Annotated in this window: 51 protein-coding genes and 2 pseudogenes (1 of these 53 cut by a window edge); 13 read left to right on the plus strand and 40 right to left on the minus strand. The window is 34.5% G+C overall.

The features are described 5' to 3' along the window. The first annotated feature begins 86 nt into the window (after positions 1-86). On the plus strand, positions 87-1,322 hold the full coding sequence (locus AC6CHR_RS09690) for an NCS2 family permease (protein WP_498248535.1): 1,236 nt from the start codon (positions 87-89) through the stop codon (positions 1,320-1,322). Positions 1,323-1,498: 176 nt separating this feature from the next. Then, positions 1,499-1,924, plus strand: coding sequence for a transporter (locus tag AC6CHR_RS09695; protein WP_498248441.1), 426 nt, complete (start codon positions 1,499-1,501; stop codon positions 1,922-1,924). 326 nt (positions 1,925-2,250) lie between these two features. Here the strand turns inward: AC6CHR_RS09695 and AC6CHR_RS09700 are convergent, their stop codons facing one another. Both AC6CHR_RS09700 and corA read right to left on the minus strand, forming a co-directional pair. After that, positions 2,251-2,442 carry a hypothetical protein gene (locus tag AC6CHR_RS09700; protein WP_498248442.1) on the minus strand — a complete coding sequence of 64 codons (192 nt, stop codon included), beginning with the start codon at positions 2,440-2,442 and terminating at the stop codon, positions 2,251-2,253. A gap of 200 nt (positions 2,443-2,642) precedes the next feature. Continuing rightward, a complete protein-coding gene (gene corA, locus AC6CHR_RS09705; protein ID WP_498248443.1) occupies positions 2,643-3,611 on the minus strand; it encodes a magnesium/cobalt transporter CorA in 969 nt (322 codons plus the stop codon). A 204-nt stretch (positions 3,612-3,815) separates the two neighbouring features. Here corA and AC6CHR_RS09710 point away from each other — a divergent pair, with 204 nt between their 5' ends. Continuing rightward, on the plus strand, positions 3,816-4,961 hold the full coding sequence (locus tag AC6CHR_RS09710) for an aminotransferase A (RefSeq protein WP_498248444.1): 1,146 nt from the start codon (positions 3,816-3,818) through the stop codon (positions 4,959-4,961). Positions 4,962-5,029: 68 nt separating this feature from the next. On the opposite strand, the gene AC6CHR_RS09715 is transcribed toward AC6CHR_RS09710, so the two are convergent. The 9 genes from AC6CHR_RS09715 to glcT all read right to left on the minus strand — a co-directional run bounded on the left by AC6CHR_RS09715 (position 5,030) and on the right by glcT (position 20,165). Continuing rightward, the gene (locus tag AC6CHR_RS09715; protein WP_498248446.1) at positions 5,030-6,832 is read right to left on the minus strand and encodes a PAS domain S-box protein; all 1,803 of its coding nucleotides are present in this window, start codon (positions 6,830-6,832) and stop codon (positions 5,030-5,032) included. Positions 6,833-7,517: 685 nt separating this feature from the next. After that, the gene (locus AC6CHR_RS09720; protein WP_498248447.1) at positions 7,518-9,608 is read right to left on the minus strand and encodes a peptidoglycan D,D-transpeptidase FtsI family protein; all 2,091 of its coding nucleotides are present in this window, start codon (positions 9,606-9,608) and stop codon (positions 7,518-7,520) included. Positions 9,609-9,767: 159 nt separating this feature from the next. Further along, positions 9,768-11,879 carry a peptidoglycan D,D-transpeptidase FtsI family protein gene (locus tag AC6CHR_RS09725; protein WP_498248448.1) on the minus strand — a complete coding sequence of 704 codons (2,112 nt, stop codon included), beginning with the start codon at positions 11,877-11,879 and terminating at the stop codon, positions 9,768-9,770. Between the two features lie 317 nt (positions 11,880-12,196). Continuing rightward, complete coding sequence (locus AC6CHR_RS09730) at positions 12,197-13,063, minus strand: NAD(P)-dependent oxidoreductase (protein WP_498248449.1); 867 nt, start codon at positions 13,061-13,063, stop codon at positions 12,197-12,199. 34 nt (positions 13,064-13,097) lie between these two features. Then, positions 13,098-13,883, minus strand: coding sequence for an SDR family oxidoreductase (locus tag AC6CHR_RS09735; protein WP_498248450.1), 786 nt, complete (start codon positions 13,881-13,883; stop codon positions 13,098-13,100). A 966-nt stretch (positions 13,884-14,849) separates the two neighbouring features. Continuing rightward, positions 14,850-16,571 carry a phosphoenolpyruvate--protein phosphotransferase gene (ptsP, locus tag AC6CHR_RS09740; protein WP_498248451.1) on the minus strand — a complete coding sequence of 574 codons (1,722 nt, stop codon included), beginning with the start codon at positions 16,569-16,571 and terminating at the stop codon, positions 14,850-14,852. Continuing rightward, positions 16,571-16,837, minus strand: a complete 267-nt coding sequence (locus tag AC6CHR_RS09745; protein WP_498248452.1) for a phosphocarrier protein HPr — start codon at positions 16,835-16,837, stop codon at positions 16,571-16,573. Before AC6CHR_RS09745 ends, ptsP begins: the two co-directional genes overlap by 1 nt. Before the next feature lie 141 nt (positions 16,838-16,978). Then, positions 16,979-19,087, minus strand: a complete 2,109-nt coding sequence (gene ptsG, locus AC6CHR_RS09750; protein ID WP_498248453.1) for a glucose-specific PTS transporter subunit IIBC — start codon at positions 19,085-19,087, stop codon at positions 16,979-16,981. A 238-nt stretch (positions 19,088-19,325) separates the two neighbouring features. Then, positions 19,326-20,165: a glucose PTS transporter transcription antiterminator GlcT gene (glcT, locus tag AC6CHR_RS09755; RefSeq protein ID WP_498248454.1), complete on the minus strand. Its 840-nt coding sequence runs from the start codon at positions 20,163-20,165 to the stop codon at positions 19,326-19,328. 284 nt (positions 20,166-20,449) lie between these two features. Here glcT and AC6CHR_RS09760 point away from each other — a divergent pair, with 284 nt between their 5' ends. Further along, entirely contained in the window at positions 20,450-20,881 is a 432-nt protein-coding gene (locus tag AC6CHR_RS09760) for a hypothetical protein (RefSeq protein ID WP_498248456.1), read from the plus strand. 341 nt (positions 20,882-21,222) lie between these two features. Here AC6CHR_RS09760 and AC6CHR_RS09765 read toward each other — a convergent pair whose 3' ends face one another. From AC6CHR_RS09765 to AC6CHR_RS09785, 5 genes are all read right to left on the minus strand, one after another. Further along, positions 21,223-21,306, minus strand: a complete 84-nt coding sequence (locus AC6CHR_RS09765) for a putative holin-like toxin (protein WP_498248537.1) — start codon at positions 21,304-21,306, stop codon at positions 21,223-21,225. Between the two features lie 144 nt (positions 21,307-21,450). Then, on the minus strand, positions 21,451-21,726 hold the full coding sequence (locus tag AC6CHR_RS09770; RefSeq protein ID WP_498248457.1) for a hypothetical protein: 276 nt from the start codon (positions 21,724-21,726) through the stop codon (positions 21,451-21,453). Between the two features lie 743 nt (positions 21,727-22,469). Continuing rightward, positions 22,470-23,429, minus strand: a complete 960-nt coding sequence (pfkA, locus tag AC6CHR_RS09775) for a 6-phosphofructokinase (protein WP_498248458.1) — start codon at positions 23,427-23,429, stop codon at positions 22,470-22,472. 353 nt (positions 23,430-23,782) lie between these two features. Further along, on the minus strand, positions 23,783-24,490 hold the full coding sequence (locus AC6CHR_RS09780; protein ID WP_498248459.1) for a thermonuclease family protein: 708 nt from the start codon (positions 24,488-24,490) through the stop codon (positions 23,783-23,785). Positions 24,491-24,527: 37 nt separating this feature from the next. Continuing rightward, positions 24,528-25,628, minus strand: a complete 1,101-nt coding sequence (locus AC6CHR_RS09785) for a M24 family metallopeptidase (protein WP_498248460.1) — start codon at positions 25,626-25,628, stop codon at positions 24,528-24,530. A gap of 407 nt (positions 25,629-26,035) precedes the next feature. Here AC6CHR_RS09785 and AC6CHR_RS09790 point away from each other — a divergent pair, with 407 nt between their 5' ends. Continuing rightward, complete coding sequence (locus tag AC6CHR_RS09790; protein ID WP_498248461.1) at positions 26,036-26,251, plus strand: hypothetical protein; 216 nt, start codon at positions 26,036-26,038, stop codon at positions 26,249-26,251. A gap of 81 nt (positions 26,252-26,332) precedes the next feature. Here the strand turns inward: AC6CHR_RS09790 and AC6CHR_RS09795 are convergent, their stop codons facing one another. The 7 genes from AC6CHR_RS09795 to AC6CHR_RS09825 form a co-directional block, all read right to left on the minus strand. Then, on the minus strand, positions 26,333-28,237 hold the full coding sequence (locus AC6CHR_RS09795; protein ID WP_498248539.1) for a heavy metal translocating P-type ATPase: 1,905 nt from the start codon (positions 28,235-28,237) through the stop codon (positions 26,333-26,335). Between the two features lie 392 nt (positions 28,238-28,629). Next, entirely contained in the window at positions 28,630-29,142 is a 513-nt protein-coding gene (locus AC6CHR_RS09800; RefSeq protein WP_498248462.1) for a TlpA disulfide reductase family protein, read from the minus strand. Positions 29,143-29,326: 184 nt separating this feature from the next. After that, on the minus strand, positions 29,327-30,652 hold the full coding sequence (locus tag AC6CHR_RS09805) for a polysaccharide biosynthesis protein (RefSeq protein WP_498248463.1): 1,326 nt from the start codon (positions 30,650-30,652) through the stop codon (positions 29,327-29,329). A 195-nt stretch (positions 30,653-30,847) separates the two neighbouring features. Beyond that, complete coding sequence (locus AC6CHR_RS09810; RefSeq protein ID WP_498248464.1) at positions 30,848-31,915, minus strand: Ger(x)C family spore germination protein; 1,068 nt, start codon at positions 31,913-31,915, stop codon at positions 30,848-30,850. After that, on the minus strand, positions 31,912-33,003 hold the full coding sequence (locus AC6CHR_RS09815) for a GerAB/ArcD/ProY family transporter (protein WP_498248466.1): 1,092 nt from the start codon (positions 33,001-33,003) through the stop codon (positions 31,912-31,914). Before AC6CHR_RS09815 ends, AC6CHR_RS09810 begins: the two co-directional genes overlap by 4 nt. Before the next feature lie 18 nt (positions 33,004-33,021). Then, entirely contained in the window at positions 33,022-34,497 is a 1,476-nt protein-coding gene (locus tag AC6CHR_RS09820) for a spore germination protein (RefSeq protein ID WP_498248540.1), read from the minus strand. Positions 34,498-34,779: 282 nt separating this feature from the next. After that, the gene (locus AC6CHR_RS09825; protein ID WP_498248468.1) at positions 34,780-35,382 is read right to left on the minus strand and encodes a cell wall hydrolase; all 603 of its coding nucleotides are present in this window, start codon (positions 35,380-35,382) and stop codon (positions 34,780-34,782) included. Positions 35,383-35,728: 346 nt separating this feature from the next. Between AC6CHR_RS09825 and AC6CHR_RS09830 the strand changes: the two genes are divergently transcribed. Next, positions 35,729-36,232: a sigma-70 family RNA polymerase sigma factor gene (locus tag AC6CHR_RS09830; RefSeq protein WP_498248469.1), complete on the plus strand. Its 504-nt coding sequence runs from the start codon at positions 35,729-35,731 to the stop codon at positions 36,230-36,232. Between the two features lie 110 nt (positions 36,233-36,342). Here AC6CHR_RS09830 and ykzS read toward each other — a convergent pair whose 3' ends face one another. Then, positions 36,343-36,537: a protein YkzS gene (gene ykzS / locus AC6CHR_RS09835; RefSeq protein ID WP_498248471.1), complete on the minus strand. Its 195-nt coding sequence runs from the start codon at positions 36,535-36,537 to the stop codon at positions 36,343-36,345. Between the two features lie 101 nt (positions 36,538-36,638). Further along, positions 36,639-37,490, minus strand: a complete 852-nt coding sequence (locus AC6CHR_RS09840) for a patatin-like phospholipase family protein (protein WP_498248472.1) — start codon at positions 37,488-37,490, stop codon at positions 36,639-36,641. Positions 37,491-37,991: 501 nt separating this feature from the next. On the opposite strand from AC6CHR_RS09840, the gene AC6CHR_RS09845 reads away from it, so the two are divergent. Beyond that, entirely contained in the window at positions 37,992-38,180 is a 189-nt protein-coding gene (locus AC6CHR_RS09845; RefSeq protein ID WP_498248473.1) for a YkvS family protein, read from the plus strand. A 320-nt stretch (positions 38,181-38,500) separates the two neighbouring features. Here the strand turns inward: AC6CHR_RS09845 and queF are convergent. The 8 genes and pseudogenes from queF to AC6CHR_RS09885 all read right to left on the minus strand — a co-directional run. Continuing rightward, positions 38,501-38,830, minus strand: a pseudogene (queF, locus tag AC6CHR_RS09850) (preQ(1) synthase); the annotation flags it as partial. 262 nt (positions 38,831-39,092) lie between these two features. Next, positions 39,093-39,266: pseudogene (locus tag AC6CHR_RS09855) on the minus strand (preQ(1) synthase); the annotation flags it as partial. A gap of 75 nt (positions 39,267-39,341) precedes the next feature. Then, entirely contained in the window at positions 39,342-40,106 is a 765-nt protein-coding gene (queE, locus tag AC6CHR_RS09860; protein WP_498248474.1) for a 7-carboxy-7-deazaguanine synthase QueE, read from the minus strand. Then, positions 40,075-40,509: a 6-carboxytetrahydropterin synthase QueD gene (gene queD, locus AC6CHR_RS09865; RefSeq protein WP_498248476.1), complete on the minus strand. Its 435-nt coding sequence runs from the start codon at positions 40,507-40,509 to the stop codon at positions 40,075-40,077. The genes queE and queD overlap by 32 nt, the downstream gene beginning before the upstream one ends. Further along, entirely contained in the window at positions 40,506-41,168 is a 663-nt protein-coding gene (queC, locus tag AC6CHR_RS09870; RefSeq protein ID WP_498248478.1) for a 7-cyano-7-deazaguanine synthase QueC, read from the minus strand. Before queC ends, queD begins: the two co-directional genes overlap by 4 nt. A 533-nt stretch (positions 41,169-41,701) precedes the next feature. Beyond that, complete coding sequence (locus AC6CHR_RS09875; protein ID WP_498248480.1) at positions 41,702-43,048, minus strand: hemolysin family protein; 1,347 nt, start codon at positions 43,046-43,048, stop codon at positions 41,702-41,704. Between the two features lie 526 nt (positions 43,049-43,574). Then, on the minus strand, positions 43,575-44,141 hold the full coding sequence (locus tag AC6CHR_RS09880) for an HAD-IA family hydrolase (RefSeq protein ID WP_498248482.1): 567 nt from the start codon (positions 44,139-44,141) through the stop codon (positions 43,575-43,577). Positions 44,142-44,291: 150 nt separating this feature from the next. Beyond that, positions 44,292-45,320 carry a YkvI family membrane protein gene (locus tag AC6CHR_RS09885; RefSeq protein WP_498248484.1) on the minus strand — a complete coding sequence of 343 codons (1,029 nt, stop codon included), beginning with the start codon at positions 45,318-45,320 and terminating at the stop codon, positions 44,292-44,294. A gap of 253 nt (positions 45,321-45,573) precedes the next feature. Here AC6CHR_RS09885 and AC6CHR_RS09890 point away from each other — a divergent pair, with 253 nt between their 5' ends. The 5 genes from AC6CHR_RS09890 to motB all read left to right on the plus strand — a co-directional run bounded on the left by AC6CHR_RS09890 (position 45,574) and on the right by motB (position 51,314). Then, on the plus strand, positions 45,574-47,697 hold the full coding sequence (locus AC6CHR_RS09890; protein WP_498248486.1) for an ATP-dependent Clp protease ATP-binding subunit: 2,124 nt from the start codon (positions 45,574-45,576) through the stop codon (positions 47,695-47,697). A gap of 355 nt (positions 47,698-48,052) precedes the next feature. Then, positions 48,053-49,075 (plus strand): potassium channel family protein, encoded by a 1,023-nt coding sequence (locus AC6CHR_RS09895; protein ID WP_498248488.1) that lies wholly within the window; start codon positions 48,053-48,055, stop codon positions 49,073-49,075. Between the two features lie 89 nt (positions 49,076-49,164). After that, positions 49,165-49,440, plus strand: a complete 276-nt coding sequence (locus AC6CHR_RS09900; RefSeq protein WP_498248489.1) for a hypothetical protein — start codon at positions 49,165-49,167, stop codon at positions 49,438-49,440. A 313-nt stretch (positions 49,441-49,753) separates the two neighbouring features. After that, positions 49,754-50,554, plus strand: coding sequence for a flagellar motor stator protein MotA (gene motA / locus AC6CHR_RS09905; RefSeq protein WP_498248490.1), 801 nt, complete (start codon positions 49,754-49,756; stop codon positions 50,552-50,554). Then, complete coding sequence (gene motB, locus AC6CHR_RS09910; protein WP_498248492.1) at positions 50,547-51,314, plus strand: flagellar motor protein MotB; 768 nt, start codon at positions 50,547-50,549, stop codon at positions 51,312-51,314. Before motA ends, motB begins: the two co-directional genes overlap by 8 nt. A gap of 39 nt (positions 51,315-51,353) precedes the next feature. On the opposite strand, the gene AC6CHR_RS09915 is transcribed toward motB, so the two are convergent. Then, a complete protein-coding gene (locus AC6CHR_RS09915; RefSeq protein ID WP_498248494.1) occupies positions 51,354-51,812 on the minus strand; it encodes a MarR family winged helix-turn-helix transcriptional regulator in 459 nt (152 codons plus the stop codon). Between the two features lie 287 nt (positions 51,813-52,099). Here AC6CHR_RS09915 and AC6CHR_RS09920 point away from each other — a divergent pair, with 287 nt between their 5' ends. Further along, a complete protein-coding gene (locus AC6CHR_RS09920; protein ID WP_498248496.1) occupies positions 52,100-52,831 on the plus strand; it encodes a ZIP family metal transporter in 732 nt (243 codons plus the stop codon). A gap of 153 nt (positions 52,832-52,984) precedes the next feature. On the opposite strand, the gene AC6CHR_RS09925 is transcribed toward AC6CHR_RS09920, so the two are convergent. The 6 genes from AC6CHR_RS09925 to mtnW form a co-directional block, all read right to left on the minus strand. Continuing rightward, positions 52,985-53,266, minus strand: coding sequence for an aspartyl-phosphate phosphatase Spo0E family protein (locus tag AC6CHR_RS09925; RefSeq protein ID WP_498248497.1), 282 nt, complete (start codon positions 53,264-53,266; stop codon positions 52,985-52,987). 736 nt (positions 53,267-54,002) lie between these two features. Further along, the gene (gene cbpA, locus AC6CHR_RS09930; RefSeq protein WP_498248499.1) at positions 54,003-54,641 is read right to left on the minus strand and encodes a cyclic di-AMP binding protein CbpA; all 639 of its coding nucleotides are present in this window, start codon (positions 54,639-54,641) and stop codon (positions 54,003-54,005) included. A gap of 218 nt (positions 54,642-54,859) precedes the next feature. Continuing rightward, a complete protein-coding gene (locus tag AC6CHR_RS09935) occupies positions 54,860-55,393 on the minus strand; it encodes a 1,2-dihydroxy-3-keto-5-methylthiopentene dioxygenase (protein WP_498248500.1) in 534 nt (177 codons plus the stop codon). A gap of 90 nt (positions 55,394-55,483) precedes the next feature. Further along, the gene (locus AC6CHR_RS09940) at positions 55,484-56,104 is read right to left on the minus strand and encodes a methylthioribulose 1-phosphate dehydratase (RefSeq protein ID WP_498248501.1); all 621 of its coding nucleotides are present in this window, start codon (positions 56,102-56,104) and stop codon (positions 55,484-55,486) included. After that, on the minus strand, positions 56,104-56,763 hold the full coding sequence (locus tag AC6CHR_RS09945) for a 2-hydroxy-3-keto-5-methylthiopentenyl-1-phosphate phosphatase (RefSeq protein WP_498248502.1): 660 nt from the start codon (positions 56,761-56,763) through the stop codon (positions 56,104-56,106). The genes AC6CHR_RS09940 and AC6CHR_RS09945 overlap by 1 nt, the downstream gene beginning before the upstream one ends. Then, positions 56,760-57,671, minus strand: the 3' portion of a protein-coding gene (gene mtnW / locus AC6CHR_RS09950; protein WP_498248504.1) for a 2,3-diketo-5-methylthiopentyl-1-phosphate enolase. 330 nt of this gene lie beyond the right edge of the window; only the last 912 of its 1,242 coding nucleotides appear in the window; the start codon falls outside the window, past its right edge; the stop codon is at positions 56,760-56,762. Before mtnW ends, AC6CHR_RS09945 begins: the two co-directional genes overlap by 4 nt.

Consider the following 57,671-nt stretch of genomic DNA (forward strand, 5'->3'; position numbering starts at 1 on the left):
GACGGGCTGAGGGTTACACTAAAGGAAGGTAAACAGTGAATAAATTTTTTCAACTTAAAGATAATCACACAACTATCAGAAAAGAAATGCTAGCGGGAACAGTTTCCTTTTTCACCATTGTTTATATTGTAGTCGTCAATGCATCGATATTATCTGATGCTGGGATTCCATTAGAGGCAGGGATTATTGCTACAGTATTAACCTCAATCGTTGGTTGCTTTATAATGGGTTTTTATGGAAATACACCTATTATTTTGGTACCAGGTATGGGTGTAAATGCCTTATTTACTTATACAATTGTTTTAGGAATGGGTCTGACTTGGCAGGAAGGTTTAGCTGTTGTCTTTGTAGCTGGTCTCCTATTTACAATAATATCTTTTACCAAGTTAGCTACTATCATTTCTGAATCGATTCCACATTCTCTAAAAGAGGCTATTACTGTTGGAATTGGCTTTTTTCTTACCTTTATTGGTTTGCAAAAAGGTGGAATTGTTGTTTTAAACGAAGAAACGTTTGTATCACTCGGTGATTTTAGTGAACCAACCGTTTTTCTAACACTCATTACTTTAGTCCTAACAGTTATTTTATTTGCAAAACGCATACCTGGAAACTTTTTGATAAGCATTGGTTTGGGTACAATTTTAGCAGGATTATTTGGACAATTAGCATTTGATTCCGTTACACAACCACAGAATTCTATGGAATCATACAAAGATGTTTTCGCAGCTATGTCGTTTAATCGGATAGCAGATTTAACTTTTTGGACAGCAACATTTTCGTTAACATTGGTTATCGTATTTGAGAATATCGGACTTGTATACGGACAGGTTCATATGATTAACCGTCCAGAAAAATATAAGCGTGCCTTTCAAGCTAATGCGTTATCCACTATTACATCAGGAATTTTCGGCTCTAGTCCAACGGTAAGCACTGTTGAAACAGCTGCAGGAATTACTGCTGGGGGAAGAACAGGCCTCACATCAGTAACAACTGGACTTCTGTTTATAAGCTCGCTATTGTTTTTACCGTTTATTAAATTAATTCCTGATAGTGCAATTGCTCCCATACTGATTTTAATTGGAAGCCTAATGATCCAAAACATCCAACATATTGATTTGGAAGATTTCAGTGAGAGTTTCCCTTCCTTTTTGATTATTGCCTTAATACCATTAACGTATAGTATTGTTGACGGAATGGCATTTGGATTTATTATGTATCCAGTAATGAAAGTTGTGTTAAAGAGAAGCAAAGAAGTTAAACCTGCACTTTATTTTATAGCCGGGTTATTTTTACTCAACTTTATTTTTCATTCTCTACAATGAAAGTGATGGGAAAATGCCTATTTTTCAGCATTTTCCTTTTTGGTCTGGAAGGAAATAAGTAAGGATGGTATGAGGTTTCACACCTCCAATGTCTTTCTTTCAATAGACATACACCCAATCCTCCTTTATTGCATATCGTAACCGTGAAGGTTCATGTGAGAGGAGAGATTTTAAGAATGTATCCATATAATCGTCAATTTACTATTCAAATTCCCGGCTTCCCACAGCAAGGAGGACAGGGAGGTTTTCCACAATTTCCTCCTGGAGGGTTTGGCCAAGGCCAACCACCTTTTGGCCCTCCTGGTGGATTTGGAGGAGGAAGCCAAGGTCAAGGTGGCCCTCCATTAGGTCCGCCTCCAAGTGCTATACCTGCTGAGCAAAGTCAAGGTCAATTTGGTGTATTTGCTGTAGATCCAGGTGGAATTCGTGGATGTCTATTCAACTTTACCTATATCCGCCTAAATAATGGTCGTGGCTTTTGGTACTACCCTACCTTTGTTGGAAGAAACTCGGTTGCTGGTTATCGTTGGCGAAGAAATCAATTTCGTTGGGACTATTTCGGTATAGATTTAGACCGAATTCGTTCATTCAGTTGTAGATAATGTAATTGGTCCAACATGTAAAGGGTCAATGTCATTGTATAGACAACAAAAAGAAGTTCACTTAAAAGTATAGATTCAACACATTGTGTTGTTACATACTTTTAAGTCAACTTCTTATAAAAAAATAGTTCATCATTATACTAGGTACTCTTCTAAAAGTTTGTTGCGCAAGTACTAATAAAAATATTTTGGCTTTTTATGATCTAAATTGAAGCTATCTCCAGAGGGTTATCAGAGTGATTTAACGAAAAGGACACGCACGAAAATATACTTAAAACATGTACATTAGTGCTTTGTGGAATACAACATTCTTTACAAAAACAGCTTTATATCAAAGCTTCATTAGAATGTCGTTGCAAGAATTGATGTCTTCTTTTAGCTTGAGAAATAATGGTTTGGATTTCCTTTTTATAAAAATTCATATGTGATCGAGTTATAGCAAAAAACATTTCAGATTCTAATTTATCAACTATTTCTTGTTCTTCTTTAGTTAAAAGTTCTTTGTCAACAATTATCATGTCCATCACCTCTACTTTCACATTATTTACTACTTTTCTATAAAGTTTATAAATATATATCAATACTGACTAATTACGGACAGTAGTACATAGTTATATGAAATTTCCTTCGAATCTTAAAATGAAAGAAGAAGATTATCCATCAACATTCTAACAACTATCTATAGATTCGAAGTTACCACCTCATTTATGTCGGTTCACTATAATTTTGTCCCCTTATGAAAACGGAACCAACCCATTTTATAAAAAAACCAAATCATTGTGACGCTAATAACAACCATGATTCCTAAGACAATAAAATAGCTATATTTCCATGCTAACTCAGGCATATATTCAAAATTCATTCCATATAAACCAGCTATAAAAGTTAGCGGTAAGAAAATTGATGACATGACAGTTAACGTCATCATAACTCGATTCATACGATCAGAGCTAATCGATAAATAACTATCTCTTATATCTGCAGATATTTCACGGTTTGCATCAATCATTTCAACTAACTTCAATAAATGGTCATAGACATCATGAAAATAAATATGTCTTTCTTTTATTGAATTAAATCTTGAGGAGGAAATTATTCGATATAAGAGGTCTCGCATCGGGATGATCGTTCTTCTAAGTTTATTCAATTCAGAACGAATATCAAATACTTGTTCCATTAACTCACTAATTGTTAAATCACTAGTGTTGTCCTCAACATGATTAATTAAATCCTCAAGTTTATAAACAGGAGGGAAATAATCATCTACCAAATAATCAATAATAAGATACATAATTTGTAACGGATTGCTTTTTAAACTTTCCTCTTTTTTTACACGATGCCATAGATTATTGATATCTCTAATCGCCTCTTTATGAAACGTGACGATAAAGTTTTCTGAAACAAATATATCGACCTCATCTGGTTCTAGCCTTTTCTGATTTATAGAATGAATAACGACAAAAAGGTAACTATCATAGAAATCCATTTTGGGCCGTTGAACAAACTCTAAACAATCTTCTATAGCTAAAGGGTGAAAGTGAAAGAACCGTGATAATTCCATTTCTTCTTCAGAAGTTGGATCATGAAAATCCACCCAATACCATTGTATGTCCATGCTTTTTAATTCTTTTAATGGAAGATCGTAAATAACTTCCTTCTCTTTTGTAATAGCTAATGTTTGAATCAAATCTTTCCACTACTTTCTTTGGATCTATTCATTTTCACTATACCCCCGATTTGCACTCACCAAACCTTAGTCTATGAGACTTTATACGTACTTTACTCTTTTATTAATTTAAATCGATTCCATCCCCTTTCCTTTATATAAATGGTAAAATAACAGCTATATATAATATTAATAGGATTGATATTTTCCATGAGGAGGTTAATAATGGAGCACTTAGTAAATACACGAGTAAAACAAATAGAACTTTCAGGGATTAGAAAATTCTTTAATATGGTTGCTGAATATGAAGATGTAATCTCTCTTACGATTGGACAACCTGATTTTGATACACCTCAACATGTTAAAGATGCTGGAATAAAAGCGATTGAGGATAATTTTACGTCATATACACATAATGCCGGTTTTTATGACCTCCGTGTTGCAGCATGCGAATATGTCTTAAGAAAGTATGGTCTTACATACTCACCTGAAAATGAAGTTATTGTAACCGTAGGAGCCAGTCAAGCTATCGATTGTACTTTTCGCACCTTATTAGAAGAAGGTAGCGAAGTTATCTTACCGAGCCCTGTCTATCCAGGATATGAACCTCTTATAAGGCTTGCAGGTGGTAAACCAATCCTAGTTGATACGACTAGTAATCAATTTAAATTAACTGCAGATTTACTGGCACCATATATTAATGAAAAAACAAGATGCATCGTGCTTCCGTACCCGTCAAATCCTACTGGAGTCACATTAGAAGAAGATGAGCTAAAAGAAATAGCCGAACTAATTCGCGATAAAAATATATTCGTCTTATCTGATGAAATTTATAGTGAACTTGTATACGGAAAATCTCATCAATCAATTGCAAAATTTTTACGAGAGCAGACAATTGTCATTAATGGTCTTTCAAAGTCACATAGTATGACAGGGTGGCGAGTTGGCTTATTATATGCACCAAAAGCAGTTACAAAGCACTTATTGAAGGTTCATCAATATAATGTCTCCTGTGCTACCTCTATTTCACAAAAAGCTGCGTATGAGGCACTAACAAATGGCATAAATGATGCTGTTCAGATGAAACAAGCATATGAAGAACGATTAAATTATGTCTATAATCGTCTAGTGGGTATGGGGTTTGAAGTTGTTAAACCGGATGGTGCCTTTTATCTTTTTCCATCTGTTAAAAAGTTCAATCAATCTTCGTTTGATTTCGCTTTGTCTTTGGTTAAACATGCAGGAGTAGCATTAGTTCCAGGTAGTGCGTTTTCTAGTTATGGAGAAGGATATGTTCGTCTTTCATATGCATATTCTATGGAACAATTGGTGGAAGCAATGAATCGCATTGAATATTATTTAAAAGAGTAATATTTTCACTAAAACAGCGGCAATCGCCGTTGTTTTAGTTTAACTATTATTCCGAATTTATTCAAAAATCAGTTACAGGGAAATTCAACAAGAAATGTGCTACCTTCTTTTAGTTTGCTGTCCACATAGATATTCCCTTTATGATCCTCTATTATCTTATATGTAATCATTAATCCCAAGCCATTACCTTTTTCCTTCGTTGTCAAGAATGGCTCACCAATGCGCTCCAATAAATCAGTAGGTATTCCTTCACCTTCATCTTTAACTCTTATACTAACTATGTTATTCGTTCTTTTCGTACAAACAGAAACTTTTCCTCCCTTCGGCATCGCATCTATTGCATTTTTAAAAAGATTTATAAAAACCTGTTTTAATTGATTTTGATCACAATTCACAAAAATCTCTTGATCCTCATATTTCTGCTCAATACTAACACCATTTAGATTGGCCTGGGTTTCTAAAAGCATTGCAACATCTTGAATTAACGTTATCATATTTGCTTTCTTAAATTGTGTTTCCTGAGGTTTCGCAAGCATTAATAACTCACTAAGTATCATTTCAATTCTGTTCAGTTCCGAAAAGATAATTTGAAAGTATTGCGAATGATCTTTTAAATCAGGTTGCATGATTTGTAAGAAACCCTTAATTGCAGTTAACGGATTCCGTATCTCATGAGCAATTCCTGCCGCGAGCTGTCCTGCAATTGACAATTTTTCTGATCGCAGCATCAATTCTTCTGTTTTTTTACGATCTGATATATCTCGTAATATGATTTGAACAGCTTGCTCACCAAAATAAGTGGTCGGTATACAAACCATTTCTGTATAAACTGTCTTATCTTCAGAAATTATCCATGATTGGTTGGTCACTTGCACTTCAGATTTTCCGTTAATAATACTTTCTAATGATTCCTTCATATGCGTGTGATCATTTGGGTGTAAATTCTCAAATATATTCTTTCCAAGCATTTCAGGGTAATCCCCAGCCCCAAAGAGCTTAACACCTGAATCATTCACAAAAACCCATTTATCTTTATGGATGACGGCAATTGTGTCAATTGAATTATCAATTAATCGTTGATAACGTTCCCTACTTTTTTGTAAGATTTTTTGAAAGTTTCTTCTGGAAGAAATGTCGGTTAATACAATTAACTCTGTTCTTTGACCTCTAAATGTTGTTAGATTAGCCGTTACTTCAACATTAATCGCCTTCCCGTTATGTCGTCGCCAAGTTTGCTCAATAATACCTACTTTTTCTCCATTATGTAATCTATCGGTTCTATTTTTTACAATTTCATGAAAACTATCATCAATAAATTCAATCGTATCTCTTCCTACTAACTGATCTTTGGAAGTTGCACCTAGTAAGTCTTGAAATGCCTTATTTACATAAATAATCCTGCCAAAAGATGCTATGAATAAAGGACTTGGTAAATCCTCTAATAATAAATCCCCTTCAAACTTGCCAATAGGGTTGATTGTTTCACTACTATTGTTCATGGTCGTTACATTCGATTTTATATTTGTCTCTAAAGCTCTCATTTTGAGAATAATTTCTTGACCGTTCTTTTTTACATTACTATAAATGAAATCTACTGATGCTTCAAACCAGATATATTGGCCATTCTTATTTAAAAAACGGAAGGTACAAGGATACAAATGATGCTCATTATAAAAATAACTCTCTATTAAAAATAAATCTTCACTATGAATAAATTCCTTCAGATACTTACCGATTAAGTCACTATTTAAATAACCCATTAGTTCATTTGAGTTTGAAGAAATATACTGGAAGCGACCATTAGATGATACAACTGCATATACTTCTACGTCTTGAATAACGGTTTCAATATTGGCTGCATTATGACTCATTGCTTCCCCTCCTTTATTATTATCTCTACTACTTTTACCTGACCAATTGCCGCCTCATCATGTAGTGAATACGTTTAATAATTCCACTTCAAATTACTATTTCTTTTCTATGTAGAATAATTAACATTTTCCTGTAGATTTGTTGCGAATTCAGATCACTAGTAGTTAGGATAATCGAATTCTTTAATAAGAACAACTAAATCACTGATATCACATATTTTCTTTACAATATCAAATATATTTTATGGACCCCATTATTTTCTATGATTATAAGATAGGTATACTTTCATATCAATTTATCAAAAGCATCATTCTTTGATTGTTTGTTTGCAAACTCTTTTATGTATAGGTTTAATATTCGATTTCTATTATTAAAAATCCTTTTTTTATTGCTATCATTTGGTAATAAAAGGAGAGTTTTCATTAAATAGTCTTTATTGTGAAGTTTTCTCACTATTATTAATAGTACGTGGTTACATATTAAAGTCAATATAGTAATGTAAGAAAATAAAATTAATTATATGTTATAACAAACGTAATACTTATTCCGGTTCATTTTTTGGATATTCCACATTTTTGGAGATGGTAGTGCCTATCTGTCTCTAAAGATCTTAAGATGAGCCTTATTCCGTTCATTTTTCACGTGCCTATTCAACATTAGATTACCAAAAAAAAGAAGAGGTAGTTATTCCTCTTCTTTCGTGTTTTTATCAGTTGTTATATCAGTTGTTGTAACATATTTTTTTTGAAGGTCAATATAAGCCTTAACAATACGGTCAGCTATATGTTTATTCACAGCATCACCATCATTACTTGCCCATGGCACAACAACACTAAAAGCGACCTCAGGGTTTTTAGAAGGATAATAACCAACGAAGTTTAAGTTATTCGTTTCCGTTCCCCAGTATTGACGTTTAGGTCCGTAATATAGTGTTTGTGAGGTTCCTGTTTTCCCTGCAACATCATAATGGATATATGCAGAAGCTGTCCCACTTGTTACTACCTGTCTAAAACCTTCTTGAACTCGTTCGACATCACTTGTTGTATTATTAATTTTATTTAAGACATTTGGAGATTTGTCGACTGCTATTGGGCCAAGTTCAGGCTCTTCAACAGGTGAATGAATACTTGTGACGATCCTCGGTTGAACACGAGAACCACCATTCGCAATAACAGAAACATACTGTGCCATTTGAAGTGGTGTATAGGTATCAAATTGTCCTATTGCTATGTCCAGTAGTTTACCAGGACTATCTGGTACATTTTGTAAGCCAGAGGACTCTTGCGGTAAATCAATACCTGTAGGAACACCTAAACCAAATTGCGAAAAATAATTTCGTAGTTTTTGGAAATCCCCAGTTGTTACATTTATTGGTGCATTTTTGGCATAAGTTACATCAGCAATTCTCATCGCTACATAATACATATATACGTTTGATGATTTTTTTAATGCACTTAGATCTGTCATTTGGCCCAAATTGCTATAAGAACTCTTTGGTGGTGTCCCTTTAATATAAAGAGTTGTGTCATAATAGGATTGACCATGTGGCATACCATCCTGATAACCTGCCAGAACAGTAGCTCCCTTTACTATCGATCCAGCTTCATATTGTGTAGCAAAAGATCCATATGCATAATCAAGCATTTCACCACTTCGATTGTCTGGATCAAGTTGCTTTCCAACCATGGCCAATACATCACCTTGGAATGGATCCATCATCACAACAAATGCTCGATCCATTAGATGGTGGCCGCCACTAGCTTGTCGCAATTCATCTTCTACAATTTCTTCAACCTTCATTTGTAGTTCCATATCAAACGAAAGCTTTAAGTCATAACCTCTTTGTCCTTCATCAATTACTTCTTCCGAGACAATACTACCGCTATTATCGGAGATATATTCTACCTTCGCCTTACGTGGATTCAAATAATCCTCATACTGATATTCTAGATAACTTTTTCCTACTCGTTCATTTCGAGCATAGCCTCTTGCTGTGTAATAATCCTCTCTTGATTGAAGAATTCCTTGTTCCGGTGAAGTAAGACCACCAAAAATTGTTTTTAAGGAATCGTATGGATAGGAACGATCCCAATCTGTGATAACATCTATACCTGGTAACTCTTCTAAATGCTCTGCTACCATTGAAACTTCTTTTTCAGTTAAATTTAATGACTTTACAACCTGTGGTTCATATTGATAGCCAGAAGAAAACCTTGTATAAAAATAAGCTAATGTTTGCTCATCAACATTTTCACGAATAGCTTCGACTTCCACATTTGGAACTCTGTCTACCTGAAGCTTATAGGTTTCTGAAGGTTTTAATTCTAATTCCTTTTCAGAAAGTAATTCCTTAGCCTCTTCAGGATTAGCGGCTAACCAATAGTCACGCATATCACGCTCTTTTAATTCTGCTTGAAGATATTCTGGTTCATAACTAATATACTCTGCCAACTTCTTAGCTGTGCTAATTTTATCTTCAGCTTTTGTTGTTTTATCAACAGTGTAGGTAATCGCGGGCACACTTTTATTATCCACGACAACTCTGTTGTAGCGATCATACATTTTCCCTCGTGGAGCTGGAAGACTTGCGAAGTCTGTTTCAGTCTTTGCTACTTCTTTTGAAAACTCTTCACCTTGTACAATTTGTACAACTCCTAAACGGACAATTAGTGCAACGAACAATATAAAGACAAGAAAAAAGAAAACATTTATTCGGATATACCTTGATTTTTTTAATTTACGCTGATCCGCAGCACTTGGACCTTGATCTGTCATATTAAATACCTCCCATATTACGTAATAAATCTATGTCAAAAGCTTGCCTTTTATTTTTAAACCAACCTTTATTTTACCACTAATATGAGTGAAATAAAGGTTGGTTTATAAAAAAATGTGTCTTAAGATGGAATAATCATTAAAAAACGAAGAATAGGCTTATTCAGCCTCTTCTTCGTTTTCTTCTTGCTTTTCAATTTCAGTTGATGTTACATATTTCTTTTGTAGCTCAGCATATGCTTTAACAATTTCAGAAGTAATCGTCTTGTTAATTGAAACTCTATCGTTAGTTGCCCATGGTACAACAACACTGAAGGCGATCTCTGGATTTTTAGATGGATAATAGCCAACGAAATTTAGGTTATTTGTTATTCTTCCCCAGTACTCACGTTTAGGTCCGTAATAAGCCGTTTCTGATGTCCCAGTTTTTCCCGCAACATCCAATTTAATTGTCTTACCAGTTCCAGATGTCACGACTTGTCTAAATCCATCTTGAACTCTCTCTATATCACTGGTTGTATTGTTTACTTTGTTTAATACTTTTGTCGGTTTATCAACAGATATTGGTCCTAGTTCAGCCTCCTCTATCGGTGTATGGATACTTGTGACTATCCTTGGTTGAACACGTGAACCTCCGTTAGCAATAACTGAAACATACTGTGCTAACTGAAGTGGTGTGTAGGTATCGAATTGTCCGATCGCAATATCTAAGAGCTTCCCTGCTTGGTCAGGTGGATTTAATAATCCTCCTGACTCTTGAGGTAAGTCAATCCCTGTTGGTACCCCTAAGCCAAACTGAGCAAAATAATTTCTTAATTTTTGAAAGTCCTCTGACGATACATTTAAAGGCCCATGCTCTACATAATGAACATCAGCAATCTTCATTGCAACAAAGAACATATACACGTTTGATGATAGTTTTAATGCAGATAGATCAGTCATATCGCCCAGTGGTTTATATGAACTTTTTGGTGGTGTACCTTTAAAATGTAGCGTTCGATCTCTATACCCTTTTCCATGTGGCATCCCATTTTGGTATCCGGAAAGAACAGTGGCACCTTTAACCGTTGATCCTGCTTCATATTGTGTAGAAAATGCACCATATGAATAGTCAAGTATTTCACTACGATCATCAGGATTTATTTGTTTCCCAACCATCGCTAATACATCACCTTGAGCAGGATCCATCATTACAACGAACGCCCGATCCATTAAATGATGAGCACCACTTGCTTTTCGTAGTTCTTCTTCTACAATTTTATCAACTTTCATTTGAAGCTCCATATCAAATGATAGCTTTAAATCATAACCTCGTTGACCTTCATCAACCATTTCTTCAGAAACAATGTTTCCACTTTTATCAGAGACATATTTCACTTTCGCTTTTCTTGGATTTAAGTAATCTTCATATTGGTATTCAAGATAGCTTTTCCCAACACGTTCGTTACGAGAATAGCCTCTAGCAAGATAATAGTCCTCTCTATCTTGGAGAATCCCTTGCTCAGGTGATGTCAGTCCACCAAATATCGTTCTAAGTGATTCATAAGGATAGGCTCTACCCCAATCTGTAATCACGTCTATTCCTGGTAGTTCTTCTAAATTCTCAGCAACGATTGATACTTCTTCTTCTGTTAAATTGGACGACAGTTCATCCCCATTTACGTTTGTTGATTTAACAACCTGTGGTTCATATTGATAGCCAGATGAGAATTGTTTATACATATATGCTAATTCTAACTCTTTTACGTTTTTAACAATAGCTGTTACTTCTCTTGTAGGAACACGTTTCACCTGTAAGTTATATGTTTCAGCTGATGTTAATTTTAATTCAGTTTTGTTGAGTAGTTTCTTTGCCTCATCTGGGTTTGCAGCAAGCCAATAATCACGGATATCGCGCTCCTTTACTTCCTCTTCTAAAAATTCTAATTCATACGTTACATATTCAGATAGTTTACTTGCAGTTTCGAGTTTTTCCTTTGGGGTTGTTGTTTTGTCAACCGTATAGGTAATCGCTGGAACGCTAACATTGTCGACAACGACACGATTATATCGATCATACATTTTCCCTCGCGGAGCTGGAAGACGGGCATAATCTGATTCAGTTTTGGATACCTCTTTTGAAAACTCCTCTCCTTTAACAATTTGCACAATACCTAAACGAACGATTAGTGCAACGAATAATATAAAAACTATAAAAAAGAAAATATTAATTCGGATGTATCTAGACTTCTTTAATTTACGATGAACAGTTACAATTGTTCCTTCTGGCATTTTTCTCCCCCTTATTTCTACCGATATGATTATTTGACAATAAAAAAAGACAATATAAAGTCCATATTGTCTAGACGTTTTTAACTATGTAATTGTTTCAAATTATTCCTTATTTTTCAATATATTTCTATAAAAAACGACTATATCAGCACATTGAATTCCATTTTCTGAAATCACATCTTCCTATCACCCTATGACTAAGAAAATAAACTTTATTGATAGAGTCGATACGAAATCAACATTTTTGATATCGTGCAGAGTGGGATCTGCATCTAGTAGAAAGTCATAAGGCGTGGGATTTGGTCATTAATTTCCTATTAAGACTTCCATAACTTAACTATTGCTTGCGTTCCACTGTTTTCTTCACCTATCTCAGCAAGCTGTTCATACAATTGGTAAGCTAGCTTTAATCCAGGTGTGTTAATGTCCATCGAATTGGATTCTTCTATGGCAATTCCCATATCCTTAATGAAATGTTTGACAAAGAAACCTGGTTCATAATCCTCTGCTAACATTCTAGGCGCTAGATTACTAAGTGACCAACTTCCTGCAGCTCCAGTTGATATACTTTTTAATACAGTTGCTGGATCTAGCCCAGACTTTTCAGCATAAGCGATCGCTTCGCATACACCGATCATGCCTGATGCTATCGCAATTTGATTACACATTTTCGTGTTTTGCCCAGCACCTGCCGCACCTTGATAAACGATATTTTTGCCCATCGCTTCAAATAGTGGTAAGCAATAGTCAAAAGCCTGCTTGTCTCCTCCAACCATAATTGCTAGCCTAGCCTCTTTAGCACCAATATCTCCACCCGAAACAGGTGCATCAAGCACATATATTTGTTTCGTACTTGCTTGCTCATAAATTTTTTTAGCTAATGCTGGTTGCGATGTAGTCATATCAATGACATGTGTGCCTGAATTTGCAGCTTCGATGATTCCCTGTTCACCTAGGTAAACCTCTTCAACATCTTTTGGATACCCGATCATCGTTATAATAATTTCACTTTGTTTAGCAAGCTCCTTTACAGATCCCTTCCAGCTCGCTCCTAGTGATATCACTTCTTCTGCTTTTTCCTTTGTTCTTGAATACACATTTAATCGATAACCTGCATGAAGTAAGTGTTTTGCCATACTGTTTCCCATTACACCTAGACCGATAAATCCAACCGTTTTTTTCAATAGGACTTCCTCCTTTTTATTACAACTACTTTAGTTATATTGACTTAACCATACCACCGTCAACTAAAAACGTTTGTCCTGTCATATAGCTATTCGTATCTGATAACAAAAAACAGACATAATTAGCAAATTCATCTGGCTCGCCATAACGTCCCAATGGTATCACTTTCTTCATTCTTTCTTCTATTTCTACCCTAGTAATACCTTGTTTTTCTGCTGCATTCGAATCTAGAAAAGCCACTCTGTCTGTAGCAATTCGACCAGGAGCAACCGTGTTTATTAGAATATTATATGAAGCAAACTCGCTAGCCAATGTTTTCGTTAAGCCCACAATTCCTGTTCGAAATGTATTGGATAATATTAGTCCTGGGATTGGTTCCTTTACAGATGAAGAAGCAATGTTAACAATTTTCCCACCTGCTTGTTTCATTGAGGGTAGGACTTCTCTCATAACCCGAATATAGCTTAGCAGATTCAATTCAAATGCATGCTGCCAATCTTCATCAGACATTTCTTCAAAAGTGCCTGCAGGAGGTCCCCCTGCATTATTAACGAGTAAATCAATTGAACCAAATTCTCTAATCGTAGTTGATACAAGATTCTCAATTTCACTTTTTTCTTTAATATCACAATGTTTACATTCAACTTTTCCTTTACTAGTAAGTTCGAGCTCTTTTTTTACCTTTAGTAATTTTTCTTGATCACGACTAGATATCATCACATTTGCACCTTGTGTGGAGAGTTGCTTTGCAATTGCCTTTCCTAACCCTTGGCTTGAGGCGATTACAAGAACATTTTTCCCTTGTAAACCTAAGTTCATGTCATCACTCCTTTTCATAAAGATATGTTTATTTTACTATGTTTAGCTAACTAAACAAACAGTGTAATCCAGGATTTGGTTATACCTATCATCCGATTAGTTACCTATATTGTCCTAGTTAAGCGAAATATTGTCCAATATATATCTATGTATATTCTGCCATTATTTGTACCCTCAATCTATAAATTCATCGAGGAAAGTAGTTTATTGCACCTGATGTAGTTCCTAGGTTTAAAAAGTCTCTTAGTCTTTGATTTGTAATTGTTGAGTTTATAAGCAAATAGCAGTCCTCAAGTGCGAATATAGCCTGCATCTTTTGACTTATAATTGTAGTTTGAATATCTCCATTTCCCCTCAAATGTAACCATTGGTACACTTTTAAAATTAGCACATATAACTCCTTCAATAAATCTCGATTAATCTATTATATTGGTTAAGGATATCTATTTTAAGTGGGGAATGTTTAATCATCATTTTCTTACTATGAAACAGATGTTGTTTTGCACTTAATAAATTCTTAGCGTAAATTTGATTAAATTTTGTTACTACATGAGGTATTTTCGCACTATGAATAACTTTTTAGTAAATGAATTCATTTTCTGGGGTTGTTTCAAGGGTTGCTCGAGGTATACTGATTACTACTATTGTTTTAACAGGTATGTTGGCATACTTTGATTTTTTCTGCCCTTCCTAAACTGATTACCCTGGCTTTCTACCTGCAATATTGGATCCAGCCGTAAATAGTGAGTTCCATCAAAAAGCCTCCTTTTACATAAATAAAACACTTTTTACCTTAAAATTTCACTATATTATCTTTTCCGAATTATTTATTGTCCATTTCTCCAATTCGATTTTATATCAACTAAAAACACAATGATATTGACCGTTCTGCAAAAATGACAATGGGGTGTTAATGCGGAGAACAAAAAAGACAGGCACAGAGCCTGTCTTTTTTCAAACCAATTATCAAGCGATATGAAATGTCTCTTTTACAAATGCAACAACCTCTTCAGTAGTGCTCATAGCTAAGACTTTTTCCTTAACGCTTTGTGCTTCTTCTTTAGATAATTGCTTAATTTGTGTTCGTGCAGGTAGGATAGATGTTGCACTCATTGAAAACTCATCTAGACCTAGACCTAGTAATAACGGAATCGCGATCGGATCGCCGGCCATTTCGCCACACATTCCTGCCCACTTGCCTTCTTTATGAGCAGCGTCGATTACCATTGATACAAGGCGCAAAATAGCTGGATTGTACGGTTGATACAGGTAAGATACGCGCTCGTTCATGCGATCTGCTGCCATTGTGTATTGAATTAAATCATTCGTTCCAATGCTGAAAAAGTCTACTTCTTTTGCAAATGTATCCGCCATAACTGCTGTAGAAGGTATTTCAACCATTATCCCTATTTCAATAGAGTCAGACACTTGGACAGCATTTGCGACAAGCTTTTCTTTTTCTTCTAAGAGGATTGCTTTAGCTTCTCTAAATTCAGAAACAGTAGCAATCATCGGGAACATAATTTTCAAATTACCGTGGCTACTTGCACGTAATAATGCACGTAATTGTGTACGGAAAATATCTTGTTCTTCTAGACATAAACGGATTGCTCTAAATCCTAAGAACGGGTTCATTTCCTTCGGTAAATTTAAGTATGGAAGTTCTTTATCTCCACCAATATCAAGAGTGCGGACAACAACTGGTTTGCCTTCCATTCTTTCTAGAACAGTTTTATAAGCGTCGAATTGTTCTTCCTCTGTTGGGAGTTGATCTCTACCCATGTAAAGGAATTCAGTCCGATATAAACCAACCGCTTCTCCACCGTTTTCTAATACACCTTTTACATCTTCAGGTGTACCGATATTAGCAGCAAGCTCAACATGTTTACCTTCTTTTGTAACTGTTGGCTCGTCCACTAACTTAGCCCATTCTGCTTTTTGGACTTCAAATTTAGCTTTTTTCTCTTCGTATTGTGCGATCACTTCTGCAGTTGGATCTATGATTACATCACCATCAAGTCCGTCAACAATAACCATTACACCATTTTCAATCATAGATGTAGCCTGTTTTGTTCCTACTACAGCTGGAATTTCCATTGATCTAGCCATTATTGCTGAATGAGAAGTCCGTCCACCAATATCTGTTGTAAAGCCTTGTACATATTGGCGATTAAGCTGTGCTGTATCAGAAGGAGTTAAATCCTCTGAAATAATAACAACTTCTTCTGAAATTAAGCTAGGATTAGGTATTTGAACACCTAATAAATGGGCAATTACCCGTTTTGTGACATCACGGATATCTGCTGCACGTTCTTTCATGTATTCATTATCCATTGTTTCAAACATATTAACGAACATGTCAGCTGTTTCCTTCATAGCATACTCTGCATTGATGCCCTCTTTATTTACCTTATCAATAACTGGGTTTAGTAGTTCTGGATCACTTAACACTAATAAATGTGCTGCAAAAATTTCAGCTTTATCAGCGCCTAACTCACGGTTCGCATGGTCTTTGATTTTTTCAAGCTCAGCCTTAGACTGGGTAATCGCTTGTTCAAATCGTTGCTTTTCAGCCTCTTTATCTGCTACGTTTTTCTTTTCAATCGTAAGTTCAGGTTCTTCTAAACGGTATGCTTTAGCAATTGCTATACCAGCTGAAGCTCCAATCCCTTTTAGGTTATTACTCATTATTCGCCAAGCCCCTCATTTTTCAATGTTTCTTCAATACCTGCAACAGCTTCGTCTGCATCTGAACCGGTAGCTGTAATTTTAATTTGTGATCCTTGAGGAATTCCTAAAGACATAACACCCATGATAGATTTAAGATTAACTGTTTTACCACTATATTCTAAGTTAACATCAGCATCATACTTGCTTGCTGCTTGTACTAAAACTGTTGCTGGACGTGCATGTATTCCTGTTTCTGCTGTTATTGTAAATGTTTTTTCTGCCATTTTCATCATTCTCCTTTAAAATCATTCATTTTTCTACAAGCTTCTATTTTATCAGCCACACAAAACAAAAGACAAGTGTGGCTATTTATAAAATTTATATTTTACTTTAATTTCGTTGCAGTAAATAGTGCTATATCAATATTAATCTTCAAAGGTAATAATATTTTCATCCTTAGCAACTACGTTACCTTTAACTTGAATTTTCACTGTTTGCCCCTCTTTAAGGTTAGTGAATACAATAGGTGTCATAATTGTCGGTGCATTTTTCTTCACATAGTCAAGATCAACTTCAAGTAATTTTTGACCTTGTTCAACAATGTCGCCTTCTTGAACAAAGGTTTCAAAACCTTCACCTTTTAAATTAACTGTATCAATTCCGAAGTGAATTAAGATTTCTTTCCCACCATCAGATTGAAGTCCAATTGCATGTTTTGTAGGGAATACATTTAGGATCTTACCATTAACTGGTGCAACTACAGTTCCATTTGTTGGTAAGATGGCAAAACCATCACCCATCATTTTCCCAGAAAATACTTGGTCTGGCACCTCAGTAATTTCTTTTAACTCACCAGTAAGAGGTGATACAAACGTTTCATCTACAACTTCATTTTTCAAGCCATCTGCTACCACATCTTCAACTTGTTCTTGTACTTCTTGAGTTTGAGAGTGTGTTTTTGTTGCTTTCGGTTTCTTACCAGCTATGACATCTTGAATTTGTGTCTTCAAGTTATCTGATTTAGGTCCAAAAATGGCTTGAATGTTGTTACCAACTTCCAAAACTCCTGAAGCACCTAATTTTTTCAAACGATTTTTATCAACTTCCTTTGCATCATTTACTGTTACACGTAAACGAGTAATACATGCATCCAGATGTTTGATATTTTCTTTACCACCAAGTGATTCGAGAATTTGTCCAGGTAGCTCACCTGCTGTAGTTGGTCTCGATTGACCTTCGTCAGCCGTATCCACATCTGCTTCTTCTCGACCGGGTGTTGCAAGGTTCCATTTACGAATAGCGAAACGGAAACCAAAGTAATAAATGACTGCAAGAACTAAACCTACTGGAATGACTAACCACCAGTTCGTTTGTGAGTTTAATACTCCAAATAATAAGAAGTCAATCAATCCACCAGAAAAGGTCATCCCGATTTTTACGTCTAATAGATGCATTGTCATAAAGGACAATCCTGCAAAAAATGCGTGAATCCCGAATAAGACAGGTGCAACAAATAAGAATGAAAATTCAAGAGGTTCTGTAATACCCGTTAAGAATGATGTTAATGCCGCAGAACCCATCAAACCTGCTACAATCTTCTTATTTTCCGGTTTTGCTTCATGATAAATAGCTAACGCTGCTGCCGGTAAACCAAACATCATGAAAGGGAATTTACCGGTCATAAATGTTCCTGCTGTTAAATCTTGTACACCGTCTTTAATTTGATTAAAGAAGATGGTTTGATCACCACGAACAGTTGCTCCTGCTTCGTTCACATATGATCCAAATTCAAACCAGAATGGTGAATAGAAGATATGATGTAAACCAAATGGAATCAATGAACGCTCAATTACACCAAAGATAAAAGCTGCTAGCGTTCTATTTGCATCCAACAGGTTTGTTGAAAATGCATTCAAACCAGTTTGAATTGGGGGCCAAACAAAATACATTAGAATTCCCAACAATACTGCAGATCCTGCAGTAGCAATTGGAACAAATCGCTTTCCAGCGAAGAAACCAAGGTACTGTGGCAACTCAATAGTAAAGAACTTATTGTACATATAAGATGCTAAAACCCCTACAATTATCCCTCCAAAGACCCCTGTCTGTAAGGTGGGAATTCCTAAAACACTACCATATGCAGCACTATTGTCTGCTAAAAATTGTGTTATTTCGACAGAATCAGTAGGTATAACTCCTAAACCTTTTAATATACTGCTCATCGTGATATTCATAATTAAATATCCGATTAACGCAGCAATACCAGCAACTCCATCACCGTTAGCTAGCCCTATCGCGACACCTACTGCAAATAGAACAGGAAGGTTTGAGAAGACAATATTACCAGCATTCTCCATAACACTCGCGATCAATGCTACCCAATCACTTGTTAAAAATGGAGCAAGGTTTGTAAGAGTTTCATTTTGTAAAGCGTTACCTAAAGCTAACAAAAGCCCAGCCGCAGGTAATAAAGCTACCGGCAACATGAGAGCACGTCCTATTTTTTGAAGAACGCCGAAAGCATTTTTAAACATTTGACTTACCTCCATACATATTATTTTGCAACGAGCAATAAAGTATGATGAATCACTCATAATCGTCATCCTTTAACCGCTTGCATGTGCGCAAAAATTCGTCTAAAACAAACAAAAAAGGCATGGTGAACAAAGATATATTTGCTAATAGGTATAGTTCCCCAAAATAGCAAATAAAAACATCCTTTGTTCACTCATGCCTGATCAAATCAGTAACACGTGAAACGTATGGTCACTCTTATTTATTTGTAAGTCGATATAAGTGCATCGTTAAATAGACAGATTCTGCTTCATAAACAGTTTTTTTCAATGCTTGTTGCATAACTTTAATCATTTTCCAAGAAGTATTGTAGCATAATGGATATTCCTTTTTCAACAAAAAAGCTAATTTTTCTGGTTCAGATACAGATTCACCAGAATTCACTCGGTCGATTGTATAACGGAGATGGCGAATTAACCTTAAATAATTTACACTTTCGCGATCTACATTAACTTTCAAAGAATCTTCGATGACTTCTGTCAATTGGCTAATAAGCTGGGAATGTTGATTCACTTCTGAAAGTGGTTTATTCGTAATAGAACTATGGATGTGTAAAGCAATAAATCCTATTTCACCTTCAGGCAAATGAACCTTTAATCTCTTATTTAATCTATCAATGACTTCTGTTGCAAGCTGAAATTCAAAAGGATAAAGCGATTTTGTTTCAAGTAAAAATGGGTTTTTAAGATCCATCCCTTGTTGCAAACGCTTTAATGCGAATGTGATATGGTCTGTTAATGCAATATGGATATGTTCATTTAACGGCTGTTCGACTCGCTCTGCAATATAACGAATCACATCTTGGACAACGTCGAGCATTTCTTCATCAATATAAGAAAGCAGTTTTTTATATTGTTCCTGCTCTTTTTGATTCGTCAAAACAAACATTTTCTCATAGTTGTTTTCTTCAATAACATCGCCTTGCTTCATTCCAAATCCAATACCCTTACCAATTAATACAACTTCACCATATGATTCATGCCGAGCAATTAAAACATTATTATTTAATGATCTTATTATTTCAAAGGACTCCTTCACGAAATCCACAGCTCCTTTATATTCAAGGATCTTTTATCACTACTGATATAAACGATTATACCAACAGAAAAGAAGCCCTATAAGCTAATGAATAAGTTGTTAAAGCATCTAGTATTAAAGTGAAAAACAGACTTATTCGATCTTATCTATATTACAAGAGTTAGTTAGAAACGTCAATAAATTTGTCGGATTTTGTAGAAATTATTAAGAAGGAGAAACAATTATTTTTTCTATCTGTCATGTTAATAAATTTGTAGGGAAAGATATCTTAAGAGGTGATTATGATGAAAAAGATTTTTGTTGCCGTTCTTTCTTTTATCTTTATTAGTTTATTTGTTAACATACAAAGTACAGTTGCTGCAGAAAGAACCATAAAGGTATTAGATATTGAGACAAGTACAATCTTTAAGGAAATTGAGACTAGCGAAGAAATTGATAAAGAGGTAGCGAATGCCATACGTGCAATAAAAAGAGTAACTGTACAAGCTAATCCGATTCCAGATCAGGGCTATCTAATAAAAATTCCGTTGACAAAGTCTCTAAAGATTAAAAATAAATGGTTTGAAGAAATCGTAAGTGAGGTGCTGATTATATATAACCCAACAACAAAGAACCTTGGCAAGGTAATATTTTACACTGATGAAAATACGCCTATGTTTTTTGATATTGAATATAATTTCACACCTATTTTAGAAAAATTAAATCTAAAAAAATAATGTTGTGAACACTACTATCCATTTAGATTATCGCTTTGCTGGTTTCGGGCATTAATGTTAATAAGCATACTTTTCGTAAAGAACTATTCTTCGTGCCTTTTGCTTTTAGCTTGCACAGAAGATGGGACATATTTTCAGGTAACATCTTTAGATTGAAAATTGTCTTACCCTTTTATTAATTGTTTACTGAATCATACTTTCCTTTGTGCTATAATATATTTAATAATGACCGTGGATGTTGCACCATCCACAGCCAGCAGTCACAAAATGGATCTCTTTATAGAGGCCTTTTCCAAGATGGATTTTTCGTTAAATAAGGTTTTTAGACCAATTATTATGGTCTATTTTTTTTGTGAAAAAGCTAATATCGCCATGATTAAAGACGCAAAACTAAACATTACAATTAAGCTTTCATAAATAGTCAACTAGCATCACCCCCTTTCAAAAGGGGCTTGGCAGGATCCTTTGGACTGCACACTTATTGTAACATAAAATTTATTGAATTTGGAACATATGTTCGTTTTTAGTTAATTCATCCTATAAATCCCTTTTTTCTCTTTGATTCATAATTAGATTTCTGCGACAACATTATCTGATTTTTTGACCTTGTTCATCGTGTTATAGGCAATTTTCACTTTTGCAAGAGTACCTTTTAATAGCTCTTCATCATGAGACTGTGATGACAAATACAGAACAGAAAAATCACATAATGCTCTAGCAAGTAATTCGACTGTTTTTTCTTGTTCGGTTTGATGCTTGTCATTTTGGTCACGAACAGTTAATCGAATGATATCTTCTGAAATTTTTTTAATAGCTCCTACTTTTTCCTTTTCAGTCATCTCCATTCATCCCTCCAATAAAGTATTCAATCCTATTATTCATCATACGTTTTCAAACAAGAAAATATGGCATTTGATCAAAAAATGTTCGTTTATTTGACCCAAATTCATATATTAATCTATTATTCTATTAATATTTTCATTTAAACTAGCGTAGCTATTAAATAATCAGATGAAAGATTTAATCAAGAGATTATCATCTATTCTAGTAATAAATTTACATTACTATAATTGAAAGCTGTTATCACAATCGTTATTTTAGTTGTCTTTTCAAAAACATTTAAAGTGATTATTAACAACAATCTTTTAGAATTGTGCCTGTTAATAAGATTACTTCAACAATAACTCTCAATAATCCTCCATTTTCAATCTTTTACTTATTCCCATTTATTCTTACACTTCCATTGTAGTAGGTCTAAAAATTCCTACAGCAAAGATTGTCCATAGGTTTTAACCCTATAATTAAGGGTAATACAGAATTAGCGCGTGCTACTTACTAATGACATCTTAGATGGACACTTGACGCAGGGATTTTAATGTGGCGCGGCCAAGGAGCCGCAACGATATAAGAGAGGCAGGGCTTATATCATTAAAGCGTCAATGATTGAACATTTATAGGGAATCATCTTCTAATCACAATCAAAAAATAATCGTTGTATTCGTACATAAAACAAATCAGAAGTAGAAAATAAAATCACAATAGGCCTACACAGAATGAATCATTCTGTGTAGGCCTATTTATTATTTATTTAGATGGATAACTCTTGAGATAATGTATAAACGCCTTCTGGAAGAGGATCTTTTTGTTTCAATACTTCTGCAATATCATGGTCAACAACTTCCTGTTTTTGCATTCCGATTGCTCGTCCAGCTTTACCATCAATTAAAAGTTCAACTGCACGTGCTCCTAATCTTGATGCTAGTACACGGTCAAATCCAGATGGTGAACCGCCACGTTGTATATGGCCCAACACTGAAATCCGAGTCTCTAATTGGTAATGTTCTTTTAACTGTTGTGAAAGTTCTGTCGCTGAACAAACACCTTCTGCAAGAACGATAATGGAATGTCTTTTCCCACGTCCCATTCCTTTTTGAAGCTTTTCAATAACCTCTTCTATTTTGTATGGTTTTTCGGGAATAAGGATTGTTTCGGCTCCAACCGACAAACCTGAGAAAAGAGCAATATCACCAGCATGTCTCCCCATCACTTCAATAATGAATGTTCGATCATGTGATGTTGCTGTATCTCTAATTTTATCGATACTGTCAATTACCGTATTTAAAGCTGTATCAAACCCTATTGTATAGTCAGTTCCGGAAATATCGTTATCAATCGTACCGGGTAATCCCACACAAGGAAATCCCTTTTCCGTCAACTTTTCTGCACCACGATAGGAACCATCACCGCCAATGACAACTAACCCTTCAATCCCCAAATCTCTGAGTTGCTTAATAGCTTTGTGCTGTGACTCATCTTTTTTGAATTCCTCTGACCTTGCAGAATAAAGAATCGTTCCACCTCGATGGATGATGTCTCCCACAGAACCTAATTCCAATTTCTTTATATTTCCTTCCATTAGACCTGCATATCCTTGATAAACACCATATACTTCTAGACCTGAGTGAATCCCTTTTCTAACAACTGCTCGAATTGCAGCATTCATTCCAGGTGAATCTCCACCACTTGTTAAAACCGCAATTTTTTTCATATAATTGCCTCCTTTGATATGGCAGTTCATTGTTTAGTGCATTACATCCAACCAGTTAAAATTGTATGTATGAACGTTACTATGCCTCACCTAAAAGTAAATCGTCTAACAGATGGATTTAGGAAATTGGGCAAATAACCGTCCGTACCTCTTAATTGACTCTACCATATAACAATATGGATATCTATGGATGTTACTAAAAACCTGTTTTCACTTAAAAATCACATTTATTAAACCCAAACCAATGTTAATCAATATCATTCAAATTAAAGGAGGAATAATTCCTAATCAAAAGGCGAAACCAATAGTCGGTTCCACCCTTGTATTTCTTATCCTTATTTTCATGTACTTTATTATCTTTTTACAGCACGGTATCCTGCTTCAATCGCGTCTGCTTTAGTACAAAACATTTCTTCTGGCTTGGTCACTTTATATGATGAGGATGTTTCTGTATGAAAAATTTTTTCTCCATTAGAATTTATATTTCCTTTAATGGTACACCCTTCAGCTATGTGAACTTTGTCATCAGCCTCGACTTCAAGAACTTCTGTGTCCATACCCTCGAAGCCAACATCTGTCGCATAATTTTCTATACTCCATATACCTAATTCCTGTTGCTGTGCTTGCTTTTGTATTGTTTGAAAATCATCGACATACCTAGTATTAGGTTCGAATATATAAGCAACTCTAGCTAATCCTCTCTCTAAGAGAATTTCATTGACCATTTGATCATCGACATATAGATAAGCTAGCAACCGTCCATACTTGTCACGCTCTCCCACGTCCATTTCTAGTTGAACGTTTTTACCTGTTAATAACTTTTTTGTAAAAGTACTAGCTTCTGGTCCAAATGGTTGGACAGGTTTAGTGGGATGAACTGTTTCAGGTGTATCAACTAACAGAAGTCTCACTGTTTCTTCTTTGCCACTTATATTTACTATTATCGTATCGCCGTCTACTACTCTTATAACATCCGCAGAAATAAGATTCCTAACTCCTTGATCTAATGAACAACCAATAGTTAATAGTAGTAAAACAAAAGATAAAATCCATTTTTTCACCGTTTTTCACCTTACTCCATTGAACAAGGGATCTTGTCTATTTTATTACAGTAAATTCCTTAGGAAACTTTGTTAAAGTCTCGTATCCATCCTTTGTAATTAAAACATCATCTTCTATCCGAACGCCACCGATTTCTGGGTGATAAATACCTGGTTCAATGGTATACACCATCCCTACTTTTAGAATTTCATTATTTGTATGGCTCATAGATGGATATTCGTGGACGTTTATCCCTAACCCATGACCTAGACGATGAGGAAAATATTCACCATACCCTGCATCACTTATGAGTTCTCTTGCTATTTTATCGAGGTCTCCAATTCTATTTCCAGCTTGGCTTGCATCTAACGCTACTAATTGAGCTTTTAACACAGTTTCATAAATTCGTTTTTGTGTTTCAGTGTATGTTTTATAAACGAAGGAACGGGTAATATCAGAGCAATAGCCATTTAAAACTACACCTAGATCAAATAAAACGAAATCACCTTGTTTTAATTTTCTTGAACCTGGATTTCCATGAGGTTGCCCAGACTTCTCACCGAATAACACCATTGTTGAAAACGACATTTCACGAATTCCCTTTTTCTTTAATTCATATTCGATTTTAGCGAGGACCTCCATCTCAGTTACACCAGTCTTTAGAGATTCGATCCCTATCTTTACACCGTAATCTGCTAATTCCGCTGCTTGTTTCAAAGTTGAGATTTCTGTTTCATCTTTAATAACCCGATGCTCGTTCAAAGTATCTTCTACAGAAATAAGTTCATTAAACTTGATAACTTGTTGTAGACTTTCAAACCTGTTAATGGATGTAGCTTCCTTTTCAATTGCTAATTTTTCGACAGTGTTAACTTTTCTTTTTTCTAAAGCAGATTTTATTAAATCCCAAGGCTGTTCATGATCACCATAACTAACAATTTCCTCGTTCCAACCAGCATCTATCGCTTGGTTTGCTTCCATTTGCGGACATACAAAAAATGGCTCATAGTCTTTAAATAAAAATAATCCCATTAATCTTTCATGTGGATCTGTATAAAAATTAGTTAAATAAAAAATATTTTCTTTTGATTGAATAAAACATATATCGATTTCTTGATCTTGTAACCAATTTGTTAATTTCCCAAGACGTTTTGACACATTACCACTACCTTTCAAGCTATTTTACAATAATAATATCACATTTTTACTTATTTCGAATCTACAGCTAGAATTAAAAGCTTTTAACCTTCAACAACATTAATAAAAATTAGTGCATGATTAATGGTTGAGATGTCACAAAAAATCCTCAATAAGGGTCATTTGTAACATGCTTTTAATATTTAATGGGTATTCGACATTATCTTTTTCTTGTATACTATCTACTATATACATAATAATTAAGGCTAACAAAAGAACCAAGATGTTAATAAGCTTAAGTTTGGGGCACCTACGAATATTCATATAAACTTTTCATATTACATTGGTACCTATACTTATTTGCCGTTTCTAGGCTCTTTTGAACAACCTCTAGCCATCTTACTTTCTCTACTAAGGAGTTGTTGTTCATGCTAAATTGGGTAAAAAGTCACTTAGTCCCGATTCTATGCATCATTGGAATTATAGCCCCATTTGTCGGGATGGCTTTAGTTAATATTTTTTATTATAGTACTGTTTTTGGCTGGACCTTGGGTTTCTGTTGCTTTGTCATATCCTACATAATAGTTAGTAAAAGACCTGATATCGAAGAATCAACTTCTCAAGCTACAGCTACTGAATCATAACTTTGTTTAGATACGAATAAATGAAGAACAATAAAAGGGACTATTTGAATAGTCCCTTTAACCTTTGGTAAATAGTATTGTTTAATTTCCTCTCAGCAATCGTAGCCCATTCAAAATAACTAAAATTGTACTTCCTTCATGTCCTATTACACCTAGAGGTAAGTCGAGTATTTGGAAGAAGTTTGAGCAAATAAGTAAAGCAATAACTGTCATAGAAAAAACAATATTTTGTTTGACAATCCGATTCATTTTTTTAGACAATTTCACCGCATTGGTCAGCTTCGACAGTTCATTTTTCATTAAAATAATATCTGCCGTTTCTAAGGCGACATCCGTTCCTTCACCCATTGCTATACCAACATCTGATGTAGCTAGAGCTGGTGCATCATTAATTCCATCACCTATCATCGTTACCGTACCATACTTTTCTTTTAATGCTTTTACTTCTGAAACTTTATCACCAGGCAAACATTCTCCTATAAAGTGGTCAACGTTTAATTCCTTTGCAATTGCCTCTGCTGTTGACTGACTGTCACCGGTTAACATAACCGTTTTTATGCCATTTTCATGTAACGTTTGAATCGCTTCTCGAGCTTCTTTTCTAACTACATCTTTTAATGCTAAAAGACCGACTATTACTTCCTCTTGAACGACATAGACAATTGTTTTCCCTTCTTGAGCAAGTCTCTCACTCACACCATTTTGAAACCTTAATGCTTCCTGTCGGCCAACAAAATCTGCCTTCCCTATTTTCCAGTGGATATTATTTAGAATAGCACTAACACCGAAGCCTGAAATTTCATCTACAGAAGACATTTCAGCCTTCTGATTTGGAAATTCCGTTTGGATTTTAGACACTATTGCTTTTGCCAACGGATGATTTGATTGATTTTCAATCGATAGAACCGCTTCATAAAATAGCTTAGTATCCATTTTATCAGCAATTACGACATCTGTGACAGTTGGTTCACCCTTTGTTAAGGTTCCTGTTTTATCAAATACTACAACCTTTGTTTTACTTAATTGTTCTAAATGAACGCCACCCTTAAACAAAAGTCCATTTCTTGCACCGTTAGAGATTGCTGATAAAGTAGCTGGCATTATCGACGCAACCAAAGCACATGGTGATGCAACAACCATTAATACTAATGCTCGATATATCGTTTCATTCCAGCTCCAACCAAGTAGAAAGTGAGGTAGGATCATCATTAGTGCAACGATAGCTAGTACTGCTTTTACATATGTTCCTTCAAATCTCTCGATAAACTGTTGTGAAGGTGACTTTTCAGATTGTGCAGATTGGACAAGTTCTACAATTTTTTGAAACATTGTATCGGTGCTCTTTTTTGTCACGGAAATAGTGATTGAGCCGTTTCCATTAACTGTTCCCGCAAAAACCTCATCATCTTTTTCCCTTTCAACAGGCATTGACTCACCAGTTATCGCTGATTGATCAATATTTGTCATCCCAGTCAATATTACACCGTCGGTTGGAATTCTCTCACCCGGTTTGACTAGGATCACATCATTGATAAGTAAAGCCGAAACATGGACTTTTCTCTCAGTACCCTCCTTTAGTAAAAGAGCTTCTTCAGGCTGTAGACTCATTAACGCAGAAATTTCACGCTGACTCTTATTCATTGTAAACGTCTCAAGTGCACCACTTAGAGCAAATATAAAGATTAGAATGGCACCTTCAGTCCAATACCCAATAATAGCAGAACCAACAGCAGCAAAAACCATTAACAATTCTACATTTAATTTTTTTTCATGGATGGTATCTTCAATGCCTTCCTTTGCTTTGGCATACCCACCTAATATAAAGGCTACTATAAATAACGAAATTGCTGCTGATTCCTTACCACCATTCTCTAAAAACCAACCAACTCCAATAAGTATCCCAGCAATAATTGCATTTATAAGTTCGATATGCTCACTCCACTTACTAAAAAAAAGACGTTTATCTGACTGAATTGAAGTATCCATTTGACCTGCAGTGTTTATTTCCAAGTTCCTCACTCCTCTAATTGAGAATAACATTCATCTTCAATACACAATTACTTGTGATATTTATTTAAAAATCTCCTAAAACCCTTGATTTAATAGTATACTGTTGATTATAACAAACTTATATATTATTTCAAGTGATAATTATTATAATTACTTATTAATAATAATTATCATTTAACATTAAAACTATTCTTTATTCTCATTTAAAATTGTTATTGTTTAAAACGTATTCCCTAATTATTAATTGTTTAAGCTCGCTTTAGAATTTACTGAGGAACTATATACATACAAAAACAAACCGCAACCATGAAGTAACATACTACTTCGGTTCCGGCTTTTTCATTGATCATGTTGTTCTCTAATTATATTTATTCCATTTCTGAGATATAACTTTTTAGAATATCAGCAGTTATTGGACCTAAGATTTTTTTCCTGACGATACCCGCCTGGTCAATTATATATGTAGTTGGTATCCCTATTAATTGATAAGTCTTTGCAACTTCCCCATTACTATCAAGTCCAATTTGAAAAGGAATATTTGAATCTTTAGCAAAATTTATTACAGCTTGTTCACTCTTCTCTGATGTTGTTACATTTATGGCAATCAATTTAATTTTTGCTGAATCTGCCTCAGACGAGAACTTAACCATTTCTTCCATCTCCTCTTGGCAATACGCACACCAAGTTGTCCAAAAGTTCAGCACGATAACCTTTCCTTGATAATCAGCCAAATGGATGTTTGAACCGCCAACATCCTTTACTGTAAAATCAATCACCTTTTGTCCTTCAACAACATGTTTCGTTCCACTCGCTCCCACTGAACTGATGATTGATAGATTGATGGCTACAAACAATAATAACAATAGAGCTACTTTTCTCAACAGAATACTCCTCCAGTTATCTTTTTGAATATCTGTTTTATTTTTCACGATGCTCGATCATTTGATACAAGAAATCATGTAGAGATGAAACATCATAATGTTATCTTCCCTCATACCCTCTACATTTTGCGGATTTCTTCAATCGATGACACTCCACGATATCTCTTTTTCTAATTTCGTAGATTCAAAATGTTACCTTTCTCGCCATAAAATAGACGCTCACCCCCAGTTTTCTACAAATCGTCACATAATGCATAAGCATAAGGAGAACAGCGCCCATATTCATTCCAATGATAATTCCCTTCATATGTAGAGATTCTAGCGAGCCTAGGAAATACATCATTCCGAATGAGATAACATGTGACCAAATTGTATGAAACATAGCTTCTTTTACAAGCCCTAATCCAATTAAATAGGCTTGCATTGGAATGATAAAAAAGTGAAATAAGAAGTAAGGCCATAAAAGTTTTAGATAAAACGCCGCTGATACTGAATCGAAAAATAAATGTGTTAAAGGTTCAGCAAATAAGTACATAGCGACAACAGCGATCGTACCATACATAATGGTTATCATCATTGCCTGCTTAAGAAGTCGCACAAGCTTGGATTGGTTATATTCAGCATAAGCTTCAGAAACATTTGGAATTAACATAACCATTAGAGAATGTCCAATAAATGCCGGGAAAAACCCAATTGACATCGCTACACCTGCTAGCATTCCATAATGCTCGGTAGCCATGACACTTGAAAATCCCGCACTGATTAATGCACCTTTTACTAAAAACGGTTGGACTGCATGTGTAAATGAATGAAATAACCTTAAACCTGTTGTTGGAAATGAAACAGCAAATAAAGCCCTTCTTACTTTTTCCCCTTTAATATGCTGCTTTGGTTCTTTGCGGAGCATTTGATAATGAATAAAGTAAATTGCTACCAAATATGTACAAACCAACAATTCACTTACAACTAGGGTTGTAAGGGCTATTAATAAAGCTATTTCTAAATTAAATTGAAAAGATTGATATACCCAGTACAATACTAGTAGTTGAACCACTTTTTTCAAAAAATTAGATATAGCTATTTTCCCCATATGTTGGACTCCCATAAAATAACCTCTCGCAATCGAAGAGAATGAGACAATTGGTATAAGAAGGATCACTAACCACTTGACAAATGGATGATAGCCGCTAAATATCGGTATATAGGGTAATACAACTGCAGCTACTGATAAAAATGCAATCGTAAATAATACAGTTAAAAAAAGTGTATGCTTGAGCATATGATAATGCGTTTCACGTTGTTTTTCAGCAATGAATTTTGAAATAGATATTGGGAGTTCTAAACTTGCAATGATAACAACAAAGAAGATAACCGGCAGAATGGTCATATATAAACCCATTCCTTCCTCTCCCAGTTGTCTTGCTAAAATCATATTTACAAAAAATTCAAGACATTCCCCAAAAAATGCTGCAATCACAAGTAGCAATGTTCCTTTAACAAAAGAATTCATGATGTCGTCTCCTCATTTTAAACTAGTCCATATTAAAAAACATATGAGACAAGACATAAAATTAGTAGTGAAACAATCAAGAATCCTCATGCTATTTTATAAAGTATTTTATCCAAATTTGCCAGCTAACCATTTAGTATGAAAGGAATTATCCGTTTTTCTTTCTTCTCTTTATGCTTTAGTGTTTCAAGCTGTTTAATCAATGACACCTGTCTCAGATATGACAACATCCGCTTTGACATCCACCTCTAATTCCGGAATTTTTTCTCGCCATTTATCAATATCAAACCCCCTAGATTTTGATCTAATGTCATCACCTATACCAAGTGGATCAATTTTCAACTCTTTAAACTGCTCAATAAGGGCTTCTGATTCTTTCTCTATTTTTTTACTAAAGGCAACTTCTACCTCATTTATCACCTCTTGTGTAATCCTCTTACCGGTATATTCATTAATAAACCCTTCAATGTGTATATCAATTTTTACTTTTAAAGGATTTTCAGAAATTAATGTCAATTTACTTGAAGAATAAATACTATTTATACCGACCTTTTTTTGAGAACCTGGTAGTTCTAACGTATAAATACCTTGAGTGTATTGGTCTGCTAAAACCTTAAAGAAAGGCAACTTTTCATTTGGAATCTCTCCAACAAGCTTATGTTTATCAAACAATGCAAGCCCATCTATTTCAATTTTTTTATCACTTTCTTTAAGTATTGGCAAATAAGGGTCATGACCTTTTGAATAAAATTGAAAAAGAAAGACATGTAAATTTGTCATAGGTAAATCACGGTTTAATTTATTATGTATAATTAAACTTGATATGAATCTCGAAGCTCCTTCAGTTCCAAAGTCGGATTTTAATAGATCGTGTGCTTCTCCTCTTGTCACAACTAAAAGGAGTCGATCACTAATTGCGGCATCACGTTGAAGTGTATCAACTATTTCGTTTATTCCTTCAGTTGCAAGTTCTTTACCAAATAACACGACCTGAAGTTTTCCTACTACAATTGGATCAGGTGTTTTCCTTTGTAAATTTGAAATGATCTCTCTACTTAATTCAGATGTTTCATCTACTAAGAAATCCTTAACGGGCTGATCCTTCAAATAAGTATTTATAACTGCAGTTCCTCTTAGCTTATTTTCTCCTGTTTTATCAAAAGCCGTTACGGTCACAAGATTTACTTCATCTATAATCTCTTCCTCCACACAACCAGTTAACAGGAACGGGAGCATAATAATAAATAAGAACCATTTTTTCATGCCTTTTTCTCCTTTATCTTACGAATGATCATAGTAAGGAAGAACATACTTGGAACATATATAAACATAATAAAGAATCCGGCCTGGGCAACAATATCGTTCAATATATTGATTTCCTTGCGTGTTTGAGAAACGTTAACACTTATATAGGTAACGATCAAAACCAAAATAAGGATGTATTTTTGCTTTTGTGCAAAAACATCTTTTAAGCCTCTACTAGCTGACCAAATTGTTAAACAAACATTGGGTAAAATAATTAAACTCCAATTGGCGATCCCTATATATTCAAAGCGTTCTACAAAAGGTAACTCAATTATTTTCCATATTGTTAATGTTGACCAGACATTCTTCGCAAGTTGTTCCTCACTGAAATAAATGATGGAAATAATACAGATGAACGTATACACAAACGTACTAAATGCAACTGCTAAATGTGCCCACTTCTTTGATTTTTCAACATTTTTTATAAAAGGGTAATAAAGAAGCAATGCTTCGAAACCAATAACAGTAAGAGACATTTCCTTAGTAGATACCGCAATGTCCGAAATCGAGTGATTGAAAATCGGAAATAGATTTTTCACTTCTGCAAATTGCAGTGGAAAGAAGAAAGTGAATAGTAAATATATAGGCAACAGAACCCCAAAAAAACTTATACCCGTAACGACTCTAAACCCTCCACTAATGATGTAATAAACTAATAAAAAAAAGATAAAAGAGAAGACCCATACATTAAGATCGGGAAACATCCACACCTCAACGATCTCAATATATGACCTTAAAACGGTTATTGCCAACACTACAAAATAAAGCGTTAATAAACAACTAAGAAATCCGCCAAACCATTTTCCAAATAAATCATGATGAACCGTAACAATATTGCCATTCGATCCCTTCAAAATACGAAAAATCATCCAAAGTGATACGTGGACAACTACCCCTGATAAAATGACTGCTATCCACGCATCCCTCCCTGCCGTTTCAGAAATTATCCGTTGAAAACCTAACACACCAATTCCATATTGAAGGGAGTGAACTAAATAAAATATTAAAAAATGTGATACTTGAAACCTCTCAGCAATTTTAATCACGATCCTAATACCTCACTTTTACTCATCAATGTCTTTATTCTTTTTGGCCTTTTCTGCTGAGAACCTTTTTGAATCGCTTTTCCTAAATGATTGAGGTCGTTTTGACATCATTGAAAAGGGTAACCTTATAAATGCATCCTTCATATCCGATGATCTAGGTGGGTATATCGGCTCCAAGAAGGGTCTACCTAAAGAGGTCAACCTTAATAAATGTGTCATTAAAAAACAAAAACACAAGACAATTCCTAACAAACCAAACCATTGAGCAAAGAGTAAAAATGGAAATCTAAGCATCCGTATTGTGTTGCCCATTGCATAAATCGGTGTTGTAAATGATGCTAAAGCAGATAAAGCTACAATAATCAGTAAGATGTTACTAGTTAAACCAGCTTCAACCGAAGCCGTCCCAATAACAATTCCACCTACAATCCCGATAGTCTGACCGACCTTCGTTGGTAACCTCGCTCCAGCTTCTCTTAATAATTCGATCGTTAATTCCAAAAATATCGCTTCTAGGAATGGAGGTAACGGAACTGCCCTTCTTGATGAAATTAGCGTATCTAATAAATCCCTCGGTATCAACTCATAATGATAGGTTAATGTTGCGACATAAATAGGCGTAATTAAAATTGAGAATGCAACTGCAAATAACCGGATTAACCTAAAAAATGAGGAAGCGATCCAATTGTAGAAGTAGTCATCAAACGCTGAAAAAAATTCTATTAATGTCGTTGGTCCAACTAACACATGAGGTGATCCATCAACAATGATCCCTACCTTTCCTTCGGCTAAAATAGCTGATACCCGATCCGGACGCTCAGTATCTAATAGTTGTGGAAAGGGTGAATTATTGTTATCTGAAATCATTTGTGTTATATAAGAACTATCACTGATTAGATCAAACTGGATATCTTTAATTCTTTGGATGACTGTTTGAACATTTTCCGTATCACAGATATCCTCTACATACAGGACGGCAAGCTTGGTATTAGATAAATCTCCTATCTTCATTTCAAAAATTCTTAGTTTATCATTTAGAACCCGTTTTCGTATTAAATTTATATTGGTCTCAATTGATTCAACAAACGCCTCTTTGGGACCTACTACACTAAATTCCACCTCTGGAATTGATACACTTCTAGCCTTCTCATTTGGAGCCTTGATCAGAAGTCCTGGTAGTCCATACTCGGATAAGCTAATAAATATGTACCCTCCAAGTAGCTTTTCCTTAATTACATCAGTATCAATTGTTAAAAGGATATTCTCAATAGGTATCCCTTTCTTTAATTCTTCTAAGTTACTCCAATCTTCACTTTTTAAAACTGGCATAACACTTTCTTGAATTATTTTAGAATCCACTAATGTTCGAATATAAGAAATCCAATATTTTACCTTATTCGTCTCTTCTGTATACTGTATAAAATCCGATGAGGTTCTAAAACGAGCAAATACTTTTGCTAGAGTCGGCTTATCTTTTCCACTCTCATATTTCATACCATTCATTTAGCACACCACATGTTTCATATTCACTCCATTGGAAAAGAATTAATTCTACAAAAATCAAAATAATGACTTTATACTTTTCTTCCTTTTAGCTTTCCAATTGTTTATGGAATTATGCACCATTTATAGTTCCATATGTTTATGATCACTCTAGAGAAACAAAACTTTGAAAAGAGCGTATTATAGCAAACAAAAAAAGCCTAACAACATAACAAGAAAAGATACCCTTTTAGTATGCTTCTTGTATATGTGTTACGCTTTTTGAACTGTTATTTATTTCGCAAAACGATGATTACCAATTGATACTGTCACTTGACGTGAAGTAATCCAAGTACTTTTTGCCGTTTTAGGGTTATAGAAATATAATGACCCATTTCCCATCCCACGAAATGCCAACGCCTCTTTTACTGCTTCTATTGAACTAGAATTAGCAGGTTGGTTAATCGTTCCATTTTGCACTGGTGTAAAGGCATAATAACCTTGATCTATTTGATAGATTACATTTTTAATTGAATTTGGAAATAATGAACTATCAACGCGATTTAATACGACTGTAGCAACAGCAACTTTACCTGCAAAAGGTTCACCTTTAGCCTCAGCTTGTACCAATCTAGCTAAAAGGTCTATTTCTGTTTGAGAAATTGTTTGCGGAATAACTAGTTTCTCTCCAACAAATAGTATGTGAGAGGACTTTTTATTAGCAGACATTAAAGATTTAACAGATACTCCATGTTTCTTACCAATTAACCAAAACGTATCCCCTGTATGAACTTGATGTGTTGTTGCAGCACTAGCTTTTGATTGATTAGTTGACATCGCTATCAGCGATAAAGCTAATGTTGAAACAGCAACAAGTTTTATTATCGTCTTCTTCATAGATCGGTAACCTCCAATAAATTCATTTTACAAACAAACTTTTGTTCCTACTCTCTATGCCACATAAACAAGACTAACAGGTTTAACTAGATAACTCACTACTCAATATTTGGTATACATGGCAATCGTATATTTTTTTATGAAATGGTTTTAAAAACCTACTTAATGCTTACATCTATGCTCAATAAACCGCTTTATCGACCATTTGATTATACATAAAGCAAGTTTATCTGACCATAATCACCCTCGATCTCTCTCATATTGAAAGTTTATCTAGTATTAATAGACTGCTATTCTCGTATTACCGCGGAATACCAAAGAATGCATTCTTATTAAGGATTCTTATATGAATCAAAATGAGAATTTTGAGCTACTTCTCAAACAATATGAACCAATGATCTATCATATTATCAATAAATTAACGATTTATAGAAATAAACAGGAATTTTACCAAATTGGTTGTATTGCTCTATGGGAGGCATCCATACGGTTTGATGAAAAAAAAGGAGCGTTTAAGTCTTATGCCTACTCTTATATTAGTGGTAGAATGAAATCGGAGCTAACTAGTGAGGGGAAAAATCAAATAAACACATGCCAATTAGATCTTGCTAACTTAGAGACAATGACCGAGGACGATTTTACATTTCTACTTACAAGCTCAATCATTGATCGTCTCTCACTACACTTGACTAATAACCAAAGAAAATGGCTCAGAGGTTATTGCTTATTTGGAAAAACCCCAACTGACATTGCAAAGGATGAAGATGTTTCCATATCTGCTGTAAAGTCATGGCGTAGAGATACAATTGTAAAGTTACAAAGGTTTTCTTTCGTTGACATTATGGGATAAAAAAAAATGACCATGAATGGTATACTCTTTTAATTGATTTAGCGATCCACAGTAGAAAAATTTTATCAATACATTTCTTGAACTACAAAAAGGCCAAGAGGTTAGATTCCCTAACTTCTTGGCTCCTGTAAATAACGATAAATGATACTTCCTCCTTGTTGAGCAATTCCACGAAAATATTTAAAATCTTCTCGCTTAATAAGACTATTTCGGAAGTCCAGGAACTCTTCTTTACTAACATGATATTCTTGTAACTCGCCGTTTTTCAACTTATCCAATACTTCTATTATCCTTTTTTCATCCATTTTTATTTACGCCTCCTAAAGGTCCCATTCATTATCGTTTACTAAAATTAGCCATTAGAATAGTGCTTTACTAATTTGTAGAGAATCACGCTATCCCAATCCTACTCATCTAACCAACTTTCAAATCGCGTATATATTTTCTGCGCATCATCAATACCTAATGAATATAAATCTTCTAACTTCTTTGCATTTCGTTCAATTCTACCTACCTTAATCGGAGAACTAGGTCTAATGACAAAGATCTCACCACTTCTCTCTTTTTCTTCTATATACGCTAAGGTTTCATTATACATCTCATGTCTATTGATGACAGCATCGATTAATTTTGGATATGGCTTGTAAGATCGATTAAGCAGCCAGCGAATAGAAGACTTCTTCTTTCGATATGAGCCATCTCTAGTTAAAATTACTACATTCTTTTTATATCCGTCATCTACCGCTTTTTTTATCGGGATTGAGTCGGTAATTCCACCATCTAATAAATGCTTTCCTTTATATTCAATGATAGGCGCTATAAACGGCAAGGAGCTAGATGCTCTGAGTATAGTTAATAAATCCTTACCAGAAGTATCTTTGTTAAAATATATTGGTTGGCCAGTCTCACAGTCTGTTGTTACCACAACAAACTCTTCTAATCCACTTTCATATCTAGCAAAATCAAAAGGTACAATCTTATTTGGCAATTCATCAAAAATAAAATCCATTCCAAACAATTGACGATGTTTTAGGAAATTCTGAAAAGACAAATAATTAGGATCAGTGACATAATCAATATTCACTTTCCGATTTCTCCCTTTTTGCCTAGAAAGGTAGGATGCACCAAAACATGCACCTGCGGAAACACCAATTACATACGGGAAATATAAGTTTTTCTCCATAAAATACTCTAATATTCCAGCAGTATATATACCTCTCATACCGCCACCTTCTAATACCAATCCTGCTTCAACCATTTATTATACTCTCCCTTGAAAGTAACAGTTATTTAAATATATCATAAAAAACTATTTTCTACTTTACTAACACACAGAGCTTCCATATTTTTGTCTATCTATTTAGCCTGTTCTACCCTTTGTTCACTAGCACATTAAAGGAAGTACAGCAACTTCTCTTTAAAAAATCCTTAAATAATAAACCTTAACTATTATTCTATGATTTTGCAAAGATTATTAAAAAGTAACATTAACTTTTACGTCTTTCATAAATAGTAAAACGTTCATCTTACTCCATGACCAAAGATGATTTATGAATCGTTTTCGTTGTTCGTAAATTTTTTATTAAATTGAATTGAAAGGGCTTTACTTACAGACTGAAATAGTGTTAAATTATGCTAATAGAGAATTTTTTAACTAATTAATGCCTATGGCCTATAGGTCAGCAAATACTTAAAACGATCAGTTTAAAGGCAATATGTAACACCTGATTGGCTTAAGAATATGTAAAGGAGCGAGGCAATGAAGATCGCTAAGGTTGGAAGTATAATAGAATTTAAAGAAGGCTTAACAGGAGTTGTTGAAAAGGTTAATGAAAATTCTGTCATTGTTGACTTAACCTATATGGAAAACTTCAGAGACTTAGAACTTGATAGGCGAACAGTTGTTAATCATAAAAATTATAAAATAGTAAAGGATTCATTTTCCTAATATAAAGAAAAAGACGAAGAAGTAGTACTTCTTCGTCTTTTCTTCTAGGCTATTTTCTAAAAGTTCCGTTCACTGTATTGTAGAAAAATTGGCTATGGGATTTTATAATAGAAACTGAAACTATTTTCATAGAAGATATCAAAGTCTTTAAGCAACAAAAGCGCCAATGCAAGCTATATACATATAAGTTCTGATAAAAAAACGACAGGTACACTACCTGCCGTTTACTGACTTATTATTATCTGTGCAATTTTACTATTATTAGATATAGATGTGAATTACCTAAAACTAAAACCTACTTAGCTAAAATTAGATCTCCTTCATCGATTATCAATCGTCTCTGGATACAAATCATGATTCATTAAGCGATAGTTTGCCATTTCTTCATATTTTGTCCCTGGCTTACCATAGTTAGTATACGGATCAATTGAAATCCCACCACGAGGCGTAAATTTCCCCCATACTTCAATGTAACGTGGATCCATTAACTCAATGAGGTCATTCATGATGATGTTCATACAGTCTTCATGAAAGTCCCCGTGGTTTCTAAAACTAAATAAATATAGTTTTAGTGACTTGCTTTCTACCATTTTATGATCTGGAATGTAGCTGATGTAAATGGTAGCAAAATCTGGTTGTCCGGTTTTTGGCATCTGCATTTAAGCAGGTGGACTATATCATATTCTTACCCACATGCGTTAGTGAATAAGAACCCTCGCGCTTCCATCCTTTCAGATGTACTCTACTCTCTTCCTCAAGTGTTACGGTAATACGCTTCACACATTGAGTGATTTCGATAGTCTCTGCACCTTCCTCAAATGAGAGGCTTGGCTCAGGATTAGAGAAAAACTTCTCCTTCCCTGAATTCACGAGGTTTAAGCAACAGTGTCACCACTGAAGTGTGCCCTATTGACACAAACTAGTAAATTCCGGACAGTTAAACTTAACAAAATAATCTCGATTAGGATGCTTGTTATCAAATGACTCTAAAATAGTCGGTGAGTATTCAAACAGATAATTTGTGCCTTGGTTCCCTAATAATGTTACATCTTTTAATTCTTCATCTTTTCTACCTGACATATTCATTCCTCATTTCTATTAATAGGTCCCTTTGTCGTATTGCCTAAAGAGTTTAACAGTCTAACAGAGGTAAAACCAAAACTAAACACCTCGTTTATTACCCCAAATTAACGTGTGAAGTTGTGGCAATACCCGTACATTATTTAATTCTTTATCTGCTATTGTTTGATCTATTAGCCACTCATACTTACTAAGAAGAGTTTGAACAAGTTTATCTGTTTCTGCTTCATGAACATCTTGATTTCCTACCTGAAGATAAAATGGGATTTCTGGATAGCGCAGATGAATCCTCTTCGCATAGTTTAAATCTTCTTGATCAAAAATAACTACCTTGAGACTAATTAATTGTTGTGTTTTTGCATCAATTAACCTATTAAAGATCTCATCTAGTTTAGCGAAGTCAGTTTTCATTCCTGAACTCGGTGGTTTTGGAGAAATTGTTAAGTCGTCGACATTTTTCAACCAATCCTGATATTTACTACCCTGTGTCTCGATTGCAACTTTAATTCCTCGCTCATTTAGCAATGACACAAAATCTTTTAAATTTGCTAATAACGCTGGATTACCACCTGAGATTGTAACATGCGAAAAGCGATCTTCACCTAACTCAGATAATTCTGTCCAAATTTCTTCAGCAGTCATCTGTCTGATATCACCTTTAGCAGATCCATCCCATGTAAAAGCTGAATCGCACCAGCTGCATGAATAATCACAACCAGCCGTTCGTACAAACATCGTTTTTTGACCTATGACCATTCCTTCTCCTTGAATGGTCGGCCCGAATATTTCCAAAACTGGTATTGTTTTCACTTCTTCACTCCTTAAACTTAGGACGGAACACGACATAGCTTGTTGGTGTTTCCCTAACGAACACCTGAACACATTTTGGTTTATTTTCTTTCGTATCTAGCTCCTTTTGAATAACATCATAAATTGTTCGTGCTACACCTTCTGTTGTCGGAAAATAATTAGCATCATCTTCAACGAAAAGATCTGTGTGATCATTTAGTAATGTATGATCAAAACGATTATGAATTAGTTTTTTAATACTAGAAAAGTTAACCAAAAACCCTAGATTATCAAGATCATTACCGGCAATCGTTATATTGATGAAATAAGTATGACCATGAACATTATGACATTTGCCTGCATCCTCATTGGGAATAAAATGTGCGGCTGCAATATGCATATCTTTATTTAATTCAAATTGATAATTATGTGCCACCTGTGGGTACAGTTGTTGAATCATCGACTATTCACACCTTTTTCAAGAAGGTATTCATCTAAACCTCTTTTTCTTAATTCACATGCAGGACACTCACCACAGCCCTCAGCAATAATCCCATTATAGCAAGTTAAGGTTTTCTCTCGGACAAATTCAAGGACCGCAAGCTCATCGGCTAGCTTCCACGTTTCTGCTTTATTAATCCACATTAATGGCGTATGAATAACAAATGGCTGATCTAAAGCTAAGTTTAGTGTAACATTACATGATTTCACAAATGCATCACGACAATCTGGATAACCACTAAAATCAGTCTCACAAACACCTGTTACAATATGTCTTGCTCCAATTTGATTTGCTAATATCGTTGCGAAAGAGAGAAACAGGAGATTTCTTCCTGGTACAAATGTTGAAGGCAGTTCCCCATCCTTGTGCTCAATCTCAATATCATTTCTTGTTAATGCGTTTGGAGCCAATTGATTCAATAATGACATATCTAATACATGATGATGTATTCCTAGTTCTGCAGCTATTCCCTTCGCAACTTCTATTTCCAAACTATGACGTTGGTTATAATTAAATGTTACTGCCACAACTTCTTTAAATTCCTGCATTGCCCAAAATAGACATGTTGTACTATCCTGTCCGCCGCTAAATACCACAACTGCTTTTTCATTTTTCAACAAAAAAATCCCTCCACTTAAACCAAACAATCAAACTCAACAATTCCAGTTCATAAAAAAAACGATAAAAAGACACCTACGAAATTCGAGGTGTCTAGCATGTGAACCATCTATAATAAAACTAAAACAAAATTATTGTAGTTTTTTATAGAGGGTTGTGCTAAAACCTCTCCCAATTCTTTTGAAAATTGGATTTGTTATGTTCTTTATATACTTACTTTAATTATGAAATTTTTAAAATATTCATTATTTCAAACTCTATAAAAACTGATTGATGCTAACTATTAAATAATATGATACACATTGTAAAATCAACCTTCGATTAAAAAATATATCATGAATAAACCTTTATTGCAATAATAATTAACTTACTAAGAAAATTCATCGATAACGATAATATTTAGAGTGTAATAGGTTTATTTATTGTGGTTTATACCCTATTACAAGTTTCACAAAAAAAACTTACAAATGTGAACTGCACCTCTAATTGTTATTTGTGTCTAACAATTGGAATACAGTTCACATGTAAGTTCTTACGATGTGGCTACATTCTTTTCAAGCAATGCAGGGTTTGGTAACATTTCTGGCTCCGTTTTGGTGACTTCAATATAACGAATATGGTGATTCTCCATTTCGTTCACCTTAAACTTAAGTGTACCTAATTCCACGAATCCACCTGTTTCGATATCATAATGCTCTGTTAATACCCAGCCACCAATTGTATCAACATCAGAATCATCAATGTTTAATCCGAAAAGTTCATTTATCTCGCTAATTAGCACTTTTCCATCGATTATATATTTTGACTCATTAACTTTCTGAATGAGTGGCACCTCATCCGCATCGAATTCGTCTCGAATTTCACCAACTATTTCTTCAAGTATATCTTCGACCGTTACTATACCCGCAGTCCCACCATATTCATCAATTAAAATAGCCATTTGAATTCTTTCCTTTTGCATCTTCACAAGTAATTCATGAATAGGAATTGATTCAATCACTTGAATAATAGGACGGATATACTTCTCAATCGAAAAAGATTGTTGTTCATTGAACTGCATAAGATCAGTAAAAATCTCTTTAATATTCACAATACCAATAATATGATCTTTATCTCCATCTACTATTGGATATCGAGTATACTTTTCATCTTTAATGATATCTAAATGTTCTTGAATTGGTGCATCAATTGATAATGAAATAATTTCAGTACGGGGTACCATTATTTCTTTTGCAATTCGATTATCAAATTCAAAGATTTTATTTACATATTTAAATTCAGATTGATTAATTTCTCCACTTTTATAGCTTTCTGATAAAATAATTCTTAGCTCTTCCTCACTATGTGCAAGTTCATGCTCTGACACAGGCTTAAATCCAAAAAGACCTGTAATAAATCGTGCTGAACCGTTTAATCCCCAAATAGCCGGGTACATGATACGATAGAAAGCCATAAGCGGTTTTGCAAACCACAAACTAATCGTCTCAGCCCTTTGAATGGCAATGGTCTTTGGTGCTAATTCTCCAACTACTACATGTAGAAAAGTAATGGTAGCAAACGCGATAACAAATGATAATACACTAGCAATTGAAGTAGACAATTCAAATCGCTCAAAGATAGGTCCTAACAAATGTTCAATCGTTGGTTCTCCTAACCACCCTAAACCTAATGCTGTAATTGTAATTCCTAACTGGCATGCTGACAAATATTCATCAAGATTATCAATAACCTTTTTAGTCGAGCTTGCCCGGTTGTTTCCTTCTGCAATTAATTGGTCAATACGAGAGCTTCTAATTTTTATAATAGCAAACTCAGAAGCTACGAAAAAACCCGTAAGAGCGATTAGAATTGCAACAAGCAACAAATTGACTATGTCCAAATAAGCTTCCTTGCTCCGTTTAAAAAAACGGAGAAGGAGTCACCTCCTGAGAGTATTTCTAAATTTTTTATTCATATTTAATGATCACTAGCGTCCGCTCGGAGTACAATGAGGGATGCTATTAGTCTATATAATTTTATCTCAGCCCCATAGTATCACCCCTCAGTTTATATTAGAATAATCATAATACGAAAGAAAGGTTTCAGTCAAACATAACACGTGGTAGATTTCTTAAATAAATATGTGATAATCCGGTTAAAAATACCTTTTATAATTAAAAATCGCTTCTTATGACCTTAAATGAATGCTTATGATCATTTCAGACGTAATTTTTGATATAGGCTCAAAAAAAGTAAAAATCAGCAGTAAGATTTTTGCTTTTAAAATGAAATCTCTCTACAAATAAAATGACAATAAGTTCATACAAATGAGCACGAAGTTAGGCTAAATGCATTAAGAAGGTACTTATTAGGAAAAACAGCAACCTTTAGAAAATAGCTTAGTTATGATTCCCCTCATCAACCATTTACCTGACTTTTACAGTCTGAAAAAAGTCTTTATAGGTATTTATATAGAAGTCTGCTCCCTGTGACTTATTTTGAAATAAACATGTGAATAAACCAATTTCCTTAGCTGGTAAGATATCTAACTCTCTGTCCCCGACAGCTAAGTCTAATTTATATTTATTATGTAAATATTTATACGAAGTAGCATCTGGTTTTCTTGGAAATCCATCATCTCCTGTTACGATCTCTTTAAAATAGTGATTCCAATTATAAAAATCAATAATTGTTTCTACTTCATTCCTCGGTTTATGTGTCATGATGACATTTGTATTTGATTGCTTTAGAACATCTTCCACAAAAAGAAAGGGTTGTTTTAAGTTTGGTGATAAGGATGTTTCCTTTTCTTTAAATTCTTTAATTTGTTCATCTGTAAGCTGAAAATAGTTTGATGCATGTGTAAAGGAAATCTTAAGTTCTCGATAAATGTCTGCTTTTAAAACTCTCGCCTTTAAAACTTCATATAAACAATCTGTAAATGCTGGGTAAGTATCAAATAATGTTCCATCAAAATCCCATAAAATATTCAAACCTTATCTCCTTTTCACTTTATTCCTAGGTATCGATTGTCGTTAGCTCATGTCATAGAAAATGTTTCCTTGTATATTTAAAATAACCGCAATGGATTCAAATTTTCGCTTCAAAGTAAATAGTACATTTATTTTATCATATTTATCGAATCAATCAGGTACTTTTTTAACCATTAACAGGACGAGCATACCTAAACAAATATAACCAAAAATTGGATATAAAAATGAAATTAATGAACTATACCCTACCTTACTTATAAATGCAGCAACACATAATATTACACAAACAATAACCATCCGTGGCAATTTAAGATATGTTACTATTTGCCTTTCAAGTCCGTAAAGATTTCCTATAACAGATGTAAAAACTTCACCATAAATGACAGCAATATAGATAAAGTAAACCGCAAAAAATGTGGTTCTCATTACCTCTGCCATTGGTATATCGAATTGTGTGAGACTTGTCAGTGAAGAAAGTGCTATATGACTACTAATTAAAATGATTGTTAAGAGTAAACCGCCGAGCATTCCACCCCTTTTCAATACTTTTTCATCTTTTATTTCACTTGCTAATGGGACAAGAACAGCCGAAGCCATAGTCAAGTTAAATGCGGCGTATGAAAAAGCAGATAAAATCCATTTAAATGATGTAACTGTCTCTGAAGGAAATTGCAAAAATACGTCATAAGAAAACGATTGAAATCCAAGAGTTACACTAAATAGAATCAATAATGGAACGACAATAATATTTACACTAAATAATCCCTTTACGCCAAACGTCATGACAAGCATCGTAAGGATAATTGTGATTATGACTCCAAGTCTAATTGAAAGGCCTAGTTGCTCTTTAAAAATGGCTCCTGCTCCAGAAAGCATAATAGATGTTAATCCTAGCAGAATAACCAACATAAAAAGATTAATAACACCACCGATCTTATTACCAAATATAAAGGTCATTAAATCTTGATATGATGATGCGTTAATACGTTTAGATAAGATGAGCATTTTTGTACCAATTGTAATAAACAAAATCCCTGATAATAGGATTCCAGCTAGTCCGAAAACACCATACTTTGTAAAAAACTCCACTATTTCTTTACCAGTAGCAAAACCAGCTCCAACAACAGTACCTACATATACGGCTGCTACTTGAAAAGAAGCAACCCAAGATCTCCTCATCTTCTAACACCTCACTTAAGTTAAACAAAGCTTGTATCATTATATGAAGAAAAACTAGGATGATTCTTTACAAGCTAAATCTATTACCTTTGGTATTGATTACCTAAATTATATCTAAGCTTAAATACTTGAAAGTCAAAAAAGGTCAAGATATACTATGATCAAAGATGGTCAAACATATCGAATAACTTTTTCGGTTTGTTCTCCTATTTACCGATAACAATCTTTATTTAATAGAAGGGGAGTTTTCTAAATGTTTTGTGAAAAGTGTCAAAATAAACAAGCGACTATCCATTTAAACATTCATATAAACAATCAACAAAAACAGGTCAGACTATGTGAGGAGTGTTATGCACACTATAAACAGTCGATACCATCAGGCTTTACGAACGGATTTTCTTCTTTACCATTGGATGAATTCTTTAAAGGACTTCAAAAAGACCAACAAGCAAATCCACAATCACAACAAAATGATGGTGGAGGTATTCTTGACCAACTAGGACGTAATCTAACACATGCTGCACGGGTTGGATTGATTGATCCTGTCATTGGTCGTGACGAAGAGGTAGATCGTATAATTGAAATCTTAAATCGTCGTAATAAAAACAATCCGGTATTAATTGGAGAACCAGGCGTTGGTAAAACAGCTGTAGTTGAAGGACTGGCACTAAAGATTGCGAACAATACTGTGCCCGTTAAACTCGCAAATAAAGAAGTCTATCTTTTAGATGTAGCATCTCTTGTAGCTAGCACTGGTATCAGAGGACAATTTGAAGAGCGGCTGAAAAAGATAATTAGTGAGCTTCAACAACGTAAAAATATTATTCTATTTATTGATGAAATTCACCAGTTAGTTGGCGCGGGCTCAGCTGAAGGTTCAATGGATGCTGGAAATATTTTAAAACCAGCATTGGCACGTGGTGAGCTTCAAATTGTTGGTGCTACTACATTTAAAGAATACCGTGTTATTGAGAAGGATGCTGCACTCGAACGTCGCTTCCAGCCTGTATATGTTCGAGAGCCATCTGAAGAAGAAGCTGTTACTATTCTGAAAGGTATTAAAGCTCAGTATGAAAACTATCACCATGTAACCTATTCAGAGGAAGCGATTAACGCTTGTGTGACATTATCACATCGCTACATTCAAGACCGTTATTTACCAGATAAAGCGATCGATTTACTTGATGAAGCAGGATCTAAAAAGAATCTAACACTTTCAAATGTAAATGAAGAGCAAGTAAAAGAACGCTTAAATCAACTGGCTATACAAAAATCAGAGGCAACAAAAAAAGAAGACTATGAATTAGCAGCAAAACTAAGAGATGATGAAGCTCGTTTAGAGGCTCAGTTAAACCAAGAGATTCCTGGTGAAACAGCTAGTGTTTCAATTGAAGATATCCAAGCTCTTATTGAAAAGAAAACAGGAATACCTGTAGGAAAGCTTCAAAATGATGAACAATCAAAAATGAAATATTTAGAGCAACACCTTTCAGAAAAAGTAATTGGTCAAACGAATGCGGTTAGAAAAGTAGCCAAGGCGATAAGAAGAAGCCGCGCTGGCTTAAAATCAAAGACGAGACCTATTGGTACCTTCCTCTTTGTTGGTCCAACTGGAGTCGGTAAAACAGAATTAACAAAAACATTAGCAGCTGAATTATTTGGTTCAAAAGACTTATTAATCCGTCTAGATATGAGCGAATATATGGAAAAACATGCTGTTTCAAAAATTATCGGCTCTCCTCCCGGTTATGTTGGGCATGACGATGCAGGACAATTAACTGAGAAGGTGCGAAGAAATCCTTATAGCATTATTCTATTGGATGAAATAGAAAAAGCTCATCCCGATGTACAGCATATGTTTTTGCAAATCCTTGAAGATGGTAGACTCACGGATAGTCAAGGAAGAACGGTAAGCTTTAAAGATACAGTCATTATTATGACAAGTAATGCAGGGGTTCAAGAAAAACGGAAAATAGTTGGTTTTGATACAGATACAATGACTGCAGTTGAAGAAAGTCAGCTATTACAATCTTTAGGATCTTTCTTTAAACCAGAATTTTTGAACCGTTTTGATAATATTATTGAATTTTCTGCACTTGAAAAAGACGATCTGCTTAAAATTGTCACATTAATGGTTGATGAATTATCTATAACTCTATTAGAACAGGACATTACATTAAAAATAACAGATGAAGCTATAGAAAAAATTGTAAACATTGGCTATCATCCAGCTTTTGGGGCTAGACCTCTTCGCCGTGTGATTCAAGAACATGTTGAAGATAAGCTTACTGATCTTCTTTTAGATGAAGAAGATGTAACTAGTGTAATTGTGGATATTACTAATGATCAAATCAATGTTTACAAAACTCAGAACTAAATTGTTCCTATCAAAGTGGTTGATCAATAACGATCAGCCACTTTTTTGTATATATTTAAGAATCATAAGCAAAGCTCTGCTACTTTGGAAAAGTAAGATCTAGTGACCCAGCTTCAGCACTTCGAATTTGAAAAAGTCGATTACTTGTCAGTGCTGATCAAAGTACTTCGCTTTTTCCTGTTAAGATTTTCTATTTTTATGTTCGCCTTTGTCAATATTATGATAAAATTTTTAATATAACCTTCACTATATAGCTTATTTTTGTCTTTATTCTGTTTTTACAATACAAAGTTGATCTAAAGAATAAATAACACCTTAAGCATTCAGCTTATTTTAGATAAAAGGGAGTATGCAGATGATTATTTTCAGACGGTTCTTTTTAAAGGTTGTTCAGATGAACCATTGGGTTCTTATTTTCGCAACTTCAACCTTGGTTTTTGCCAGTAGTTACATCATTTATTTTTTAGAACCAGAGACATTTATAAGTCCTTTTGAAGGACTTTGGTGGACAATGACAACAGTCGTAACTGTTGGTTATGGAGACATTTCACCTACAACTGTTCCAGGGAAAATTTATGCGATGTTTTTATTTATAGTTGGAATTGGCCTTATGACAGTATTTATTGGAAAGGTAATTGATTTTATTAGTATGCGAAAAAGATTGCAGGAGGAAGGCAAATTGAAGATAACAACTAAAGATCATATTATCTTAATTAATTGGACGAAAAAAGCAGCAATAACACTAAACGAACTATTGAAAACTTTCAAGGAAATTCGGATTGTGATTATCGATGAAAATCTTGAACGAACTCCTATTTTGCATGAGCAAGTTGAGTTTGTAAAAGGCAGCCCTGCTAATACAGAGATTCTTAATCATGCAAATCTACTTCATAGTAAAACAATTATGGTCTTTTCACCTGATAGTAACCTGACTTCCTCTCAATCAGATGGGCAAACTCTATTAATAGCGACAATAGTTGAAGGGATTGGAAAGGAACATCAATCTAACATCTACACGATTTGTGAAGTTATGGATTCCAATCATATCAATGCCTTTGTTCATGTAAATGTAGAAGAATTTATTACAGCCAATGACACGGCAGCACATTTAGCAGCACGTTCACTTCTCTTTAATGGCTCGAGTGAGATTATTCGACAGTTAACGAGTAATCAGGGCTATGACCTATATTCGATTTCTAAGAAGCCGGAATGGCATACATATGCAGATGCTAGTCAAGCCCTTTCTTTAATGGGAGCTCTTCTCGTTTCAAATGGAAATGATCTTTCCATTATTAAAAATACGAATCACTCAATTCCTGAGAATGCAAATCTATTTATTATTTGTAATAATGACACATATTTAGAGGTTATTTCTTAGAAATAATCGTATATATTAAGGCAAGCAATAGCTTGCCTTTTTGTCATTGTTCCTCTTACTAGCACATATATTGTGATGAGGTGTTAACAATGATAAAATACTCTGACTTTTTGCTTGTACTTTCATTCATTATTCTCCTATTCAACGGATCTGCATTAGGATTTATTTTTTATCAAGAACGTCTTGGACCATTATTTGGTATCATGTTATTTTGTGGGACAAGTCTTTTAGGGGCATTACTTCTTTCATTCGCATATGAAGAGCATTCAACCTACTATTCACGAGTCTTTTTCATTAGTCATCTTGTAGTTACCTGTCTCCCCTTGTATTATTTTGCGATTGCTTCCTTAGTCGCATATAGCTAACTATTCTTCATACTTTTGGAACAACCCTTCATCTAACCAAATAATAGAGCGATATAAAATTCGCTCTTTTTAACCCAATACGATGACCTCCATTTGATCAATAAGATGATATATCGATCTTGACTTCTTAATTCCTCAAACTATATTTGTTACAACTCAACCACTTCCAAAATTCCTTTAATCAAGGTTATAACTCCCCCATTTTTATAAAAGTTCACAACCTTTAAAAGAACTTCTATTGAAACCCTTAAAATATCAAAAATCAGTCCGATATAATAAGTAAGAAAATAAATAGGGAATATGGTGATTTACAATGGATAAAACGTCAATAATTGGAATAGTTTTGGCTATTATAGCAGTTGGGGTTGGGATGACTTTAAAAGGTGTGAGCCCTTCTGCTTTATTGAATGCACCTGCTATACTCATAATTATTTTAGGAACAATTGCAGCAGTCACAATTGCCTTTCCTACTAATGAAATTAAAAATGTACCTAAATTATTCGGAATCATCTTTAAAGAAAAAAAAATACCTACCATTCAGGAATTAATTCCATTATTTTCTGATTGGGCCCAAGTTGCTCGTAAAGAAGGTCTTCTAGCTCTTGAGGCAAAACTATCCGAGATCGATGATCCCTTCTTGAAAAACGGGTTACTTATGGCTGTGGATGGACAAAATGCAGATTTTATTCGTGATGTAATGAGTGAAGAAATCGAAGCTATGGAAGACCGCCACCAAGCTTCAGCAACAATTTTTTCTCAGGCTGGAACATATGCTCCAACACTTGGAGTTCTTGGAGCTGTTGTCGGTTTAATTGCAGCGCTATCTCATATGGATGATACGGCAGCATTAGGACACGCTATTTCAGCAGCATTCATTGCTACAATGATGGGGATTTTTACAGGGTATGTTATATGGCATCCTTTTGCTAATAAATTAAAGCGTAAATCTAGTCAAGAAGTAAAAGTAAAAGAAGTTATGATTGAAGGTGTCCTATCTGTTTTGGAGGGACAAGCTCCAAAGGCCATTGAACAAAAGCTGGCCACATATTTACCTGTTAGTGAAAGAAATAAATTAACTGCTTCAACTATTGAAGGAGAGAGCGTAAATGGCTAGAAAGAAGAAAAAACATAAACATGAGGAACACATGGATGAATCATGGCTTGTCCCTTACGCTGATATTTTGACACTTCTACTTGCCCTTTTCATCGTTTTGTTTGCTGCTAGTTCTGTTGATGCACAAAAGTTCCAAGAAATTTCTGCTGCATTTAACACAGCCTTTACAGGTGGTACGAGTGTTTTAGAATATCCTAGTCCAACACCCGAAGGGGAAATGGAACAGCTTGATCCTCAGGATAAAAAGAATGAGGAGAATACAGAAGAAAAGCAAAAAAGAATTGAGCAACAAAAACTAAAAGAGGTTCAAGTTAAAATCAATACGTACATTAAAGAAAACAAGCTTGAAGCTAACTTAAAAACAATTTTAACAGATGAAGGATTACTCATTACCATTTTAAATGATATTTTCTTTGATTCTGGAAGTGCAGAAATACGAACGAAAGATATGAAGCTTGCTAGTGAAATCTCAGAGTTGCTAATTATGAATCCACCGAGGAACATTATTGTTAGTGGGCATACAGATAATATTCCTATTAGTAACGCCAATTTTGATTCTAATTGGCACTTAAGTGTTATGCGTGCTGTTAATTTCATGAAAATTCTAATTGATAATGACAATCTAGATCCGAAGGGGTTTAGTGCTAAAGGCTTTGGAGAGTTCAATCCGGTTGCTCCTAATGATACAAAGGACGGTAGACAGAAAAACCGACGTGTGGAAGTTCTAATTTTGCCATATGAGCAACAGACGGATAAGTAATATAATGAAAAGACCCAGATAAATATCTGGGTCTTTTCATTATTCTTTATGCTTTAACATGTCACTAGCATGTAAGCCAACTTTTTTTATTAACTCTGTTACAATCTTTTTTTCCTCATCATCAAGCACACTTACAATTTCATTGATCCGTTCCTGGTGAGGAGGAAAAATTTCCTCGATTAATTGCTTTCCTTTTTCTGTTACTTGGGCATGTGTAACCCTTCTATCATTTGGGCACGCTTTACGCACGAGTAAACCCTTCTGCTCTAATTTATCAACTACGTACGTAATACTTCCGCTTGCAAGCAATATTTTACCACCTATTTGCTGTAAAGGTTGGTCACCTTTATGATAAAGAAGTTCTAACACAGCAAACTCTGTAGGATTTAAATTAAATGTTGAGATGTGCTTATTAACCACGTCGTTAAATGCTCGATGAGCTCGTGAAAGCACAATAAAAAGTTTTAATGAATCTTCTATCTGTTGTGTTTTTTCCATCCTTTACTCATTCCTTTTATAAATATCTTGAATTCAAAATAATTTTTATTAGGTATATAATAGATCATGTTTACCCTTAAGTCAAATTTTATAGATATCTGCCAAATGAAAATCATCGATATCAACTTTAAATTTAAAGGTATTCCAATCTGAGTTTAAGCATATTATTTTGAAGAGAACATAGATATTTTATTCATTTGTTTCATTTTCGGATTATTCCGTTATACTATTCCTATATCATTATTTTTTCAAAGGAATTCCTTAATTCTTCAAAGGAGCTAACTCAAATGTCAGGTGTTTTAATTGGTAGTATTTTATCTGCTTTATCTACAGGGTTAGGCGCACTCCCAATTCTGTTTCTACAAGGTACAATTACGCACCGTTGGCGTGATATTTTACTAGCGTTTACAGCTGGAATTATGATGGCAGCGGCCATGTTGGGATTAATTCCTGAGTCATTAAAGTATGGGGGATTAATTGAAGTAACAGTAGGCTTATTACTAGGTGTACTTATCTTGACGACCTTAGAGAAGGCTATTCCACATATTGATTTAGAGCATTCAAAGAGTGGAATTAAATTTGATGAGAAGGCAATGTTAATTATTGCAGCGATAACCTTGCATAACATCCCAGAAGGTTTATCGGTAGGTGTTAGCTATGCTTCAGATGTAAGTGATACTGGTAATTTAATTGCTTTTGCGATTGGATTACAAAATGCCCCAGAGGGATTTTTAGTTGCATTGTTTTTAATTAATCAGAACATAGGAAAAGTCAAGGCCTTTTTGATTGCAACTGCAACAGGAGCAGTAGAAATTGTTGCTTCCTTATTAGGTTTTTATTTAACAAGCTTTATCGGTTTCCTCGTACCGTATGGATTAGCATTCGCAGCAGGTGCGATGCTATTTATTATTTACAAAGAACTTATACCTGAAAGTCATGGTGATGGCAATGAACGTATTGCCACGTATTCATTTATCATTGGAATCCTTTTTATGGTGATATTAATTTATAGTTTTTAGACTAATCAATGGTTCTTCGGTTGCTACTATTCCAACTTCCTTATATCATAAATAGATAATAAACTAAAAATAAGGTTAGCAACCGAGTTTACTTTGATTAAAACTACTGATCAAACCTTCACTTCTAAAGTAGACTAATTTGTCGGTACGTTCTTAATTCATTTTCATTTTGAATTTTTCGGTTGGCTGTAATACCATTCTATTTGAACAAGTCCACTTTTTCATAGCATGAAAAAATCCATGCAATGCTCCTGTTTTTCTATTTTCCTCTTTTATTAATAAATGCTGATATTGAATAAGGAGCATGTCCAATTCTTGACTGCATTTAATTGTACGTTCACTTGTATAACCTTCCTTATTAGCTGTATTAATCATTTCTCCTCTTTTACAATTTATTGTTTCAAGTAGCTTTGTCTTTAATCGACCTTGATTCATTATGAATCCCTCCTAGTTATTTGAAATCATTATAGATACAAAATGGCTATCGATTATAATAAAATAATTCATTACGGAAGTAAAACTGTGTATGAATCCATGCCTCACTTCCATACGATCAAATAAGCTATTTGGAGAAAAATCCATTTGAGAAATCTACGGAAGTCTGAACGATTATTCTCCAAATATATTTAGAGAACGACTTTTCATACTAGTGAAGTATTACAGATTATTCTATGGTTGTAAATACAATCGCAATTTTAGACATTTTTCTCTTAAAAATGAGTGTATTTTCGTTTTAACACTTCTTAATTATTCCTGCTTGCTACCTATATTCCCACTCCACTTTAAATTTAAACTTCCCATTAGAAATTCCTATTCATTTGATTGATTGTTATGGCTAATTGTACGGGTACCACAATTAGAAAACAACGACTTTACCTATTTAGCTGGTTTGTCATTGAGCTCATTTTACTACTTTTGGAAAAACCCTTTACAATAGGTAAGGGCTATTTTCGCAAAGATTTTTGTTTTCCGTACAAAGTACTAATGTACAGTTTTAAGTATATCTTCTTGCTCTCTTCGCTAAATTACTCTGATACCCGTATGGACATAGCTTCTATTTAGATCATAAAAATCCAATAGCCGATTTTTAATAGTACTTAGAGCTACAAACTTTTAGAAAAGAGCCTAGGTAAAAATCCCACAAAAAAAAGAAGAGCTAGAAAACCCTTCTTTAGTTCTTAGATTCAATCTTCTCAATAGAAGCCACACGGAAATCCTTATTCTCTAATTTTTCTACGATCTTCTTTAGCTTCGTTTCTGATAGCTCACCCGATAAATTCAAAATGACTCTTCTTATATACTTGTCACCATTATCAAGAGTCAACAGCCCTTCTATATTGACATCCTTAACAGTTGTAACTAGGTCTTTAATTGCACCCTTATGCTCCTTTGTTCCTACTGTAAGAAGATAACCACCTGTTTGCATCCCAAATGAGTCTTCTAAAACATCCATTATATTTGAGTGTGTTATTATCCCCGAAAATTCATTTTGTTTATTTAAAACCGCTAAGAAAGGAAGTCGCCTAATCGTTATAAATGTTTTAAAAAAGGAATCCTCCTCAAAAATATAGGCATCATGATTTTGAACGAGTGGTTCAATTAAATCTTCATCTTTTCCCTCATGCTCAACATAATGTTCTAATAGATGAACCTTGTATATAAAGCCCACAAATTCTTTTCCGTTTGCTTTTAAGACAGGTACTGAACGAAAACCAGTAGAATTCAAATAATCATATGCCTCTTTTACTGTAAAGCTAAGATCGCAATACTTTACATCTTCCCTTTTAACATAGTGATAACGAACTTTCATATTATCCCTCCAATAGCTATGTATTTCTAAAAACGTATCATAATAACATAAAATAGTAAACCTTGTTTTCTATTGCCAAATAATACTTAAAGCAGTTTTCACGGATATTACTGTTATATATACACTCTATCACCACGTAAATACTATACTAGAAACTTATACAATATAAAAAGAGAGGAGGCGCGCGTTACTCATCGCCTTCTCTCTACACATATTGATTACGCCTCTAATTCTTCTTTTTCATAAATCGGAACCCAGCCCTCAGTAGTTACGAATATCCGAACAGCTACTACTTTTCTGTCTTCCATTAATGTGAAGTAATGTCTCGTATTTTCAGGTACTGATATCAAATCTCCTGGATTTAATTCTACATCGAAGAATTTTCCGTCCTTAGCTTGAATAACGAATACTCCATGACCGCTAACGATAAAACGTACTTCATCATCAGAGTGATGATGCTCTTGTTTAAAGTTTGATAATAACTGATCTAGGTTTGGTGTGCTATCTGAAAGTGAAATAATATCTTGTGCTTGATACCCACGACGTTCAGAAATATTAGCAATTTCAGCTTTAAAAACTTCTAATATTTCCTTTTTTTCATCATCTGTTAATTGAAACTTTTCTTGCAAACGAGTAGGTAACTTTAAAATATCCCATTGCTCATAAATAACTTCTTGCTCTGTTAAAAAACTTGCTACCTCTTCTTGATTTGTTAATCTTTCTCCTGATTCTTGAAAATGAATAGTTGCCATGTCTATTCCTCCTTAAAATTAGCTCATTACTCATGAACTTTATAATTATATAAAATTCAGATGAGCAACTTAACTCACCTGATTTCAATATTATTTACTGGATTGCAAAGCTAATAGCTTCAAATGATATGAAATTAGAAACTCACTAGCTTCTAAATATTTTTTTGCTTCTAATGCATCTTTACCCCATACAGTTATTCCATGATTTCTTATTAATACTGCACCAGCATCGGCTTTAACATATTCACCAAACTCTGCTGCTAATCTTGGTATATCTGCAAAATTATAGATTATTGGAATTGTAATCTCAGCGTCTTCATCCCATAATCCAAATGCCTTGATGATTTCTTGACCTTTAAACGAAATATTACCTTGTTCACCATAAATTTCAGAAATCACATTATTATCAACTGTATGAACATGAAGACTACAACCAGCATTTGTTTTATTATAAATTTCTACATGAAGTAGGGTTTCAGCTGATGGTTTTAGGTGTGTATCTCCAAGTGGCTTGCCCTGACCATCCACTAGTAAAAAGTCCTCACTCGTTTCCTTCGTTTTATCTTTGCCACTTGCCGTAACTAAAAAGCTAATAGGGTCAGAATCAACCTTTATCGCCAAATTTCCACTCGTCCCTGGAAACCAATCTCTTTGCGCCAATACTCGTTTAATATCGGCTAGCTCTTCCCACCGTAATTCCTTTAAACTCATCACCGAACCTCCTCCAGTCTTTCCAAGACGTCTATCACTTCATAAAAAGTAGTAAATGGTTCATGTGGTAGGTTTAATTGATCACATTTTTCTAATAAAAGATCTCTCGCAATGACAAAGTTAGCTAACTTAGCAGCTTGTAAGTCTGTAATTGAATCACCAATGACAATTTTACTTTGATAATCGCTTGTCAGTTGTCTAATCAGTGATGGTTTACAGCAACCACATTCGTTTTCACACCTATCGTCACAGCTATGTGGCCATTCAATGGTGATCCTTTGATTAGAAAAGTCTGCTCTATTACAATATATTTGATCTTCATTTACCAATCCTGCTAAAAGTGGGTAAACAAAAAAATCAATACCACCACTGACAATATATAAAGGAATATCTTTTTCTTTCGTATATTGAACAAACTCACTAAATCCTTGACGTATTTCTGCATGTTCTAATATATAAGCAACAATCTCAGACTTGCTTGATGAAGGTAATAATTGAAACATCTTTCCTACGCCTTCACGAATCGAGATATCCTGTGATAAAACTCCTTCTTTCAAGGAGTTCCATTCTGACGGTGCAAATTTCTTCATAATGGCAATAATATTATCTGTATTTGTAATCGTGCCATCAAAATCACAAATGATTACCTTGTTTTTCATCTACTCACCTCTTTTGCACCCCATAGATCGATTGCTAGCTTCAGATCTTCATTTGAAGATGCTGCTTGCTTTAATGTAGCTCCTGATAATGTTGCTTCAATCGCAGCACGGAATGCCCGACCTCCGCCAGATGCTCCATTAGGGTGACCGTGCACGCCTCCACCTGCATTAATCACTGAGTCATTACCAAAATCTTGAATTAATAACGGAACAAGTCCAGGATGAATCCCGGCTGAAGGAACTGGAAACGTTTCTTTATACGTATCATCCTTCAGACAATTTTCAGCGATACCGATCGCTTCATTTCGATCTAAAGCAACACTTCCATAAGGAGATGGGAATAGTGATAAATCAGCACCAGCTATTCGTAAAAGCTTCCCTAATAGCAAAGAACTCGATACTCCGTATAGTCCTGAAGAAGTATATGCTCCACTAACTGCTGGGTGTGCCATAATTGGTACTTTTATCTCCTGATCCTCTGCTAAGCTTTGAAGCACATCTAAGCCATAGGCAAATACATTAAACAGTAATACATTTGCTCCTAATTCTGTTGCTCGCTTTGCTTTATCTTTTAATTGATACGTTTTTCCAGATAAATTAACTGCATATAAAGCTTTATGTCCTGTTTCCTCATAGACATTTTTTAAAATGGCGTTACCTGCTACAATTCGATCTGTAAATGGTGTTAACGGATTATCAAAAAGGATTTCATCATCCTTTACTAAATCAACTCCACCAAGTACTTGTTGTTTTAGTTGATCTCTTAGGTAGGAAAGGTCTCTTCCAATCACACCTTTAAAGATACTCATTAATAGAGGCCGGTTTTCGACACCAAGTTTCTCTCGTATTCCAGAAACACCAAACACTGGACCTTGGAAGGCAGACTTCACTTCCTTAGAAAACTCTAA

This window comes from Metabacillus sp. GQ13 (assembly GCF_059758525.1).

Excerpts from the sequence above, each read along its gene's own strand:
- AC6CHR_RS09690 (WP_498248535.1), top strand. The coding sequence starts at position 87 with ATGCTAGCGGGAACAGTTTCCTTTTTCACCATTGTTTATATTGTAGTC.
- AC6CHR_RS09695 (WP_498248441.1), top strand. The coding sequence starts at position 1,499 with ATGTATCCATATAATCGTCAATTTACTATTCAAATTCCCGGCTTCCCA.
- AC6CHR_RS09700 (WP_498248442.1), bottom strand. The coding sequence starts at position 2,442 with ATGATAATTGTTGACAAAGAACTTTTAACTAAAGAAGAACAAGAAATA.
- AC6CHR_RS09710 (WP_498248444.1), top strand. The coding sequence starts at position 3,816 with ATGGAGCACTTAGTAAATACACGAGTAAAACAAATAGAACTTTCAGGG.
- AC6CHR_RS09715 (WP_498248446.1), bottom strand. The coding sequence starts at position 6,832 with ATGAGTCATAATGCAGCCAATATTGAAACCGTTATTCAAGACGTAGAA.
- AC6CHR_RS09720 (WP_498248447.1), bottom strand. The coding sequence starts at position 9,608 with ATGACAGATCAAGGTCCAAGTGCTGCGGATCAGCGTAAATTAAAAAAA.
- AC6CHR_RS09725 (WP_498248448.1), bottom strand. The coding sequence starts at position 11,879 with ATGCCAGAAGGAACAATTGTAACTGTTCATCGTAAATTAAAGAAGTCT.
- AC6CHR_RS09735 (WP_498248450.1), bottom strand. The coding sequence starts at position 13,883 with ATGAACTTAGGTTTACAAGGGAAAAATGTTCTTGTAATCGCCTCAAGC.
- ptsP (WP_498248451.1), bottom strand. The coding sequence starts at position 16,571 with ATGAGTAATAACCTAAAAGGGATTGGAGCTTCAGCTGGTATAGCAATT.
- AC6CHR_RS09745 (WP_498248452.1), bottom strand. The coding sequence starts at position 16,837 with ATGGCAGAAAAAACATTTACAATAACAGCAGAAACAGGAATACATGCA.
- ptsG (WP_498248453.1), bottom strand. The coding sequence starts at position 19,087 with ATGTTTAAAAATGCTTTCGGCGTTCTTCAAAAAATAGGACGTGCTCTC.
- AC6CHR_RS09760 (WP_498248456.1), top strand. The coding sequence starts at position 20,450 with ATGAAAAAGATTTTTGTTGCCGTTCTTTCTTTTATCTTTATTAGTTTA.
- AC6CHR_RS09770 (WP_498248457.1), bottom strand. The coding sequence starts at position 21,726 with ATGGAGATGACTGAAAAGGAAAAAGTAGGAGCTATTAAAAAAATTTCA.
- pfkA (WP_498248458.1), bottom strand. The coding sequence starts at position 23,429 with ATGAAAAAAATTGCGGTTTTAACAAGTGGTGGAGATTCACCTGGAATG.
- AC6CHR_RS09790 (WP_498248461.1), top strand. The coding sequence starts at position 26,036 with ATGCTAAATTGGGTAAAAAGTCACTTAGTCCCGATTCTATGCATCATT.
- AC6CHR_RS09795 (WP_498248539.1), bottom strand. The coding sequence starts at position 28,237 with ATGGATACTTCAATTCAGTCAGATAAACGTCTTTTTTTTAGTAAGTGG.
- AC6CHR_RS09805 (WP_498248463.1), bottom strand. The coding sequence starts at position 30,652 with ATGAATTCTTTTGTTAAAGGAACATTGCTACTTGTGATTGCAGCATTT.
- AC6CHR_RS09810 (WP_498248464.1), bottom strand. The coding sequence starts at position 31,915 with ATGAAAAAATGGTTCTTATTTATTATTATGCTCCCGTTCCTGTTAACT.
- AC6CHR_RS09820 (WP_498248540.1), bottom strand. The coding sequence starts at position 34,497 with ATGAAATATGAGAGTGGAAAAGATAAGCCGACTCTAGCAAAAGTATTT.
- AC6CHR_RS09825 (WP_498248468.1), bottom strand. The coding sequence starts at position 35,382 with ATGAAGAAGACGATAATAAAACTTGTTGCTGTTTCAACATTAGCTTTA.
- AC6CHR_RS09830 (WP_498248469.1), top strand. The coding sequence starts at position 35,729 with ATGAATCAAAATGAGAATTTTGAGCTACTTCTCAAACAATATGAACCA.
- ykzS (WP_498248471.1), bottom strand. The coding sequence starts at position 36,537 with ATGGATGAAAAAAGGATAATAGAAGTATTGGATAAGTTGAAAAACGGC.
- AC6CHR_RS09840 (WP_498248472.1), bottom strand. The coding sequence starts at position 37,490 with ATGGTTGAAGCAGGATTGGTATTAGAAGGTGGCGGTATGAGAGGTATA.
- AC6CHR_RS09845 (WP_498248473.1), top strand. The coding sequence starts at position 37,992 with ATGAAGATCGCTAAGGTTGGAAGTATAATAGAATTTAAAGAAGGCTTA.
- queE (WP_498248474.1), bottom strand. The coding sequence starts at position 40,106 with ATGTCGTGTTCCGTCCTAAGTTTAAGGAGTGAAGAAGTGAAAACAATA.
- queD (WP_498248476.1), bottom strand. The coding sequence starts at position 40,509 with ATGATTCAACAACTGTACCCACAGGTGGCACATAATTATCAATTTGAA.
- AC6CHR_RS09885 (WP_498248484.1), bottom strand. The coding sequence starts at position 45,320 with ATGAGGAGATCTTGGGTTGCTTCTTTTCAAGTAGCAGCCGTATATGTA.
- AC6CHR_RS09890 (WP_498248486.1), top strand. The coding sequence starts at position 45,574 with ATGTTTTGTGAAAAGTGTCAAAATAAACAAGCGACTATCCATTTAAAC.
- AC6CHR_RS09895 (WP_498248488.1), top strand. The coding sequence starts at position 48,053 with ATGATTATTTTCAGACGGTTCTTTTTAAAGGTTGTTCAGATGAACCAT.
- AC6CHR_RS09900 (WP_498248489.1), top strand. The coding sequence starts at position 49,165 with ATGATAAAATACTCTGACTTTTTGCTTGTACTTTCATTCATTATTCTC.
- motA (WP_498248490.1), top strand. The coding sequence starts at position 49,754 with ATGGATAAAACGTCAATAATTGGAATAGTTTTGGCTATTATAGCAGTT.
- motB (WP_498248492.1), top strand. The coding sequence starts at position 50,547 with ATGGCTAGAAAGAAGAAAAAACATAAACATGAGGAACACATGGATGAA.
- AC6CHR_RS09915 (WP_498248494.1), bottom strand. The coding sequence starts at position 51,812 with ATGGAAAAAACACAACAGATAGAAGATTCATTAAAACTTTTTATTGTG.
- AC6CHR_RS09920 (WP_498248496.1), top strand. The coding sequence starts at position 52,100 with ATGTCAGGTGTTTTAATTGGTAGTATTTTATCTGCTTTATCTACAGGG.
- AC6CHR_RS09925 (WP_498248497.1), bottom strand. The coding sequence starts at position 53,266 with ATGAATCAAGGTCGATTAAAGACAAAGCTACTTGAAACAATAAATTGT.
- cbpA (WP_498248499.1), bottom strand. The coding sequence starts at position 54,641 with ATGAAAGTTCGTTATCACTATGTTAAAAGGGAAGATGTAAAGTATTGC.
- AC6CHR_RS09935 (WP_498248500.1), bottom strand. The coding sequence starts at position 55,393 with ATGGCAACTATTCATTTTCAAGAATCAGGAGAAAGATTAACAAATCAA.
- AC6CHR_RS09940 (WP_498248501.1), bottom strand. The coding sequence starts at position 56,104 with ATGAGTTTAAAGGAATTACGGTGGGAAGAGCTAGCCGATATTAAACGA.
- AC6CHR_RS09945 (WP_498248502.1), bottom strand. The coding sequence starts at position 56,763 with ATGAAAAACAAGGTAATCATTTGTGATTTTGATGGCACGATTACAAAT.